Origin of the sequence: Paenibacillus sp. BR1-192 (assembly GCF_029542445.1) — a bacterium.
In the GTDB taxonomy this organism is placed as follows: Bacteria; Bacillota; Bacilli; order Paenibacillales; family Paenibacillaceae; genus Paenibacillus_AQ; species Paenibacillus_AQ lautus_A.
On record NZ_CP120718.1, the window covers coordinates 3,920,833 to 3,978,503 of the forward strand.

General features: G+C 50.7%; 41 protein-coding genes and 3 pseudogenes (2 of these 44 only partly in view). 6 read left to right on the top strand and 38 right to left on the bottom strand.

Annotated elements, in window-relative coordinates; all coding sequences use genetic code 11:
* The 7 genes and pseudogenes from P0X86_RS17375 to P0X86_RS17405 all read right to left on the bottom strand — a co-directional run.
* Positions 1-5,820: the 5' portion of an S-layer homology domain-containing protein gene (locus tag P0X86_RS17375; RefSeq protein WP_277746013.1), read on the bottom strand. It extends 87 nt beyond the left edge of the window; 5,820 of the gene's 5,907 nt are visible here — the first part of the coding sequence; it begins with the start codon at positions 5,818-5,820; the stop codon falls past the left edge of the window.
* A 144-nt stretch (positions 5,821-5,964) separates the two neighbouring features.
* Positions 5,965-7,234, bottom strand: a pseudogene (locus P0X86_RS17380) (cytosine deaminase).
* Positions 7,203-8,480 carry a cytosine permease gene (codB, locus tag P0X86_RS17385; RefSeq protein ID WP_096773937.1) on the bottom strand — a complete coding sequence of 426 codons (1,278 nt, stop codon included), beginning with the start codon at positions 8,478-8,480 and terminating at the stop codon, positions 7,203-7,205. The pseudogene P0X86_RS17380 and the gene codB overlap by 32 nt, the downstream one beginning before the upstream one ends.
* A gap of 429 nt (positions 8,481-8,909) precedes the next feature.
* Positions 8,910-9,533 carry a 50S ribosomal protein L4 gene (gene rplD, locus P0X86_RS17390; RefSeq protein ID WP_096773938.1) on the bottom strand — a complete coding sequence of 208 codons (624 nt, stop codon included), beginning with the start codon at positions 9,531-9,533 and terminating at the stop codon, positions 8,910-8,912.
* 411 nt (positions 9,534-9,944) lie between these two features.
* The gene (locus tag P0X86_RS17395; RefSeq protein ID WP_277746014.1) at positions 9,945-10,208 is read right to left on the bottom strand and encodes a CD3324 family protein; all 264 of its coding nucleotides are present in this window, start codon (positions 10,206-10,208) and stop codon (positions 9,945-9,947) included.
* Between the two features lie 164 nt (positions 10,209-10,372).
* Positions 10,373-11,413 carry a Cfr family 23S rRNA (adenine(2503)-C(8))-methyltransferase gene (locus P0X86_RS17400; RefSeq protein ID WP_096773940.1) on the bottom strand — a complete coding sequence of 347 codons (1,041 nt, stop codon included), beginning with the start codon at positions 11,411-11,413 and terminating at the stop codon, positions 10,373-10,375.
* Between the two features lie 379 nt (positions 11,414-11,792).
* A complete protein-coding gene (locus P0X86_RS17405) occupies positions 11,793-12,647 on the bottom strand; it encodes a helix-turn-helix domain-containing protein (protein ID WP_192571709.1) in 855 nt (284 codons plus the stop codon).
* 106 nt (positions 12,648-12,753) lie between these two features.
* On the opposite strand from P0X86_RS17405, the gene P0X86_RS17410 reads away from it, so the two are divergent.
* Positions 12,754-13,914, top strand: coding sequence for an epoxide hydrolase family protein (locus P0X86_RS17410; protein ID WP_277746015.1), 1,161 nt, complete (start codon positions 12,754-12,756; stop codon positions 13,912-13,914).
* A gap of 292 nt (positions 13,915-14,206) precedes the next feature.
* Here the strand turns inward: P0X86_RS17410 and P0X86_RS17415 are convergent, their stop codons facing one another.
* The 12 genes and pseudogenes from P0X86_RS17415 to P0X86_RS17470 all read right to left on the bottom strand — a co-directional run bounded on the left by P0X86_RS17415 (position 14,207) and on the right by P0X86_RS17470 (position 30,401).
* Entirely contained in the window at positions 14,207-14,446 is a 240-nt protein-coding gene (locus tag P0X86_RS17415) for a hypothetical protein (protein WP_277746016.1), read from the bottom strand.
* Between the two features lie 119 nt (positions 14,447-14,565).
* Complete coding sequence (locus P0X86_RS17420; protein ID WP_277746017.1) at positions 14,566-15,249, bottom strand: hypothetical protein; 684 nt, start codon at positions 15,247-15,249, stop codon at positions 14,566-14,568.
* A gap of 355 nt (positions 15,250-15,604) precedes the next feature.
* Complete coding sequence (locus P0X86_RS17425) at positions 15,605-16,612, bottom strand: SGNH/GDSL hydrolase family protein (protein ID WP_277746018.1); 1,008 nt, start codon at positions 16,610-16,612, stop codon at positions 15,605-15,607.
* Positions 16,609-17,984: pseudogene (locus tag P0X86_RS17430) on the bottom strand (FAD-dependent oxidoreductase). The gene P0X86_RS17425 and the pseudogene P0X86_RS17430 overlap by 4 nt, the downstream one beginning before the upstream one ends.
* A 35-nt stretch (positions 17,985-18,019) precedes the next feature.
* Positions 18,020-19,033, bottom strand: coding sequence for a glycoside hydrolase family 130 protein (locus P0X86_RS17435; protein ID WP_277746019.1), 1,014 nt, complete (start codon positions 19,031-19,033; stop codon positions 18,020-18,022).
* 33 nt (positions 19,034-19,066) lie between these two features.
* Positions 19,067-19,969: a carbohydrate ABC transporter permease gene (locus tag P0X86_RS17440; protein ID WP_213578805.1), complete on the bottom strand. Its 903-nt coding sequence runs from the start codon at positions 19,967-19,969 to the stop codon at positions 19,067-19,069.
* Positions 19,970-20,119: 150 nt separating this feature from the next.
* Positions 20,120-21,019 (bottom strand): carbohydrate ABC transporter permease, encoded by a 900-nt coding sequence (locus tag P0X86_RS17445; protein ID WP_277746020.1) that lies wholly within the window; start codon positions 21,017-21,019, stop codon positions 20,120-20,122.
* A gap of 72 nt (positions 21,020-21,091) precedes the next feature.
* Positions 21,092-22,498 (bottom strand): ABC transporter substrate-binding protein, encoded by a 1,407-nt coding sequence (locus tag P0X86_RS17450; protein WP_277746021.1) that lies wholly within the window; start codon positions 22,496-22,498, stop codon positions 21,092-21,094.
* Between the two features lie 130 nt (positions 22,499-22,628).
* Positions 22,629-24,254 carry a response regulator gene (locus P0X86_RS17455; RefSeq protein ID WP_277746022.1) on the bottom strand — a complete coding sequence of 542 codons (1,626 nt, stop codon included), beginning with the start codon at positions 24,252-24,254 and terminating at the stop codon, positions 22,629-22,631.
* On the bottom strand, positions 24,241-25,995 hold the full coding sequence (locus P0X86_RS17460; protein ID WP_277746023.1) for a cache domain-containing sensor histidine kinase: 1,755 nt from the start codon (positions 25,993-25,995) through the stop codon (positions 24,241-24,243). The genes P0X86_RS17455 and P0X86_RS17460 overlap by 14 nt, the downstream gene beginning before the upstream one ends.
* A gap of 190 nt (positions 25,996-26,185) precedes the next feature.
* The gene (locus tag P0X86_RS17465; RefSeq protein ID WP_277746024.1) at positions 26,186-29,260 is read right to left on the bottom strand and encodes a 3-keto-alpha-glucoside-1,2-lyase-like domain-containing protein; all 3,075 of its coding nucleotides are present in this window, start codon (positions 29,258-29,260) and stop codon (positions 26,186-26,188) included.
* 304 nt (positions 29,261-29,564) lie between these two features.
* Positions 29,565-30,401, bottom strand: a complete 837-nt coding sequence (locus tag P0X86_RS17470; protein WP_277746025.1) for an isocitrate lyase/PEP mutase family protein — start codon at positions 30,399-30,401, stop codon at positions 29,565-29,567.
* Between the two features lie 193 nt (positions 30,402-30,594).
* Here P0X86_RS17470 and P0X86_RS17475 point away from each other — a divergent pair, with 193 nt between their 5' ends.
* Positions 30,595-30,762 (top strand): hypothetical protein, encoded by a 168-nt coding sequence (locus P0X86_RS17475; RefSeq protein WP_277746026.1) that lies wholly within the window; start codon positions 30,595-30,597, stop codon positions 30,760-30,762.
* A gap of 75 nt (positions 30,763-30,837) precedes the next feature.
* Here P0X86_RS17475 and P0X86_RS17480 read toward each other — a convergent pair whose 3' ends face one another.
* Together P0X86_RS17480 and P0X86_RS17485 are read right to left on the bottom strand one after the other, a co-directional pair.
* On the bottom strand, positions 30,838-31,407 hold the full coding sequence (locus P0X86_RS17480; RefSeq protein ID WP_277746027.1) for a YdeI/OmpD-associated family protein: 570 nt from the start codon (positions 31,405-31,407) through the stop codon (positions 30,838-30,840).
* Positions 31,408-31,486: 79 nt separating this feature from the next.
* Complete coding sequence (locus P0X86_RS17485) at positions 31,487-31,951, bottom strand: VOC family protein (RefSeq protein WP_096773956.1); 465 nt, start codon at positions 31,949-31,951, stop codon at positions 31,487-31,489.
* Positions 31,952-32,049: 98 nt separating this feature from the next.
* On the opposite strand from P0X86_RS17485, the gene P0X86_RS17490 reads away from it, so the two are divergent.
* Complete coding sequence (locus P0X86_RS17490; RefSeq protein WP_277746028.1) at positions 32,050-32,958, top strand: helix-turn-helix transcriptional regulator; 909 nt, start codon at positions 32,050-32,052, stop codon at positions 32,956-32,958.
* 141 nt (positions 32,959-33,099) lie between these two features.
* On the opposite strand, the gene P0X86_RS17495 is transcribed toward P0X86_RS17490, so the two are convergent.
* The 12 genes and pseudogenes from P0X86_RS17495 to P0X86_RS17550 form a co-directional block, all read right to left on the bottom strand.
* Positions 33,100-34,551, bottom strand: a complete 1,452-nt coding sequence (locus P0X86_RS17495; protein WP_277746029.1) for an extracellular solute-binding protein — start codon at positions 34,549-34,551, stop codon at positions 33,100-33,102.
* 92 nt (positions 34,552-34,643) lie between these two features.
* Complete coding sequence (locus P0X86_RS17500; RefSeq protein WP_277746030.1) at positions 34,644-35,576, bottom strand: alpha/beta hydrolase family protein; 933 nt, start codon at positions 35,574-35,576, stop codon at positions 34,644-34,646.
* Positions 35,542-35,673, bottom strand: coding sequence for a hypothetical protein (locus tag P0X86_RS17505; protein ID WP_277746031.1), 132 nt, complete (start codon positions 35,671-35,673; stop codon positions 35,542-35,544). The genes P0X86_RS17500 and P0X86_RS17505 overlap by 35 nt, the downstream gene beginning before the upstream one ends.
* On the bottom strand, positions 35,660-37,567 hold the full coding sequence (locus P0X86_RS17510; RefSeq protein ID WP_277746032.1) for an NHL repeat-containing protein: 1,908 nt from the start codon (positions 37,565-37,567) through the stop codon (positions 35,660-35,662). Before P0X86_RS17510 ends, P0X86_RS17505 begins: the two co-directional genes overlap by 14 nt.
* On the bottom strand, positions 37,548-38,786 hold the full coding sequence (locus tag P0X86_RS17515) for a DegT/DnrJ/EryC1/StrS family aminotransferase (RefSeq protein WP_277746033.1): 1,239 nt from the start codon (positions 38,784-38,786) through the stop codon (positions 37,548-37,550). Before P0X86_RS17515 ends, P0X86_RS17510 begins: the two co-directional genes overlap by 20 nt.
* 23 nt (positions 38,787-38,809) lie before the next feature.
* Positions 38,810-40,513: a polysaccharide deacetylase family protein gene (locus P0X86_RS17520; protein WP_277746034.1), complete on the bottom strand. Its 1,704-nt coding sequence runs from the start codon at positions 40,511-40,513 to the stop codon at positions 38,810-38,812.
* Between the two features lie 124 nt (positions 40,514-40,637).
* A complete protein-coding gene (locus tag P0X86_RS17525; RefSeq protein WP_277746035.1) occupies positions 40,638-42,170 on the bottom strand; it encodes an extracellular solute-binding protein in 1,533 nt (510 codons plus the stop codon).
* A 150-nt stretch (positions 42,171-42,320) separates the two neighbouring features.
* Positions 42,321-43,196: a carbohydrate ABC transporter permease gene (locus P0X86_RS17530; protein ID WP_015735651.1), complete on the bottom strand. Its 876-nt coding sequence runs from the start codon at positions 43,194-43,196 to the stop codon at positions 42,321-42,323.
* 32 nt (positions 43,197-43,228) lie between these two features.
* Complete coding sequence (locus tag P0X86_RS17535) at positions 43,229-44,191, bottom strand: ABC transporter permease (RefSeq protein ID WP_277746036.1); 963 nt, start codon at positions 44,189-44,191, stop codon at positions 43,229-43,231.
* Positions 44,179-46,686 carry a heparinase II/III domain-containing protein gene (locus P0X86_RS17540; protein WP_277746037.1) on the bottom strand — a complete coding sequence of 836 codons (2,508 nt, stop codon included), beginning with the start codon at positions 46,684-46,686 and terminating at the stop codon, positions 44,179-44,181. The genes P0X86_RS17535 and P0X86_RS17540 overlap by 13 nt, the downstream gene beginning before the upstream one ends.
* Positions 46,687-47,204: 518 nt before the next feature.
* Positions 47,205-48,108: pseudogene (locus P0X86_RS17545) on the bottom strand (RCC1 domain-containing protein).
* Positions 48,109-48,174: 66 nt separating this feature from the next.
* Entirely contained in the window at positions 48,175-48,861 is a 687-nt protein-coding gene (locus tag P0X86_RS17550) for a DUF6273 domain-containing protein (RefSeq protein ID WP_277746038.1), read from the bottom strand.
* A 156-nt stretch (positions 48,862-49,017) separates the two neighbouring features.
* On the opposite strand from P0X86_RS17550, the gene P0X86_RS17555 reads away from it, so the two are divergent.
* Positions 49,018-49,719 carry a MerR family DNA-binding transcriptional regulator gene (locus P0X86_RS17555; RefSeq protein WP_277746039.1) on the top strand — a complete coding sequence of 234 codons (702 nt, stop codon included), beginning with the start codon at positions 49,018-49,020 and terminating at the stop codon, positions 49,717-49,719.
* 87 nt (positions 49,720-49,806) lie between these two features.
* Positions 49,807-51,161, top strand: a protein-coding gene (locus P0X86_RS17560) for an IS3 family transposase (RefSeq protein ID WP_277746004.1) whose coding sequence is annotated in 2 segments (ribosomal slippage) — positions 49,807-50,260 and positions 50,260-51,161 — 1,356 coding nt in all. Because the reading frame shifts where the segments join, the coding sequence is not laid out codon by codon here.
* A gap of 123 nt (positions 51,162-51,284) precedes the next feature.
* On the opposite strand, the gene P0X86_RS17565 is transcribed toward P0X86_RS17560, so the two are convergent.
* The 5 genes from P0X86_RS17565 to P0X86_RS17590 all read right to left on the bottom strand — a co-directional run bounded on the left by P0X86_RS17565 (position 51,285) and on the right by P0X86_RS17590 (position 55,738).
* Positions 51,285-52,034 (bottom strand): ABC transporter permease, encoded by a 750-nt coding sequence (locus P0X86_RS17565; protein WP_009592402.1) that lies wholly within the window; start codon positions 52,032-52,034, stop codon positions 51,285-51,287.
* Positions 52,035-52,796 carry an ABC transporter ATP-binding protein gene (locus P0X86_RS17570; protein ID WP_277746040.1) on the bottom strand — a complete coding sequence of 254 codons (762 nt, stop codon included), beginning with the start codon at positions 52,794-52,796 and terminating at the stop codon, positions 52,035-52,037.
* Between the two features lie 191 nt (positions 52,797-52,987).
* Positions 52,988-53,329, bottom strand: coding sequence for a DUF1048 domain-containing protein (locus tag P0X86_RS17575; protein WP_192571685.1), 342 nt, complete (start codon positions 53,327-53,329; stop codon positions 52,988-52,990).
* Between the two features lie 69 nt (positions 53,330-53,398).
* Entirely contained in the window at positions 53,399-53,719 is a 321-nt protein-coding gene (locus P0X86_RS17580; RefSeq protein ID WP_015735658.1) for a PadR family transcriptional regulator, read from the bottom strand.
* A gap of 585 nt (positions 53,720-54,304) precedes the next feature.
* Positions 54,305-55,738, bottom strand: a complete 1,434-nt coding sequence (locus P0X86_RS17590) for a family 43 glycosylhydrolase (protein ID WP_277746041.1) — start codon at positions 55,736-55,738, stop codon at positions 54,305-54,307.
* 268 nt (positions 55,739-56,006) lie between these two features.
* On the opposite strand from P0X86_RS17590, the gene P0X86_RS17595 reads away from it, so the two are divergent.
* Positions 56,007-57,671, top strand: the 5' portion of a protein-coding gene (locus tag P0X86_RS17595) for an ATP-binding response regulator (protein WP_277746042.1). Its footprint extends 1,470 nt past the window's final position; only the first 1,665 of its 3,135 coding nucleotides appear in the window; it begins with the start codon at positions 56,007-56,009; its stop codon lies beyond the right edge, outside the window.

The following is a 57,671-nucleotide window of genomic DNA, read 5'->3' on the forward strand; positions in this document are numbered from 1 at the left end:
GCCTCCGCCGGTGCCTTGAATCAATTTGGCTTCAAGCATGAAATCCATCGCTTCCCGCGCATAACCGGATACGTCCTTCGCATCGGAATAACGATCCATGCCGTCTCCTCCGCCCGGCAACTCGCTTCCGGCCGCTTCCATCATCGCATGAAGCATGACGACCATATCCTGACGCGTGATCGAGTCCTCCGGTCTAAACCGGTTATCTCCCGTTCCATGAACCAGTCCCAGCTGCTTCGCAGTGGACAAATACGGCGTATAGTACCTGCTCCCCGCATCTGCAAAATTCATGGCGTCATCCGTTTTCCCTGGTTTGAAGCCGAAGGCATTCATGGCCATGACCAGGAAATCGGCCCGGCTGATCTTCTCCTGCGGAAGATATCGCCCTCCGCCTGCACCTTTTACAACGTCCCTGGCAGTGAGGTAATGAACGGCGTCCGCATACCAGCTGCGCGGGTCTATATCCCGGTAAGATACTTGCTTATATGCGATCGCATACGTGCCAAGCTTGCCCGTTTCAAAGGTCAGGGTACGATGCTCGACATTGTAATAACCGTTTAGGACAGCGGATACGGATCCCATTGCATTGAGTTCCCACGCGACCAGCTGATCCAATCGCTCGTCAGCCTTGGCCTCATAATGGAGCGATACCTTTACAGGTGTGCTGCTTCCCGGCCACTCCACCGTCTTGCCATCGATCTGCAGCAGCAGCTCGACGATCGGTCTGTTCCCAATCCAGGCAAGTCGGTCCCCGGAAAGCTCGCCTTGATTGCCCGGACGAATCACGAGGCCCGTGAACTGCCCTGCTTCCTTCAGATTGTTCAGCATATTGGAAGGCACCTTCACGGTTGCCAGTGGCGTAACGATTTCGATCCGTTCCCGTGCGTGGTTCCGGTTCAGGTACGCTGACGGTACCTGGATGACGATTTCGCCGTTAAACGTTCGTGCGCTTTCGTCCAGTTGAATCGTGACGGTCTTAATTCCCCGCCCATCTGCTGTCACGCTTTCGAAGGCTTCGCTGAGCTCCAATTCGCCGATGGCTGCCTGAGCCTTCCGACCGTTTATCGCGACTTCCGCCATAATCGTTCCCGGTCTGGAAGCTCCAGTGGTCGGCGGTGTGGCACCTGGCTTGCTTGGGCCCGGTTGATTGATGCCGCCTCCATTATTGCCGTTGTTTCCATTGTTTCCGTTATTGCCGTTATTGCCGCCACCGCCATTGTTTCCGCCGCCGTCATTGCCGCCACCCGGAGGCGAGGATTTCTTTGTGGTCGTAAAACGATAGATTGGACTAAGCTGCCTGGCCCCGAATTCATCGGTAATATCCATATACCAATAATATGTCTCATCGGCTTCTCGTCCATTCCATACGGCAGAAGCAATTTCTCCGGACTTCACGTCTTTTTGCTCGCCAATCAGCGTATCTTTGTACACATTGACCGCGAAATAATCGGTTGCCACCCGTTTTTGAATATCCCTGAACGCAAACGGCTCCGTAAAATCCTCAATGGCGTCGTCAAAGAAATTATAATCGTCCAAGTAAGGCGAATACGTATCCACGTCCAGCGTGCCGGAGGTTGGATCGAATTTCAGCAGACGCAGATAACCGCTTCCTCCGTTCGGCCCTCCCTGATAATCCGCCAGCATTTCAATGACCTGTCTTGACGATCCGTCCGGATGCGTCACCGTTTTCACGACCCGGTTGGCAGCATGATAATGGCCGCTTAGCACCAGCTGCACGTTTTTGTTCGGCGCAATGACCTGGTCAAAAACGCGCTGCGCCATACTGGACAAGGTTCCGTTGCTCTCCAGATAAGCGTGCATGCCCACGATCGCGATGCGGTCCGCATGCTTCTTCAGCACCTCGTTGGCCCAAGCGATCGTCTCCGGTGTATCCTCCAGCCCGAAGCCGATATAGAGGAAAATAAAGTCGTGGCCTCCGAACGACACGAGGTCGTAATGGTTGCGGTTGTTATCCATTTCGCCGCCATACCATGGATTGTTCTTGTACCGGTCGGCCCCGACATATTTCCCGTAGTAGGAGTAGTCCACGCCGTCAATGATGACGTCGTGATTGCCCGCCAGCACGCCATACGGTACGCCCGCTTCGTCCAGCTTCTTCAAATTCCGGTCGGCTACGGCCCACTGCTTCTCGTCGTCGGCCACGTTCACGATGTCGCCGGTATGGATCACATAACTGAACAAGCCCTTCTCATATTCTTCCGTGATCCAATCGCCCAGCTTATCGAAAATGTCCGGGTACGATTCCGCGTAATACTGGGTATCCGTAAACCATAAAATGTTGAACGGCGCATTCGCGCTCTTCACTTCATCTTGGACCATGGCCTGGATTTTGCCGTTTCGCACGTAACGGCTAGGATCCACTTCCGCTGTCAAGACGATGTCGGATTCGGCTTCGTCACCGGTGGCCGACTTCAGTGCCGTCCACTTTCCGCTCTCATAATCCCAAGCATACAGCGTCACGATACGGCCCGGAAGCGTGCGCCCTTGCCAGTGCAGCTCTACGGTATCCTGTTCCGACCATGCTTCGTCCAGCTCGATTTCGAATCGATGATAAGGGAACCCGGAATCCGTATCCGTGATAAGATACTCACCGTCCGGATAAGCCATTTTCTCGGCTTCCTCCTTGCCGATCCCTTTCTCTCCGTCCGGCGCCAGCACGAGCGGAGGCTCCCGGTCTACAACGTTGAAATGGCCTTCGATCCCGTCTTCGCGGGCAAAGTCATATTTATCCCCTTCCAAGAAGCGAACGTCCATCGAATCTCCGCTCGGATCGCTGAGTCGTGCTCTTAGGCTCGGATTCAAACCCACCTTCTCCGCGAAATCGGCTGGGGAAACCTCGCCCGGAAGAAGAGGTTTCTCCTCTTCGATCATAAAGGTGCGGGAAATCTCCGCCGAATTGCCGGCCCCGTCGAGTACGGTCACATTCAGAATATGCTCGCCCGGCGAAAGCAGCGTGGAAGATGTTTCATAAGGTAGCGTGATTGGCTCGCCATCTAGCTCCGCCGTAATGCCCGTTACGCCTGTTAAGTTATCTGAAGCGACCACATCCAGCATGAACGGCCCTTTGAGCTGTATGGCGTCGGTCAATAATTGCCCTTCCCCATACGATATCCCTTCAATCTCGGGTGCGGTGTTGTCGACAGTCACGTCGACGGACTGGAAGACTTGACCGTTCACCGACATGCTCAGCGGATATACCCCGTCCTTTACCGAAGCGGTGTCGAGCTCGGCATATCTTGCCGTGAACTTGTCTTGCGGAATCGGAAAATGGAAGTCGCTGATCATCGGCTTGTTCGGGTTGCTGCCGTAATCCGCATCGCCGAATCCGTAGTACGTATCCTCCCGGTAATCCACGGTCGACTGCCCAAGGTTGCCCAGGTAGTTCAGTACCTTATCCGGTTTGACCACCGAACCGTCCGGCAGCACAAGATGTAGATTCATCACTTCAAAATCATCATGGTTGTTCTTGCCGAATACCTTGTCATGGTCTTTGACTTGATATGGCGCATTCTCATTTCCGGTATGCACGGAAACCGTTGTCCCGGTGACGAACAGGTCAGGAGCCATATCGAACATCGACCAGGCGCCGTCGATGTATTTGGGCAGGATGCGGCTGAAAAATACCGTCTCCCCGCTTGCATCCAGCGCGCTTGCCGACGCTTGGTAAATCTGATCGATCCCCCGGGTCTGCATGCCCAGCTGTACCTTACCCGGCAGTGCCTTGCGAAGCGGCAGCGGATAGGCCTCAAAGCGAACTTCGATGTCGTCTTCAGCCCGGGAGCCGTAAGCATAGAAGGATGACTTTCCGCTGATCATGCTGCCGTTTGATAAGGACAACCCCGGCTCCGGCAGCTCCGTTCCCGTATTCTCTTCGTTAACCGTTAGCAAGCCGCCTCGGGAGTTATATGGAACCCGCGTGCGGTTGCCGCTGCCGTCGGCAGCTTCAATGATATACCGATAGACGCCGATCTCATTTAGCGTGATCGTGCCTTGATAGACGTAAAGTCCATCATCTTGGGACGCAAGCGTCAGCGCATGCTTGTCCGTAAACGCTGTCGGCTCCTCGGAAGCCGCTCCAATCAGCACTTCAATGGAAGCAAGGGGCTCATCGCTGATCACGGAAACCGGATAAGCCTGTCCCTGGCCCAAGTTATAGGCGGTCTGCTCATGCTGCAGCGTCGGGGCAATCATGTCGACACCTGCAACAGGCGGCACCTGAACCGGATCAATGCTGCCAGGATTGGCGTACATCCGGTTATCCAGGCGTTTCATGGTCGTTCCTGCATCCGGATAGGCATATCGAACGACCGCATTGCGGACGTCGTTGACCAGCCTGTCCGGGCTGTCCGGAGCGCTGGGATCGTACCAGGCCTGTACGATGTACGAATTGGCCTGTCCCGGCGCGGACAAGGCGATCCCTCGATGCAGCGAATTCGGAAGATTGAAATCCGAAGCTTTCGAATTATCGTAGAAAATAATATCGTTGTCGTTCAGCATGCTGTTAAAATGCAGATTGAAGTCCGCCGTCGTCGTATAACCCTTGCCGTTAGCCACCGCTTCCTTCGCGAACCAGATAACCGCTGCGCTGTACGGCTCGATCGAGGTATGATCCGGTACCTTCCAGCTCTTAGGCGCCGTTGTGCCCGGATATAGATACCAGAGGGTGTAATCCTTGAGGTCCAAAACCTGATCCGAGTTATTGTAGATTTCAACGTATTCGTATTGGTTGCCGCTTCCCCACCGGTAATCCCCGGCCGGGTTCGGAAGAATTTCGGTGATTAGAATACGCGGTACGTCCCCGCCTGCAGAAGCTCCGGTTAAAGCCGTTTCATAATCGACGGATCTCGACTGCTGAAGTCCATCCGCTGCCTCGATATAATACTGCAGCTTATCCCCGGTCAACTGATCGGCCGGAATGACCGCATCGAATTGATCACCGCCCCGATCGATCATGTCGATCTGGCTGTAGGGACTATGGACCGCCGTTTTGTAATACATCTTAACTACCAGCGCATCTCCGTCCGCGTCATAGACGCTTGCGCTGACGGTCAGCGGCTGTGTCCGCTCGGTAAAGGCAATGGGCGTGTGATTGATTTCCGGCGCACGATTGTCAAGCGGCGATAGCTGGCCCAAGTCAACGATTCCGGCGCTAGGCGCAGCTTCCCTGGCGTAAGGAATCATCGCCGAACCGCCGGGAGGCAGCTGAAGATGTACACTCTTGCCGTCGCCGACATCATTGGCAGTATAATAGAAGCCGCTGATCACGGCGGCGTCGTCGCCTTTTCGGGTTATGTATAAGCCGCGGTCCGTATTGTTGAGGCCATCCTGTCCCCGAAGCTTGAATACCGGTACCTGGTCGGGAATCGAATGATACCGGCGGAAATCGGATTCCGTCAGGGCAGCGGCTGCTCCGGTAATGGATGAGCTTGTCCGTTCCACCCAGAGCACGGCCGGGCTGTCCGCCGGGATGACCACCCCATCCGGATTGCCGTATACGGTGTCCGTTACCGTCAACGTCTTCACGCCCGTATTGTAGTCGTAACGCATGTTGAATTCGTCATTAAACGAGATCGGCGCTCCCGAATGATTGTAAACCTCCACATATTCGAACAGGTCGGCCCCGCCCGCGCCTTCGATCGTCTGCTGATTCGACCGGTCATCGGGATAAATTTCCGAGATCAACACCGGCATTGCTCCCGAAGGGGCCGCATAGGCCGAGTTGCTTGCAAGCGCAAGCTCAAACAAGCTGCTGCCAATCAGTATGCCGGATAATAATCCGGCGATCCATTTTCGCTTCATGTGCTCCTCCTATTTGCTTTATTTCTCTAAAATCCTAAAGCATAAGGGTCAAGCGAATATTAAATGTAATTGCGTGTTTCGTAAACGAATTCTGAATAAAAAAAAGCCATCGCTAAGAACGCGATAGCTTTAAACTTCATTTCATTATTTATTGAAAGTGACCTTCTCCGAACCGCCCTCAAGAATGATCGACGTGTCCCGCGGCTTCGTTTCGGCGATTTTGCGGCCGCCTCTGAACGAGTAGAGCACTCCGGCCTGTTTGCGTATAGCCTCATATTCGTTCTCGGCTTCAAGAACGATGAAGTTCGCAGGCTTGCCTTCTTCAATACCGTACACGTCCTCGATATGCAGCGTTCTTGCACTGTTTTTCGTAATGAGATCGATCGAATTCACGATTTGATCGTAACCGAGCAACTGCGAAGCATGGATGCCCATGTGCAGCACCTGAAGCATGTTGCCCGTGCCTAGCGGATACCATGGATCAAAGATATCATCGTGACCGAAGCATACATTAAGACCGGCTTCCTGAAGCTCTTTGACGCGAGTCAGCCCTCTTCTTTTCGGATATGTGTCAAAGCGTCCCTTGCAGGTGGATGTTGACCAGAGGATTGGAGACGAAATTGAGGTCCGCCATCTTCAGCAATCTGAACAATTTGTAGGTATATGCATCATTGTACGACCCCATCGCCGTCGTGTGGCTTGCCGTGGTGCGGGAGCCCAGCCCGCGTTCGTAGGCTTCTTTGGCGACGACTTCCACGAAACGGGATTGCTCGTCATCAATCTCGTCGCAATGGATGTCGATGAGACGGTCGTATTTTTCGGCGAGGTCAAACGCAACCTTCATCGATTCAACGCCATATTCCCTCGTGAATTCGAAGTGCGGAATGCCCCCAACCACGTCAACGCCCATTTTCAGCGACTCCTCCAGCAATTCCGCGCCGTTCGGGTAGGAGTGAATGCCTTCCTGCGGAAAAGCGACAAGCTGAATATCGATGTATGGTGCCATTTCTTCTTTCACTTCAAGCATCGCTTTTACCGCGTTCAAGCTTGGATCGGTGACGTCCACATGCGTTCGTACATGCTGGATGCCCTGTGCCATCTGCCACTTCAGTGCCGTTTTGGAGCGCGTCTTGACGTCTTCATGCGTCAGGAATGCCTTGCGTTCAGACCAACGCTGAATGCCTTCGAACAGCGTTCCGCTTAAATTCCATTCCGGCTCGCCTGCCGTTAACGTTGTATCCAGATGAATGTGAGGCTCAATGAACGGCGGCAGCACAAGCGAGCCGCCCACGTCAATGACTTCCTCATTCGCCGTTGCTTCCAGCGACTGCGTGATTAGCTCAAACCTTCCGTCTTTCACGACGATATTCCACAAACCTTCTTTACCCCGCAATTTTGCGTTCTGTATAATCATTGTTTTTCCCCTTTTCTTTGGATTCTTTTGCAGGAGCGATCAGCATCAACACAATGTAGGCCACCGCCGTACCGATTAGTGCGTTCAATGGCGTTATGCCTGGAGCAAGCTGGGCGAACGCCACGCCGATAGCCCAAGCCAGCATCGCTATCCAGTTTACCTTCTTGAAAGTCATGTCGGCAAATGGCTTATAGTTTCTGCGCTTCACAAAAAAGTAGTCCGCGATGATGATGGCCCCGATGGACGGTACCGCCGCGCCCAGCACATTGAGGAACCCGACGAAATTGTTGTACATCCACATGGCAAATAGGGTACCCACGATGCCGTTTACGATGACGAAGAATTTTTTCGATATTTTTGTGATGTTGGCAAATCCCAGTCCGGAAGCGTAAAGAGCGTTATCATTGGTCGTCCAAATATTCAACCCCAGTACGATGATCGCGGGAATGATCAGCCCTTGCAGGAACATGACCTCCGAGATATCTGCCAGGTTATAAGCCATGGCGCCAACCGCACCGAACAGGAACATGAGCGAATTCCCCAGGAAGAACGCTATGACCGTGGCGGTAACCGCCTGCCTCGACGTCCGGGAGAACCGTGCAAAATCGGGCGTCAAGGTTCCACCGCTAATGAATGAGCCGATACAAATGGTCAGGGCCGCTGCCGCGGTCAGTGTCTGTTCAGGCGTGTAATCGAGCAAGCCTTGCAGACCGCCCAGCATATCTGCGCCTTTGAACATGGAGTAACTGCCGAGAATGGTAATGGCCGGAACCGCGATATAACCCAGAATGACCAGCGACTTCATGCCGAAGATGGCCGATGCCGTCATCGCGAGACCAAACAGGAAGATCAAAAGGTACACGTTCCAATCCATCGCTTTGGCAACCGGAATCGCGAACATGGCCACGCCGACGCCGAACCATCCGACCTGCGTGAAGCCAAGCAGGAATGATGGCAGGTACGAGCCTTTCTCACCGAACGCGTATTTTGCCAGCAAATGCGTGGAAAGGCCCGTTTTTGCAGCGATATGTGCCAGCGCTCCTGTGTAGATACCGAGTGCCAAATTACCCGCAAGCACGATTCCAATAAACTCCATGAACGTCAAGCCGACTCCGAGCGTCCCTCCCGCTAGCATGCTTGCCGAAAAGAATGTGAACCCTAACATAACGGATAACGTCTTCCAAAAATGGTTTCTCTGCGTTTTCGGTACCGCTTGCCACGAAAACTCTTGATCTTGTTTGCTCATCAGAATACCTCCAGGTTAAAGTGTTCTGATACCAAAGAAGCAGAAAAAAGAGGCTACTCGTCAAGTCTTCACTGACAAGTAGCCTCTTTCATTACATCATAACCCGCGCGAAGACGCAGAGCATCCCTGACGGAATACGCTCTGAATCACGCGTGATTATAAAAATCCGCTGCCCTTGCCAGCCTCTCTGGACTGAATTAAAGGTACCAGTATTCAATTACATTCTATTATTTTGGAAAAGCCTGCAGTTGTCAATGTTATAATTATCCAATGGTTAAAATCCTCTTAAGTATCTTTAATGCGGAAGGATATCGTAAAACTCAAGAGCACGAAGATAAATTGGAGAGACAAAGCCAATAAGATCGTTGTTCTGCGACTCTAGTAGTTCATATGGTTTTGTACTTTTCTTCATCACTCCACGTGTACTTATTAGGTATAGATTTCTGTAACTATTCTAATTGCATCCTTAGCTATGATGAACGAATCACAATTAAGAACATCATATACATTCAGCGATTTGGCATCAGTTGTCTGCACATCCGGAATGTTATTTGCACTTTTATACACGATTTGATCCGCCTCAGGTGTTACAATAAGCACTTTCTTATTGGCATAAAGAGCTGTAAGCATGGCAATGATCGATTTTGTCCTGTAAGTTTCAAGTTTAATACGGTCAACTACGATGAGTTCGTTATCTTGCACCTTGGCGGATAAAGCTGATTTAATCGCAAGACGTTTAACCTTTTTATTAAGGCTATAACCATAGTCACGAGGTTTGGGACCAAACGCAATCCCTCCGTGACGCCAGTGCGGCATCCGAATGGAACCCGCCCTCGATCTGTCAATTTTATTTTGCTTATAGGGTTTTCTACCTCCACCTCTAACTTCGCCGCGGGTTAAAGTCGAATGTGTCCCACGTCGCTTGTTCGCTAGATGGTTAACAACAGCTTCATGCAGTACCGATTTGTTGGGAATCACCCCGAAGATGGATTCTTCAAGCTCCATCTCGCCCGTAATTTTACCTTCCATATTATAAATAGAAACGTTTAACAATCTTAGCTACCTCCTGATTATCATCATAAATATGTGGATTTTTTATGGGAACGTATAGCTCAATAGTGAGCAGAAATAATGATAATCAGTTGTTTTGTTAGATTTAGAATATCAACTTTTTCTTCCTGCTCACTTATACTGCAATCGAAGTATTTACGATAACATCCATCACTTCGACCCCCTCCTGATACATTTTTTAAATGGGTTATCCCCATGTTTCTCTTACATCTTCACGATAACAGATCGAAAATGTATGCTCTATATACAAAACGATGCTGTAGTATTTTTTATTCGTTAACGTAAGCTGCATCACATATAAGTGGCTGCTCTGATGTCCCGTTTTTTTGCATTAAAAAATCCCTTCAAGTAACAGTGCTGGATTTTAGCACGCTTGAAGGGATTCGTAGGTAATTATTTCTGATAAATTATTTTTCTGATAGCGTAGGTTGATAAAAAGAATGATTCTGAGAGTTCCTCGACTGAAGCGCCAGATAAATACGCACCCACGATAGCATCATTTCTTTGGTTAATTTCTTTTCGTGCGCCAGACAGCTCTCCCCAGACTTTAAATTCATTTTTTCTAGCTGGTATATAGAGGTATTCGCCTTGGACATATTCCTGTGATTGTTCTACTAGTTCCTCCGGCAAGACGACAGAAGCATTAATATATCTCACGAACGACTCACTCCTTGAAATTATTGTTCAAGCAGCAAAGCCAGTTTCTATTTTGTTGGCTGCTCCATGCAAATACTCAAAACCGGCTCTGCATGGAGAATCACATGTGTTATAGATGTATTTTTTAAGAACATTGTATTCCTCCTGGTTAGTTGATCGACTTATTAAATGTTACCGTTTGATCCATATAGTTGACCGCATGCTGCGTTGATGTCTGATCCGAATTGGGTCCTCACGGTGACATGGATTCCCTTTGACTTCAAGATTCTAAGGAACATATTGATGCTGTTCTGATCCGACTCTACAAAACTTTGTGATGTGGCATCAGTGGAATTGTATGGAATTAGATTGACGTGATATAAATGTTCCCACGACCCTCTTCCACGCAACAAATCAGCAACGGCTTCAGCATGTTTAGTTGAATCGTTGATACCCCTTAGCAGGATATAAGCAATGTAAACCTTTCGCTTTGTTTGCTGAATATGCTCGTCCAACACGGTCATAACTTCTTCTAATGGAAAATGATTGTTAATGGGCATTAACTCGCTTCGCTGATCATGAAATGGTGAATGAAGCGAGAACGTTAAATTAATCTGTGGAAATTCCTTCGTCAACTTTTTTACTCCAGGTAATAAACCTATGGTAGAAACCGTAATCCTTCGATGTCCTAAACCGAAAAGTTTAGGATCCGTCAGCACATGCAAAGCATCAAATACATAGGGATTTGCAAGTGCCTCTCCCATTCCCATAAAAGACACACTGTCCAAGGGATGGTTATTCAAAGTAAAATAAAGCAGTTGATCCGTTATTTCATCCGTTGTAAGATTCCTCTTCAAACCGAGTGTTCCCGTAGCGCAAAATGTACAACCAAATCCGCAGCCGCACTGCGAAGAGATACAATAGGATTCCCAGCCCGTTTGATAACTTAACCTTACGGATTCAATGTATTCATCGCCTGGGATAGCAAACAAAATTTTGCTAACTTGGTTGGATTTCTGCTCCATTTTTGGTGTGATGCTTAACACATTGTTTCCAAGCTCTTTGATTAATTCATTTCTTACAGGCTTAGGCAAATTGTTCATTGCTTCGAAATTTCCGATCTTGTTCTTGAAGATTGCCTCTGCTATTTGCGAATATCTATAATTCGGTTGATTTAGAGCCGATAAGATCTTACGTATTTTTTCATACTTAGATAAATGCTTCATTTCTATCTCCCTTTAAACGGAGAAAACGCAAAAAAGCACCAGCTTACCGGTGCTTTTTTGCGTACATTAACCTAACTATACCTATACAAAAATAAGAGACTAACTATAAATAAGTCGCTAACTGTATATATGCATAGAAGGATAAAGTTCCGGTATCTGATTTGTAATTATGTGAACCTTGTCAAACATCGCTTTACATGACAGGTTCACGTTTACATCTACAATCTCAGAAGCAGTCATCACTTTATCCCTCCCATTGTTCATCATCGTTATTACATGAAAAAAATTTAACACAAGATATATGTTTCGGTCAAGGCGAGTTAGATAGCAGGCATATTTCCTCCCCGCTTCGGACTTTTTATTGATCCTTCCTCATCTTCTATTGTTCAGTCGCGAACTTACGAGTCATGTTCCTATACTTTGTAGGTGAAATGCCTTTTTTAGCTTGAAATTGCTTAATAAAGTAAGTGTCATACTCGAATCCGGTATCGCGTGCAATTTCATCAAGCTTCATACCTGTATGTGTCAGAAGATCGCACGCAACATTTAAACGATAGGAAAGCAAGTAACCGATAGCTGTATTTCCGCATCTCTCTTGAAACAGCTTATTTAGCGTCACACGGTTCAAATGAGCGCAATTCGTCAAATCTTCCAACGAAATCTTTTTGGGATAGTTGGTGTGTATATATTCCAATACCAAATCAACCGGGGATTGTTCACTATTATGATTTAGATCCTCCAGTAAACCTAAAATTTGAATGAGGTATTTTTTTATTCTGCATACCCAGCGTTCATCACTTTGCGCTTGCACTTCCGTACCGAGTATGAAGAACCACTCGAATATACGCGGGTATGCTTTTTCCGTTACACGAGGTACACCAGAGTTTCGATCATCTCTTTGAAAAAGCGAAAGACCCCTTTGTATACTCGGACCCGTAGGAATGTAACTCTGCGTTTCGGAAAGTGTTACGGTGTTAAGGAATGCAGGGTGAAAACGAAAGGATTGCGCAGCCACGTTCTGTCTCTCAACGACTTTCATCTCATCTTCTTCAGCAAGACAAAGGACGCCCGGTGCGGAAATTTTAATTGGTCGTTCGTTTAATATCCCGCTTAAACTTCCTGACGTAATGAGAACCAGGGTAAGACGTTCAGGATAAGGAAGCACACTAAAATCCTCTGTTGCGGCAAATTCAATGTACACGGTGCGGTTTTTGTGACGGTCTACTTGCGGCATAGCAATCACCTATCAAATCGTATAGTCAGATGCTTCATTAAAGCCAGTGTACCACACATAGGTGCGGGATATAATAGCGATGTAACAACTAAAGGAGGAGATCCATATGTCGATGGAACGTTATCATATTCACGTCTCCGATGAGATCCTTGCCGATCTCAAATACAGACTTCATCACATCCGTTGGCCTGATCAACTAGAACACTCGGGTTGGGAACGAGGCACGGAACTAAGCTATTTAAAGTCGCTGGTTTCGTATTGGCGGGACCACTACGATTGGCGGGCACAAGAAGCTGAGTTGAACAATTATTCCCAGTATAGCTGCAATATCGATGACATGGATGTGCACTTCGTGCACGAGCGTGGAAAAGGACCTAACCCCATGCCTATTATTCTTACTCACGGATGGCCCGACAGCTACCTTCGTTACCAAAAAATCATCCCCCTACTTACGGATCCGGCCAGCCATGGTGGTCATCCCGAGGACTCTTTTGATGTGGTTGTCCCTTCATTACCTGGATTCGGGTTCTCAAGCAGCCCCAAACAACCTGGATTCAACAATAATCGCGTCTCCGAAATGTGGGCTAAACTGATGACAAAAGAATTAGGCTATAAAAAATTTGCTGCCGCAGGCGGAGATATTGGCTCCGGTGTTACAAGATATCTGGCAGCAAACCATCCCGAGTTATTATTTGGAATTCACCTGACCGATATCGGCATTATCAGAAATCTCATGAATGCATCTGGTCAGGCTAATCTCTCGCAAGAAGAACTGCGATACAAGACAAGCGCTTCGGAATGGATTGCTCTGGAAGGTGGCTATATGTCGATTCAATCGACACGCCCCCAAACCCTTGCATATGGACTTTCCGACTCGCCGGCAGGTTTGGCAGGCTGGATGATCGAAAAATTCCGATCATGGAGTGATTGTAAGGGTAACCTCCAGCAAAGATTCAGCAAGGATGAGCTCCTCACCCACATTATGATTTATTGGGTTACGAATACGATGGGATCGTCAACACGCATGTATTATGAGAATTCACATTCATTACGGCCATTGGGCTATATCGAGGTACCGACAGGCATCGCATTGTTTCCGGAAGACATCTTGCTGCCGCCTAAGGAATGGGCCTCACGTAACTTAAACGTTACTCGCTGGACTTCGATGCCATCCGGCGGACATTTTACCGCCATGGAAGAACCTGAGCTTCTAGCTCGTGACATTCGTGCTTTCTATAAGCCATACAGATTGGGAAATAGAAATTAATCTAAATCAAAACTATTTCATCATGCAAGCTATAGATGAGCGCTCATTAGGATTCAACGGCCTTTACTGTTTCGTCTTTAGTGCTGTTGAAGCCTGCACCTCTGATTGTTCTGGTGGGTAGAGGGTAAATCGTTATGAGTTTCTCATATATTTCCTTTACCTCTGATCGATTATCTTTTTTTATATGGACTACCAAAGATTCGAACTCCGGAATGTCCTTCTTTCGATACAAGTCATATCCAAGCTCTATCGTTTCGGCAAGTTGATTGCGAAATGCTTGAGAAACTTCCGGTCATTCGAGATACATCTTAATGGAGTACATAATATTGGACCCATACCGTTCTCCGGCTTGGCTTAATTCGTCGGTTCCTGAATCAGCATGGGGATTCATATTCATGGACTCAACAGCTTCTTTCGTTGCTATCTCTTCTCGGATGCGTGGATTGCTTTGTTCACTAGTGCTGCAACCGACACTAAATGCAATGAACAACATCATAGTGATGCGGCCAGAATTTTTCACAAAACTCTTCAAGCCTGGTTCCTCCTCAAACTTTATATTGGTAGTTTACCAGGCCGAGGTTTATTTTTCTATAAAACCCATTATCTTCATTAGATTATGGTTTAGCATGCTGCCCATTCCATTCATTCGTCTTATTTTTGGCCTGTAAAGTCTTCTTGGATCTTTTTCAATCGTTCAAGATGTGGTTTCAACTGCCGCAGCATTTCCGCTTTATATGACTCTATTTGATCCTCGAAAAACATGTGATGTGCGGCATCCTTGAACGACATAATCGTTTGGTTTAACTCACGGAGTTCAGTCGCAAGCGAGCGCAAGGTTTCTCTGGTCTTGGCGTCAATTGTTTTTGGATTAGACTTCCAATACGAATAGCTTATTTGGTATAACGGTCGCCATGTCCTTGCCTGAAAAGCGAGAATAAACATGTCCTCCTGGTTATCCGTTGTCATTGCCGTATCATTAACTGAAAGCTTGGGAACCGCGTTGTTGGGGAAGGTATCGCTAAATTCAATGATCGTTAATAGCTGCTCATCGATTTCCTCCGCTTGGATCTTCGCCTTATCGATCCATTGCCGTATCTTGGCAGGATCTTCATTTTCCTTCGACTCGCTGATCGCCATCAGCGTATCAGCAAGCGGAATCGTTTCAGAAGCGTGCTTCACTAAATAGGCAAATGCCGAGTCGTTCTTCAGCTGATACAGGGAATGGAGCCCGTTGTATCTAACAGATGCCTGATTTTCCAAATGCCTGTACACCGCAACGTTTATAATGATGATAATAATAAGTATTGGTGCGTAGATCTTTATGTGCTTAGGCAAAGCTGTACTTCCTTTCTGATACATTCATCTTGTAAGTAGGATGATTTAATTGCTGCTATATGAAGCTGCTAGTTTATTTTCGCGAATGTTAGTTCATATTGCAGTCGAAAAAATAGTTTAACATACCAATTCATCAACCCTAAATGGATAATATATTCCATAAAAGTGCCTATTAGCTTAATAAGCAGTAAATGCACCTGACTTAAGTAACAACAAGAATTTATATACTTCAAACCAAAAAAGCCGCATAGGATGCGGCTTTAAGGTCTTCAAGTTCTTTTCGTCCAATCAAAAGAAAGTCCAAAAATGATCCGCCATGATTCCAATTGGTTATCCCGAATTTAATAGAAACTCCTCACTCCGCGTTTCGATGTACAGCCCGTAACGCAAAGTCATGAAGATTGCGGAAACGCCGGCCCAGCAGCTCATATCCCTCGGCTCCAGGGTGTAGGCCATCCGTCAGAAAGGCTTCATCCTCCGGACCGAACCACTTCAAGCCGTCCTGATAGTATAACTGGCGATCGCCCCGAGCCTTTAGCAGCTCCACGGCCTCGCGGATGAATTCCCGCATGATGGGCAGGGTGAAGCCCAGCGAATTGAGCTGCGTTTCACGGACGGTGCCGTAAATCGGAGAAATGACAAGCAGCGGGGTATCCCTGTGTTTGTCGCGTATCGTCTCCAGCAGGCCAATCAGCAGCGGCTTGAACATGCGAGGGCTTAAGGTGCCCCCGCCATAGATGTTCACGCCTGCACATATCGAGATGAAATCGGCCGGCAAGTCGCGAATCAGACGCCCGATCATCGGTTCCATGTGGCAGTTGCCGGAGAAGCCGAGATTGGTCAAGCTGAAGCCGCAGGCTTCGGCGGCAATGGCTGGCCAAGCGCGGGAGGGGCTGGAAGCCCCGACGCACTGGGTAATGGAGCTCCCATACGTAATCCAGCGGGGCCGGGTGTCCGGCAGCGGGACTCCGACGGCATGGGCATCAGTCCGTAGGCCGGTGACGGTTATTCCTATATTTTGAGGGAGCCAAATCTCCACATCCTTGATTCCGTCCTTAAGTCCGCTGAACAAGGCTTCTGTTGCTCCGCCGGACAGGCTGAGCGTCTGGCATAGTCTACCTTCTACAACGCAATCCATGGCGGCGGCGTCCGCAAGCGGTGCAAAAGATACTGCCACCTCGGTAGAGTCCGTCCGCAGCCGCAGGCGAACACCGGCACATATCTCGGCTTTGCCATCGATTCCCCCAGGCGGATACAGCTCGTAATCCATGTAAGGAATACGCCACGGCTTGATACCATCCTCCCCGTGTTCGAGCGACACGGCACCGTGAAACCACTCATCCGTTAATGGAAGCTGCTTCACGGCGCATTCCCGCCCTTCTGCTTATCAGCCGGAATGAAATCTTCTCCCAGCCATACATCCTGCTCCAGCAGCCGCTGCTGAAGCTCGGCTACGGAAATGCCGCGCGAGCCGGTGCCGTCCCGCAGCGCCAATGCAGCCGCCGTTCCCGAGGCCTGGCCCATGGAGAAGCAGTTCGGCATCACCCGAAGGGAGCCTTGCACTGCTCGGTCCGAGGATACGCAGCGTCCGGCAACCCAAAGGTTGTCGATGCCAATCGGCAGCATGATCCGGTACGGTACGCCGTGTGAAACCCCGGGCGGCAGGTGGTTAAAAGTCATCTCGCTTTTGCTGTTGGCGAGATGAATATCGATGTAGTATGCGTTGCGGGCAATGTCGTCCGGGAAAGAACGCGCAGCAAGGAAGTCATCGACCGTCAGGATATAGTCCCCTTCAATCCGCCGCGTCTCCCGGATACCGAGCTGCTCACCGCTCGCTACCATATGGGCGCGCTCAAAGCCCGGCACGTAGCGGCGGAAGAACTGCAGCTGGCGTTCCGCCGTGCGGCGCCCTTCGATCGCCCCCCGTGTCAAATCCTCGGCAAGGGTGCCGTCCACGCCGAATACATGGCCGAAGTTGACGCCTACCAAATAGTCGCTGACCCAAGCAAGGCCGGAGATCGACTTGCGGCCCTCCGGCAGCGCACCGTCCTCGATCGCCACCTCCACCGTCTTGTGCAGTTGGCCCGTATCCCAGCTCTCCTCCAAGTACCGTCTGAACCTTGGACGGTCCACATTCGCAAGCAGATAGCACATGCTGCCGGGCTGAAGCTCGCCCGCTTCCCCGCCCTTCTGAAAAGGAGCTCCCGCCAATGCGGCAACATCCCCATCTCCCGAGCAATCGATAATATACCTGCAGGGGATGAAAGAACGTCCTGTTTTGTTAACGACAACGACACCTTCAACCTTTCGGCGGTCCTCAGACAGGACAACATCGTAAACAAAGGTGTGATACAGCGGCGTCACACCGCTTTCCAGAATGGCATCATCATAAACCCGTTTCAGCACTTCGGGATCGATCGGCACCCAATCCAGCATCTCTTGATATTCCTCAAGGTACTGAGGATCGCATGCCTGCTTCATCCGTTCCATCAATTGAAGGCCGAGACCGCGGATAATCGGCTTCCGTTTATCCGTAAAGGGACAGAAAGCCGGAACGAGCGCAACCGTTCCCATGCCGCCAAGGAATCCTCGCTGCTCCACCAGCATTGTTTTCGCCCCCCTTTCGCAGCGGCAATGGCCGCGGCGATGCCTGAGGCACCTCCGCCGATGACAAGCACATCCACCTCGCGGCTGACCGGAATGCTGGCGGATGGCAACGTAATATGTCCTTTCATAGAAACCCTCCCCATTCTGTATCAACATGTCATCATTACTTATGGACTGTGCCTTTCAGACAAAGATGCAGCAAATCATCTACATGCGCAGTCGCCAGGCATTCTACGGTATCGGCCGCGCCGTAGTAGATTTTGACTTCTCCGGTATCCTCCAGAATCATGCCCCCCGGAAAAATAACATGATTGCGGAAGCCCCCATCGGTCTCATAATCGGCTTCCGGGGCAAGCAGCGGCGTCTCCGCCATGCCGATGATCCGGCTGGGATCGGCATGATCCAGCAGTAATATGCCGGACGTATATCGCTTCTTCCAGCTGTCCTCCCAGCCGTTCTTCCCCCGGCTGCGATCGATGTCCACGGCATGGAACAGGGTCAGCCAACCTTTATCCGTTTTGACGGGCGGAGCGCCGGGGCCTACCTTGTCATTGGCATAAGCTACATCTTCAACCGCCAGCAGCAGCTTGGAGTTGCCCCAGTATTTCAGGTCAGGCGAGTCGCTCATCCACATGTCGAAGCGGTCCATCCCGCCCCGGCTGTATACAGGCATCGGGCGCTCCAGCCGGACGTACTTGCCCCCGATCCGCTCCGGGAACAATACCATGTTGCGGTTATCCGGCAGCGATAGGCTCAGCACCTCGAAGGATCTGAAATCTTCGGTGACGGCGATGCCGCCGCGCAGCCCGTGCTTGGTATCGACCGCAAAGCACATATAACATTGTTCGCCGATTACCGTAAGACGCGGATCATACACGCGGATGACCTCTTCATCATGCCAAGACCAGCACGGTTCCGGCTGCACATCCCACTTAATGCCGTCATCGCTGAAGGCCAGCCCCAGATTCGTTGTATGATGAGGGGCGACAATCCCTTTAAGTTCATCACCGTAGTCATTGCGAAAAACCATCACATATTTGCCTTTAAATTTGGTAACTCCGGCATTAAAGACCAACGCCGGACCGTAGGGCACATCACCCGGAGTCAGAATCGGATTCGCGGAATGCCGGGTCATGATCGGGCTGGAAAACAAAGGTCCCACTATAATATCGCTCATATGCATCAAACTCCTTGTTTATGAATTATGAAATTAACCTTTCACTGAACCCGCCGTCACTTGAATAAAGGATTTGTTCGCCACAATATAAGCGAGAAGCATCGGCAGAATCGACAGGCATGCTCCCGCCATCATCAAATGGATCTGCATGGCCGCGGAAGAACCGTAACGAAGATTCGCCAGCCCGACGGTGAGCGTCTGCAGCTGAGGATTCGTCATCGTGAAGACCAGCGGCAGAATGTATTCGTTCCAGGCATGGCGGAAAGCAAACAGCCCGGCAACGCCAAGCCCCGGCGTCAGGAGCGGGAGAATAATCCGGAAGAAGGTTCGGACAAAGCCGGAGCCGTCCACCATGGCCGCTTCGTCAAGCTCGCGGGGAATCGCTTTGAAGAAACCCAGCAGCATAAAAAATGTGCTGGAATGGGCACTGATCAGAATCAGGATCACGCCCCACAGCGTGGTATTCAGGTTCAGCGCGACCATCAAATCGAATTGCGGGCGCAGCACGATCGCACCGACGGATATAAACATCATCGACGCCTGCGTCGTCACATACAGGGATTTGCCGGGAAAATGGCGACGGTCCACCACATAAGCCGCCATGGCAGCTACCAGCAGGGTGCCTGCGGTAACCATAATGCTGACAAAAGCGCTGTTCCAGGTATAGCGGGCAAAATTAGCCTGCTTCCAGGCTTCGGCATAGTTGACGAACTGCAGCTTGGCCGGCAGCAGGCTCCCGCCGGTCATCATTTCGGCGCCGGTCTTGAGCGATCCGGACAAAGTCATCAACAGGGGAAATAATGTCAGTATCGCCGTTATCAATAAGAACAACCACATCACCGTACGGCCCGCAATTCTGCCTATGCGACCGGAAGGCGGGCGGGCGGCGATTTGGCCGCGCGCATCCGGCTGTTGGGGTAATTCCTGTTCGTTCATCTGCTGATCCTCCTGCACGCCTGCAGCCGTTCATGATCAATCGGTCTGCGGCGTTGTTGTCAAATCGTAAGGGCCTTCGCTAAGTTGGCGTCTATTGTTGCATATAGTGCTTGTTCAAAAATCATGTTAAGTGGGTTTTAAAAAGAAACTCTAATAAAGCTTGTTCATTTTACGGCTTAATAAGAAATACAAACCCGTGATCGCGCCCACAATAACAGCGGTTGCGAAGCCAACGGCGCTGCCGTATCCAAGCTGCTGCTCCACAGGCGAACCCGTGGAAACCGGAAACAACAGTTTATACAGATAGAGATACATGACCTCGGTTTTGCCGATCGGTCCGCCTTCCGTGATCAGCATAATGCTCTCATAGCCTTTCAGGGATGCGATAATCGCAAGCATAATGACCAACTGGGCAACCGGAGCCAGCATCGGAAGCGTAATGCTCCAGAACCGTCTTCCTGCATTCGCGCCGTCCATGGCCGCACTTTCGTACAAATCCTGCGGAATGCTCTGCAAGCCAGCCAGAAACAGCAGCATATAGTTACCGACCGCGCCCCATACCGCCACAAGAATGACCGTAAGCATCGCATGTTTTGGGCCGAGCCAGTCGATGGGCTGCGAGACAAGATGCAGCTTCATCAATACGGTGTTTACCATCCCGTTATAGGAATTGAAGATCGTATAGAACACCACGGAGATAACCGCGGTGCTGATGATCGTCGGCATAAAATAGATCCCGCGCAGCAGATTTCCGCCCCGCAGCTTGCCGTTCAGGATGACCGCGAGCAGCAGGGACAACGGCAGCGTCAGCAGCAGCTTGCCCCCGGCATAGACAAAGGTATTGCCAACCGATTCCCAGAACAGCGCATCGCGCATCAGCCGGCGGAAATTGTCCAGCCCAACGAACAGCGCATCGCCATACCCGGCATAGTCATAAAACATATAACGCAGCATCCATAACAAGGGATAGATGCCCAGAGCCACCGTCAAAATGATGCTGGGGGACAGAAACAGAGCATTCTCCCCCAGCCGTCTCCATTTAATACTCACGATTCGTTCCTCCTTCGGGGAAAGAAAAGGGGCATCCGCCAAAAAAGTGTGCGGCAGCCCCATCCTTGCCTGTTATTCTCCCTGCGGTTTCGTTGGATCAAAGGCTGGGTTCGGCGTTACAGTGACCTCGCCTTTCTCCACCGCCTTGGACAATGCGGCGTTGTATCTTGTGTTTAAATCCTCCGTAATCGCTTTCAGGTCTTCATCGGTAAGGATATATTTGAAGAAAGCGTCAGCATAGGTGGAACCCTCCGGAGTAACGTTTGGCGAAGCAGGCCAGAGCGAGTCGTGTTCCCCGACCAGGAAGCCTTCCATGCCATTGATCTCCGGATCTTTAGCCTGTTCTACAATGCTTGGCACAATGGCAATACCGAAGCCTTTTTCATGATAGGTCTTCAGAACCTCATCGCCGTACATATACTGCATGAATTTCCAAGCCGCTTCCTTATTGGCCGATTGGGCGCTGATGCCGAGCCACGTTCCGGCGGACACGATTTCGGAAGTTCCCTTGATCTCACCGTCCAGCGTTGGAGCCAACGCGCCCCCCCAGTTGATTTCGGTCGGGAATTGATCCATGTACACCCCCGGCTCCGTCGAGAAGGAAAGATACATCCCGATTTTGCCTGCGGCGAATTGGGCGCGCAGCGGGTCGATATCCAGCGCTTCCGCTCCAGGCAGAATACTTCCGTCTTTATGCATTTGCTTGAAATATTCAATGACCTGCGAGTAAGGCTCGAAATTGAATTGGCCTGTTTTCAGATCAAAGCCAAGTCCCTGATAACCGCTCAAGGAAAGAATCTCCCGGACGGAACGGTCAAATGCTTGCTTCGGATTTTTGAAGTTCAGCGCAAAACCATAGATGCCCTCGGCTTTGCCGACTTCGGTAATTTTCTTGGCATCCTCCACCATTTCCTGCAGCGACTTCGGAGGATTCTCGATGCCCGCTTTGGCAAAAAGATCCTTGTTGTAGACTAGGCGCATGGTGAGGCCGGTATTGGCGAGCGAGTACACCTTGCCGTCAAAACGGTTGACATCGTCGATCAGCAGGCTGCCGAACTTCGCTTTCAAGTCATCGGTTAAATACTCGTCAATCGGCGCGAGATACCCTTTTTTGACGAATCCGGATGTATTGGCGCTCTTGAGACGCAGCACATCCGGCGCTTGGTTGCTGGAAAATGCAATGTCGACGCTTTGCGCGTAATTCTCGGACATGACCGTCAATTCCACCTGGATGTTATCGCCGTTAGTTTCGTTGAACTTGTTGATTAATTCCTTGATATACTCCTGGTCATGACGGTCGTCAGTCCAGTATTTAAGCTGTACGGGTTGGCCCGTCTCGGTTGATGGTGCTGCCGTTCCGCCGTCAGGCTTGCCATTCGTCGTACCGCCATTGCCATTGTTGTTGTCGCTCCCGCCGCAGCCTGCGATCCCGGCGGCCAGAATGAGGCTCATGCCGAGGCTTAACCATTTTTTTCGCATACATTCTACCCCTTTGATTAACGTTTGTATTGTGAGCTCGTTTTTTATTATAGAATCCCGTTCTCGGAAAAGGAGTGAGGCAAATTCACTCTCAAGGGATAGAATTCTATGGTCTCCTGCAGCACTCGCCTCACGCCTCCGGCCGGTCCATGTGATAGCCCGCCCTGAATTCGGACGGTGTCTGGCCGGTGATCTTCTTGAACATCTCGCTGAAATATCTGCGCTCCTCATACCCTACCGCCGCAGCCACCTCCTGCACCTGCGCTCCCTCTACCAGCAGCTGTCTCGCTTTGTGAATGCGTTCCGAGGTGATAAACTGCGTGACCGTCATCCCGGTCACTTGCTTGAATAAGCTGGAAAAATAGCTGGCGCTTAGATGCACATGCGCTGCACATTCGCCAACGGTAATATCCTCGGACAAGCGGCCCTTGATATAGCCTATGGCATGATAAATAACCTTCTGCCCTTCGGATACGCTGTTTCGGCGAACCAGCTCGGCTCCCTCCGTGCACAAGGCATGCAGTTGACGCTGCAAAGAGGCCAGCGGCAGCCCCGCCGTCCCTTGTACCGTTCTGAATTTCTGAATCATCGGCTGTATCTCCGAATATGAAACCATTTCGTAAAGCGTGCGGATACCTGAAGCGGCCAGCTCATCGTACAGGCTGAGGAGATAATCCGGACTTTGCCGGGAGATCCGTTTCTGCAGCGCTTCCGAAATCGCGGACAGAATCGCGTCCGTCCGGACAGCATTCCCGGAACGAAGGGCCAGCAGGAGCTCGTCCTTGTACTCCAGTGCCAGCGGCTCCTGGCTTCCGCTCTGATGGATATCGTCATACATAATGGCGGCATTGCCTTCAGTGAATAAGTGATGGGAGAGCGCCCGATGAGCCTGGCGATAAGAATCCGGGAGCCCGCTGATCTCCTCCGCTCTGCCGCCGACCCCGACCGAGATCGTAAACTTGGTGTATCGTTCAATATTCCGGCAGCACTGCTCGGCAATTTCGATCGGACTGGACGGTCCTGAATCGTTCAGTACGGCCAGGTACTGATCATGACGGGCACGGAAAAGAACGCTGTGCGCATAATGGGCAAGCGTCTCCTGCATAATATTCAACAGCGAGAACCGGATCAGCTCCATCTCCTTCACGGACTGCTCGGCAACTTGCTCCCGGAAACGATCAATTTCAATCAGCATCACGACGAAGCCGTGCGGCTCCAATTCAATATTCAGAAAATCCCACCGTTCCGATGCCTCTTCCCATGATGTGCGGTGACTTACGAGCAGCCCAAAGTATTCCTGCCGCAGCGCCGGCATGCTCTCGCGAAGCTTATTCTCCATTTCCCACAAACTTATCCGTTTGGACCTCTCTTCCATAACCTCTGCTTTGGCTCGCAGCACAGCCGACATCATCTCTTCTTCTGTGAAGGGCTTCACCACAAAATCAAATGCCCCGAGCTGCACCGCCTGCTGCGCATATTCAAAGTCGGCATAGCCGCTGATCAGAATGACCTTGCAGCCGGGATTCTCTTCCAGAACCAAACGCAGCATGCTCAACCCGTCCATGATCGGCATCCGGATATCGGTTATAACCAGATCCGGACACAACTCTCTGATCAGCTTCAGCCCCTCTTCTCCATTGCTCGATACACCTGCGACCCGAATCCCTTGCTCTTCCCAGTTCATGGCGGTCAACCCGTCCACCACGCTCTTAATATCGTCGATAATGCAAAGACTGATCGCTTCAGGATTGCTCATCCAAATGCTCCCCTTTCTTGGGTAAAGAAATCCGTATTTCGGTTCCGCGTTCCGGCGCACTGTCTACGTGAAATTCAGCACCGTCCCCATAATAGAGCCGGAGCCGCCGGATCAAATTAGACACCGCATATCCCTTTTTCGATTCCAGCCAAAAGAGTGCGCGCACTTGGGCCTCATCCATGCCCCTGCCGTTATCGCGTACGGCAATCGTCCAGCGTTTCTCATCCCCGCTAATTTCGATTTCGATTAGGCCGCCGTTCTTCAGGTCGCGAAAACCGTGCAAAATGCTGTTTTCGACCAGCGGCTGCAAAATGATGCGTGGAATCGAAATCGATGACACCTCCGGTTCGAGTACATGGATCTCATAAGAGAATAAGTCTTCATAGCAGCTTAACTGCAGTTCCAAATACTGGCGCACATGCTCCAGCTCTTTCGACATTGTCGTAATTTCCTGACCATTGTTCAGCCCGAGTTGGAACAGGCGGGAGAGCGACATGACCATTTGCTGCGACGGTTCGATCTGCTTCAATTTCAATTTCCAGTAGATGGTATTGAGCGTGTTGTACAGAAAATGCGGGTCCATCTGCGCCGACAGCGCCTTGATCTCTGCAGTTCGCTTATGCGTCTGCGCTTCCGTAACCTCATCAATCAACACCACAATCTGTTCCAGCATCCGGTTAAACCGAAATCCCACTTGAGCCAGTTCATCTCCGCTGCCGCTCTCAAAACGGGCGGTCAGATCGTTGTTCTCGACCCGCTTCATCACCTTCAGAAGCCCTTGCAGCGGCTTTAGCAAATAGCGTGAAAATGCGCCCGAAATCAACGTGGTGACGGTAAAAGCTGCCAGCGTAACCCCGGCGATCAGCCATTTGACGTATACCATGTCATGGAGCACGTCGGCCCGGGAACGAATGGTGGTCATCGTCCAATCCGCTATGCCGAGACGGGCATAATTAAGCAGATAGGTTTGGCCGTCCAGATCAAAAGGCTGACTTCCCTCCGAGCGGTTCATCATGCCGCTCAAATCTCCCGTCTCCACCGCTTGCCTGACCAGCGGTTCCTTCACGGGGTAAACCGTATCTCCATCAGCGTTCAGCAAGAAGCTGGACGCTCCTTCCGCGGTGTTTCCCTGCACCAGCTTGCGGAAGCCGTCCTCACGGATATTCACGACAATATAGACACCGCTGACCGGCGTGTCAAATATCGGCTCCAGAATAAGCGAAATGACGCGTTCCTTGCCGGAGAATAGCATGTCCTCATGCCCCTCCACCCACAGATTCTTTTTCTCCTGTTCGATGCGCGAATACAGCACGGTGTCCTCGAATGCGGTGAGCCGATTGCGGTTCATGGACGAAGGATAAAATTCGCCGATCGGCGTAAATACGTAGATCGATTGGATAAGCGGCTCGGCAATCCGCGCCTGCGAGAAAACGTTATCAAGATCGTTCAGATGCGTGTAATATCTGCTGGCATCCCCGGAGGCGGCATCCTTCAGCATGTCGTAGAAAGGCTGGCTGATCATAAACGTCATCATAATCAGCATCAGTTTATTCAGCTTCTCATCCACGATCTGTGCTGACCTGACCACCGTGTCCTGCGTGAGCTTCAGCGCATTCTTTTCCAGCGTGGCAGCCGAGATATAATAAGACAATCCTCCGGTCATCAGGACAGAAAGCACGATGACAGCCAGAAAAGCGACCTTGAGTTTGTTGCGGAACGATTGCCTGCGGAGATACTCCAAGCTTTTCACGCCTTCCGTTAAATTCTATTCTTTGATTATGTCACTGCATCCCCTGTACGACAATGCAAAAAAACGAAGCTGTCCCGAGCAGCCATTCACGGCTTTAGGGGCAGCTCCTTCGTATGATCCCATTAACGATGTTCGACCTGTGGATCGGCTCTTATTGACATGGTACGGGATGCCGTACTAGTTAGATCGGACCAGATGCGAGTACCACGGCATCATCAAAAGCGACGCCTGCCGAAGTGGTCCTAAATCCTATTTTTCCTGCAGTCAATTCCGTCTCGGGATTGGTCCATTCCACTTTTAATTCTCCATCCACATAACCTTTTATTGTGTTCCCATCAATGGAAGCCTTCATCGTATACCACTGGTTCGCCTGAGCTGTAAACGGGGTACTGGATACAAGAGTCATGACGTTGTCCACGGATTTGTACAACTCCAGCTTTTGGGCTGCGGAATGGATTCGGAACATATAGAAATTACCCGCATCCTGTACCCTAAAGAGAATGCCTGCGTTGGCATTGGTGATGGGCATTTTCGCTTTGGCTTCATACGTATAATCCGTCCACGAATCGCCGGCAGCAATGACTGCAGCAGCAGCTTGATTCTGAATCAAGGCTTTAGTGCCGTCAGTTGTTACATCCCAGGAACCTGAAACAGACGTCCATCCTCCGGCATTTCCATCTTCGAAATCGTCGCTGAATCGGATGACCGTAGGATCCGGATTCACGGGAGGTTCATTCACGTCCATGACATGGATCGTAAAGGTCTTCTCAACATACAGTCCGCTTGAGTCTGTACTCCTGACCCGGATGCTGTAGCTATCCTTGGCTTCGTAATCAGGCGTTACGGCTAGAAACAACTTATTGTCCGAAATGGTGAAGCTGTCGTTGTCCACATCCCCTGCCCCTGCTATCAGCATATAAGCAAATGTTTCTTCCGTATCAGGGTCGCTGGTGGAAAAGCTTCCTACCATGCCTCCCGCCGTCGTGTTTTCAATAACACTGTTGTGTGAAAGAGCAATCTCCTCAGGCGCTTTATTGAGGAGACTAACCACGACGTCGTCAAAATGGACGCCCGCCGATGTGGTCCGGAATCCGATCCCCCCAGCCGTCAATTCGGTTACAGGATTGGTCCATTCCATCTTTAATTCTCCATCCACGTAACAGGAAATCGTGTTCCCTTGCATAACCGCCTTAACCTTATACCACTGTTTCTCAATGGCCGTGAACGGCGTACTGTTTACTAGCGTCAGCTGTCCATTTACGGATTTGAACAACTCCAGCTGTTGATTCGATGAATGAATGCGATACATATAATAATTGTTTGCATCCTGCACCCTGAAGACCATGCCCGCGTTGGCATTGGTGATGGGCATTCTTAATCTGGCTTCATAAACGTAATCCGTCCATGAACCCCCGCTATTAGCGGTAATCAGGGAGGTGGTTGTCTGATTCCCGCTGGACAGCACGTGATTCGTGCCGACTGTCGGGACGGTCCAGCCGCCGGACATCGACGTCCACCCCGCCGTATTTCCGTCTTCGAAATTGTCGCTGAATAGCGGCGGCTTGGAATTGGCAAAAACGATACCATATACATTGTTATTAACGGTAACATTCAAGTCGTCCAGGTTTGTTGCAAGCTTGCCTCCAACATAAACATCCGTGAACGTGACGCCGTTAACCCTTCCGCCTTTCGTGGCATTCCCGGAAATTCTGGATTTCTGGGTGCCGGTCTCGCGAACATGGATGTTCTTGACTACAACATTGCTTACATCGCCGGAAGTGCTGGTGGACACTCCAAGCCAATAGTTCCCGAATTGATTGATGCCGACGCGTTCGATGTCGATATTTTCAAACGTAATATTTTGGGCGTAACCTTCCTCCGGGAGGGTATTCAGTTGGTATCCATGATCAATAAGCAATGCTCGGGCGCTTTGATACACATACGAATTTCGGATGGTTACGCCGATTTGCGGCTGGGCTACACCCATGCCAATCTTGAAAGCCGCGCATCTTGTCCATGCAAAAGCGTCATCAAAGACCACATTCTCCAAATGTTCAAGCTCGCCCGGCCAGTCTTTGGACATCCCCGTCTGCAGCCAGGTTTTAGTGGAATACGTGTCATCATCCGAGATGGCAATCGAATGTTGAACAAGCACGTTCTGACTCTCATTGATATCGATAACGTCATTCTCGATTTTGTATAAATCCTGGAATCCCTTAAGATTGTTTATGGTCACATTGTCGGAACGTACCACCATAAACGACCAAAAACCGCCATCCCGCAATATTAGACCGTCAAAAGTAAAATTGGATGTTGCGATCGGAACGAGCAGGTTATTGAGGAACCCTTCATTCTTATTCGGCGCCGGCATCTTTCGCTCTCGCATCGCAATGCCTTTTCCATCAATGGTTCCTCGTCCCCGTATCGTAATATTGGTGGAATCTACGGCAGTACGAATAAAATACGTTCCATCCGCGTTTCGTGAATCCTTGCGAAAATCAATCACGTAGTCTTCCCCCTTGCCCGTGCCGACAATGACGGCGCCGCCGGCCAGGTAAAAGGTTACGTTGCTTTTTAATGTCAGGTTCCCGCTCTTATAAACACCGGCCGGAATGAATACAACGCCGCCGCCGGCTTGATGGGCATCATCGATCGCCTGCTGAATCGGACCCGATGCCAGCGTTGAACCCGTGTTATCCGCGTGGTATGGCGACTGCGTCACATTATAAATCCCGGCACCTGTGGACGGGGGAATATCCGTCTCCAAGGGATCTGCTGCGATAACAATCTTCTTCCTCTGGTCATTGATTTTCACGATGACATAGGTAGAGGATGAAAGATAGAACGTTAGCTTGTTCCCGTTGACCGTGCCTTCGATATTTTTAGCCTGAGGACTGATGGAGTATGATGTAATCGGCACATTGTTGGTAACTTCGATACGGACCGTGCCGGAAAAGGAAAATTGAGCATAATCATAATCAGCCAGATAACTGATTACAGGAATCGCTTCGTTATTCGCTTTCAACGAAAACACGCTGGATGCGGTATAGATGGATGGCATCGGGTAATTTTGTATCGTGGCCGGAGCAGCGGCGGTCTGTGCCAAAGATGCCGGATCAGCGGCATCCGTCATATCCATTGAAGAAATTGAATAGCTATCGATTTCTACAGCGTCCGCAGTTCGGGGTGAGAATCCTGTGATCATTACGGCAAGCACGACCAACAAACTAACTGCTTTTCTTGTAATGGTAAGCATAAATACCTCCTCAAGATTATTCATCTGCCACACGATAATAAGGCACCGCAGCTTCTGTTCTCCCGGTTGTATTCTTGCTTGGTTTTTTGTGAAGGCGCTAACATTTTATCGGAAGCAAGCAGCCCGCTTTCTGACGTTCACTCCCCCTCCGTCCAAACTTTTCACTGTCACGATGGATTATAATCCCTGCCCATAAAAAAAGGAGTGGGGCAAGCCCACTCTCCAGGGATACATTTTAACTGTTCTCCATCGCCACCAATTCACCGGCAGCATAGCGTTGCGGGAATGAGGATCTGCGCAGACGCTATCTCCGTTGATTGCTATTTTCCGATAAATCGTCGTAAGAAAGGACTCCTAAAGTCATGTGCTCAAAAGTTCCCTCCTCCAAAATTTCATGGCCCATGCGATGCAGAAGGGATATTGCGGCGCGAAAAGGTCCTGAGCCGGTGCTGATACGCTGAATCCCTAGCGCTTCAAGTTCATTTGCAGAAGGCATTCCCGGCCCGGCCAATACATTTATCGGACAGCTTATTTCATGGCGCAGTGTTTGGATGTCGGAGATTTCCTGGATTCCGGGGACAAAAATACAATCTGCCCCGGCTTCCTGGTAGGTATAGGCCCGTTTGATCGTCTCTTCAAGCCTCCCTGCAGGCGGCATAGACTTGATCCAGTAAGCATCGATACGTGCATTGATAAAGAGAGGATACCCCATGGCATTCCCCAGCCCTCGGATCACGGCTAATTTGTTCTGCTGGAGCAAAATATCATGCAGCGGCGCTTGTCGATCCATGCTGCTGTCTTCAATGTTAATCCCCGTCGCGCCTGCCTTGATCACCTGCTTTACCGATTCTGCGGCTTCATCAGGCGTCTGTCCATACCCGTCTTCCATATCCACGGTAACCGGAATATCCACGGTTTGCACGATCCTGCGGACCGTATCCAGCATCCTGTCGAAGGGCATATTCCGATCCGCGTACCCTTGGGAAACCGCTATGCCGGCACTTGTCGTGCCAATGGCCTTGAAGCCGCACTTCTCGAAAGTTTTCGCGCTTGCAGCATCCCATGCATTGGGCAAAATAAAGAAATTAGAGTGAAGCTTTTTAAAGGCGGTAAGCTTTTCAAGCTGTTTTGTCATGTCCATACCATACCTCTCCCCATCTATTATCGACTGGCGTACTTTTGTATATAGTATAAACCGAGTTCTATTCGATACTCATCGAAATATGGAATGCACTTTGAGTTTCAGAAGGATATGGAAAAGTCTGACTAGAATAATAATCAGAGCCTATAAGAAATTGGAGTGAATACGTTGGGAGAAGGTGGACCATGAATGAGTGATGTCAGTTGATGGCGGGTATTCCTTCTATGCGATTGATTTAACAAATGACATTGGTGCTATCGTACGCGGATATGAACCTGAATTTGAAGAAGTTGATAAAGCGGCCCATAATCTTGAAGAGTTTTTGGAATTGATTATGTCGAACTCCATAGCGTTCCAGTGATAAATAGGCAATGCATACAACCTTAGTTCTGTACTCAACCAGACTAAGGTTGTTGGCCTTCGACCCAGGAAAATATTAATAATCTAGCAGACGGCCATGATCGTTCCATTGACCGTACATTTTGTTTTCTCTTGTGTTGGATATGAATTTGTCTAATCTGCTCTTGAATAATTCCGGCTGATTCTTATAGCTTTGTATTGTATCAATCCGAACTCTTTTATAAAGATCCGGAAATGCCACGAAATTCTCAAATACTAGTTTTTCCTCCTTTAGCCTTTGTTCTATGACCCCCTCTATTCTGAAAGAACCGGGATCCATGTCAGGAAGAACTCTTCTGCCTTCGTCACTCATGAAGCCCAACTTTTCGAGGCGGCGGACACGTTCTTTATTCAATTCGGTCCAGGAGCTTTTTTTGCTTCTAGGAGACAGTCTCTGGGCCAGCTCGGTTTCGGACATTTTCTTTTTAATGCCGTCAATCCATCCAAAGCATAAAGCTTCCTCAACGACGTCCAAATATAACAACATATCAGGGGTTGGCGTCATACTAACCAATACCCAGCAAGACTTCTCGGTCTTGCCATGGTTCTGCAGCCAAATCCTTAAATCCTCTCTCGATTCTGCTGGAATGACATGCTCAATTTTCATAGCTAATACCCATCCTCCTCCTTTCTAATGAGAGTATCAAAACATGGCCTTTCATTGGAAGGCCATGTTTTAAAATGCGTTACTGTTTGTTTGAAATGACTTTATCCAGGAAGCGATCTGCGTCACGATTAAATTTCCAGGCAACTCCGAATTTATCAACCAGCAATCCAAAGCACGAAGACCAAGGAGTATTGGATAACGGCATCACAACATGGCCGCCAACAGACAATTGGTTAAAGTATTCTTCCAATGCTTGTTGATCCTCCATGACTAGACTAATAAGTATGCTGTTTCCTTTCACCAACTCACCCGTTACCTGCTTCATGGAAGGCAAAATATCCGACATCATGATTTTTCCGCCTGCAAATTCAACCGAGGACTCCATGATCATATTGAGTTCATTGTCTGGCAATGGATAGTTTGGATCCTGCGGAAAATCCTTAAATTTCACTTTTTTTACCTCGTTCGCCTGTAAAGCCTCCGAATAAAATTCAATCGCTTCTTCGGCGATTCCATCAAAGTTCAAATATGCAATAGCTGACATAAAGTTGTACCTCCTTCTTTTGATAAATGAAGTATAATTTATTGGTGGTGACAGACCTATGTCACCATTTAAAATTTTATACCAAACGAGGGACGGCTATGGAGAAGGTTGAGAGATTAATATCTATTATCATGATTTTGCTGAAAAAAGATATTGTTTCAACAAAAGAATTCGCACAATTATTTAACGTTTCCAAAAGAACGATTCTTCGCGATATGGAAACACTGAGTTTATCCAACATTCCCATCTATTCTGTTCATGGAATTCATGGCGGATACGGTATTATGGACGAATACAAGGTGGATAAGCGACTTTTAAACAGCTCCGACTTAGAAAATATATTGACTGCGCTCGGCGGATTGGAACAAATTCTAATTAGCGAGGAAGTTGAAATCACGATTAAAAAAATGGAGGCCATGGTTCACCCCATGTCACTGAAAGGTTCAGTCCGTCTATCATTTTATGATTGGGAGGGTCGGTCCGAAATTCTTCAAACCTTGAAGACATGCCAAGAATCGATCATAGGGAAAAAGTTGATTTCATTTGATTATATAGATAAAAATGGCATGATAACGAATCGAATCGTCGAGCCGTATCAGCTTCATTTTAGCGAAACGAGTTGGTATTTGAAGGGATTCTGTTTACATCGCCAGAGCTATAGAACATTTAAATTATCCAGGATCGATAATCTCAATATGAATGAAGAAGCCTTTAACCCGAGAGATTATGCATTAGAACAAGACGCTGCCAGTTATCAGCCGCAGCTAGTCGCCATTAAAGCGTTGATTGCGCCCGGTATAAAAGATCAGTTTATTGAAAGGTACGGTCGAAAGAGTATTGAAAGCCACAGTTCTGAATATTACCTGGCTACCATCCAAATTCCTCAGAACCCTATTGGATTTCAATTTTTAGCAAGTTTTGGTACAAATCTAGAAATCGTAGAACCAAATTCTTACGTGGAGGAGTTTCGCAATTATTTGCTTAAAATGGTCGATAAATATTCTTGAAAAGGTCCTTTCAAATGAACATGTCGGCAATTTCTAACGGATAGATGCATCTTGCTGCCAACATAAAAACACCTTCAAGACCGTCTCCATCTCTTACGACATGGCTTCGTTCTCCTGAAGGTGCTCTTTTTTACCGATTCGTCACTTCTCCATCCCGGTACCGGCGCCCTTCAAGCCCAGCCGGGAGTTGAAGAGTTGCTCGATCCGGGTACAGGTATCCGCTGGGGTTTCCATGCCGGCCCACAGCAGATTCAGTTCATCCAGCAGCGTCAATATCTCAGATTGGTTCATGTTGAGGATATGCAGCGGGTAAGCATGCGGCAGCACCTCGAGATAACGGTTATAGTGCTGCGGATGAATGTCCGGATTCAGCAGGCTGTCATCCTCGGCTACAGACCGCAACACCGGGATGGTGCATCCGTACTGTTTCAGCAGTTTCTGTGCTTCCTCGCCCGTCATAAAATCCACGAGTTTTTCGGCGATGTTCCGATGACTGCTCGCAGCGTTGATTGACAGACCCCCGCCTAACAGAATAGTGGCGGGCTTGGTCCCTTTCGGCAAGGTCATCACATCCCAGTCGATGGAATGGTCGCGGAATTCATTCATGAAATAATAAGTGGACATGATCATCGCAACCCGTTCCTTCATAAACAAGCTTTCGGCTAAATGGCTGCTGCCATGGGAAAAGATCGGCGACACATGTTCCTTGTACATCAGCGATACGCAAAACTCCAGCGCTTCGATGTTCCGTTCGTCCGCCATCGTGCTCCGGCTGCGGTCTGCAGCCATGATGCTGCCGTCATTTTGAAGCAGGAAGACCGGCCAGCGGTTGGGGGACGAAGAGAAGCAGAACCCGTAATGATCGGTCATTCCGTCTTCGTTCGGGGCCGATGTGCTGGCTTTGGCCGCCTCCAGCAACTGCTGCCAGTCGCCAAGACTGACGGGGTGAGACAGGCCGTGCTGACGGAAGATCGATCGGTTATAACAGATGACTACCGGCGAGAACACAAACGGCGCCGCGAGCATGCCGCCTTCATGATTGAACAGCTCGAAGACCCGCGGATAGCTGACCCCTTCCTCCATCAGACGGGGAGGAACATACCCTGTCAGCAGATTCGTGCGCCCGCTTTCGGTCCATTCCCGGAAATGCTGATCCGACATAATAAACAGATCAGGCCCTTGACCGTCCTCAATGGACCGGATGATGGTTTCGGTGTAGAAATCCTCGGAATACACCACCATCTCCACCTGAACGAACGGATGCTTCCGCTCGAACGCCTCGATCATTTTTTCGATAATCGGAATCTCATAGGAAGAAGAGAACCAGGCGAGTCTCAGCACGACAGGCGTTCTGTCCTCATCCGGCACCTTCACCCGGTTGCCCTTGCCCGCGATTTTCTCGATCAATCCTTCGTTCACCAGCTCATCCAGCGCCTTGCGGATTGATACCCGGCTCATTTCATATTTCTGGCTAAGCGTGTTTTCCGGCAAAATAAATTCACCCGGCTGAAGAACACCGGCAACGATTTCATTCCTCAATTCCTGGACAAAGCGTTCATAACGCTCATGAAATTCATTTCTTCTACGCAACAATATATACCGCTCCTATACATGTCTATAAAAATCAGTATATCATGAGGGACATCAGGATTCCATGCACTCCGGATAAAGAACGCGTATATATTTTACTCGGCAAGCTGTTTTTCAAGAAAAGCATAGGCACGCTGCCGGATATCCGGCGGAAAATCGTGCCCTTCATGACCGGTCCAGCACTCGAAAGCAGATGAAGCGCCCAGAAAATCATACAAACCATCCAGCTCCCCCAGTCCCGTGACAATCTCTTTCCAGTTCGGAAAAATCGGGTCTCGCGTTCCGGACCACATCAACATCGGCACCGGAGCTGCAAGCGCCGCGATTTCATGCCACTCAAACGGAAGGGAGCCGCTCCTCAGGGTGTCCGTAATGGATGGGATATGGGAAAACCATTCCCGAAGGCCCCAGCGGTTCGGCTCCGGATCGCCGAGGAACATCGTAAATCCGCAGCTCGAGACGACGGCCTTGATGCGTTTATCCATTCCCGCCAAAAACCAGCCGTTATAGCCGCCCAGCGAGTGGCCGATGACGCCGACCCGGCGTGGATTTACCTGTGGCAGCGAGGACAGCACGTCGACCCCCGCCATATGATCGGAGAGCATTTTACCGACTGCGGTCCAGGCCTGGTGCCGTTGATAGAATGGAGCCGTTTGAAACGGCGCTTCCCCTTCATAGATTCGGTCACCGAACGTGATGGAATCCGGAGCCAGCACGGCAAAGCCGCGCTGTACCAGCTCTAGACCATACTGCCGGTTCGCCCGTCCGGAAGCCAGACATACATCGTCTTTTCCATTCTCGGTTGTCGGGTGAAGGGCAAGTACAGCGGGGAATCCTCCTGCAGCAGGCGTTCCTGAAGGGAGCAACAGATAAGCCGGGATCGAATCCCCGTCCGGTGATTCGTACATGATCGCCTGTCTAGTGTGATCTTCTTCCTCATGCACGGAAAGCACCCGAAAGCCCCCGCTGTCTGCGACGGCTCTCGGCTTATAATCAACCGGCTCCGGGGGCTCCCCCAGCAGCTGCAAGCCAGCGTGCTTTCAGCCTGGACTCCTTCTCCATCCAGGCCTCAAGAGTATGGATTCCCTCTAACAGCGGCACAATTTCCCCATTATAGCGAGTCATATAAGTAATCACCCTCCTCTTCCATCCGATACCGCCACAGCTCAGCACCGGAACCGAAATACACGTCTCCGTTCAGGCAGGCGATTCCGCTGGTCGCTTCGACCGGAAGCACTTCCAGCAGCTCCGGCTGCATACTCACTGTATTTACGGTGAACAAAGCCCCGCTCAGCAGACCCAGAAGGAATGGATGCCCCTTGCGCTCGATCATGAGCAGTCCCTGCCGGACAATACCGCCCCAGGAGGATAGATCGCAGCAATGAATGATCTTTTGCAGTCCTGCATCGTAAACAAAGAACACCGATTCCGAGGTCATGCCATAGAGAAGACCGTTAGCGCCGGAAATCAGCTGAGCGATTTCCCTGGCTCCCGGAACCGGTACCCAGCGCCGAATCACTTGACGGGCAGGCCAATTCAACTCATACATCACCGCTTCCTCGGCTATGCTGATCCCGCCGCCGGGCGTCTCGATGCTGGTGCCTCCGAATACCCTGCCATCCGGCAGCACGGCAAGCGAAATCGTACTCTGCCCGCTGACGATTTCCCGGTTCTCCAGCATCTCCACCTGACCAGCCAGCACATCCACGATGCCGAGCCCTCCGCCGGCCGCACCATAACCGGGAAAGCCGCCGTACAACACATGGCGGCCGTCCGGATGCGCGACTGCGCATCTCGGCCTGTGGATGGCGGCATTTTCATAGATCAGCCGGGGATTCCGATGAGGTCCTTGTTCCGTGCACCATTCTTTCGTCGTATCCAGCAAATGGACCAGGCCGCCGGCATAAGCCGCACCCACGATGATGCTGCCTTGAGCCGCATAAGCGGCAATATTGCCGCCGCCTCCCCGCTCCACGATATCGCCGCCCCAATCGGTCAGACGCCCGGCTGCGGTATCGTACGTGAACAGATGAAGCGGGTGATTGGAAGTGCCGTATAGAATGCCGTCCGGACCTCCGAACAGCGGGGAGAGTGACGTTCCGCCTCCCTTGTAGGCAAGCGGAAGCCGGCTCAGGCTTCCGTCCGCTTCCATGATTTCGATCTGCCTGTCGGACAGCTGCCATTTCAGCAGCACTTGACCGGCGTCAAGGTCCCGGTGCAGCTTGTTGTATCCTGCCCCCTTATACAGGGACGGGTTAACCTCCTCTGCCGCCACCTGCTCTGCCCCCTGCTCGCCCAGCAGGTACCATATGCCGGCTCCGTTCTCCCCGGATGGCAGCCAGCCGTAAACGGCGCCGTCCCAGCCTTGGTGAACGGCACCGCTGCCCGTCGTATCCGGCGGCCCCTCCAGTACGATCTCCAACACTCCGGTTTCCTTATGAAAGCAGGCGATGGCCGGCGACGTCGTGCCCAGTCCGGAATAGACCTTCCCCCCGCTTCCGCAGGCGAGCGTCATGGCATACTTCCTCTCGGCATCCAGCCTGCATAAGGTACGCGAGGAGTTTGACGAAGCATCGAGCTCAATCAGATAGCTTCCCGGATAAGTTGTTGCGTAGACCCGACCATTTTCATTCAAGGCAAATGCAAAACCGGCTCCCTCTTCCCCTTCAGGTACCCGGTGCTGCCCCACAAAAGCAGGGGTGAACGGATCGATAACGTAAAAATAGCGGCCTGCTCCCGTATAGAACCATCCCCGGGAATCACTGATCGACGCAAACGGATACTGGCCCTCGCCCCCTGGAAAATAAAGCTGGGTGCTGTTTCCTGTTCCCGGATCCGCGATCAGCACATATCCCCGGGCTGCGATTACGATGCGCTCGGTCCCGTCGGCTCTCCGGCACACCGCCGCGGATCTGCTCTCGTCGACATCAACGGGTACGCCGATCCGCTCAAAAGCCCCCATCGTCCCCGTTGCCTTGCTGACGTTCACTTCTTCCGTATTATTCATGGCTATTCGCATAATAGGCGCCCACCTTGGCAACCGCCTGAATGATATGCTCAATATCCTCGGGCGAGTAGAATTCGTTCATCGGAATCTGCACCGCCGTGTCTAATATCGCCTCCGCGACAGGACAACGGCCTTGCTCATAAGAGACGCTGCTGCCGTCAAACGGAAAATGGCTCCCCGGATAAGCCTGCCGGTTCTGGAACAGCGGCTGCAAATAGCATACCTGCGGGATATAGCCGGCACGGTTGGGGATCCCCTCAGCCTCCAGCGCCCTGCAAAACTCTTCGCGGCTGCACGTCAGCCTGCCCAGATCAAGGCGCAGCATGTAGAACCAGTATGTACAGTCATGCTCCGGGTCGACCTGCGGCGGAATGACGCCCTGGATTCCCTGCAATCCTTCATTGAGCCGGTCGCCGTATTGCTGACGCCGCCCGCAAATCCAGGGCAGCTTCTTGAGCTGGGCGATACCGACGGCTCCCTGCAGCTCGGTCATCCGGTAATTCGGCGCAATATAGCTGGTTCCCCGGTCAACCGTGGTGCCGAATCGGCGGTAGTTTTTGTCCGCGAAGGCGTGAGCGGTTTCGTAATCCTCGCGCACTCCCGAATTGATCAGCACCATGCCCCCGTCCCCGGTGGAGATATGCTTGAAATCGTTCGTGCTGAAACAGCCATAATCGCCAATGGTGCCGGCCAGCCTCCCCTTATACCGGGTCAGAAAAGCCTGTGCGCAATCCTCAATGACCTTGATGCCATGCTTTTCCGCGATCTCCATGATCGGGTCCATATCGCACGGATATCCCGCCAGATGGACGACAAGGATCGCTTTCGTTCTTGGCGTAATGCAGGCTTCGATCGAGGCCGGATCCAGATTGTAAGTGTAAGGCTCCAAATCGGCAAACACGGGAATCGCATTCTGGTACAGAATGCCAATCAGCGTTCCCTGGTCCGTAATCGGGCTTGTAATGACCTCGTCCCCTACGGAAACCCCAGCCGCACCCAGCGCCACATGAATCGCCGCGGTGCCGGAGGATGTCGCTACACTGTATTCCCGGCCGTACATCGCATTGAAATCGGTCAAAAACTGTTTAACCTTGGTGCCGAAATAATAAAACAACGTGTTCTGCTCCAGCGCTTCGAGCAGATGCGCGGCCTCCTCTTCCCCGAATCTTTTGCCTGTGCCAAAAGGACCGGTCTTGACCGGCGCTCCCCCATGAATCGCTAACGCTTCCACTGTCTGATTCCTCCTCATTGACGTTATTCGGCTGCTGCTTTCATCATGCTCGCAACTTCAGCACACGGCCGCCCAAAGCGAATGTCCGTCTGCGAAGCTGACGGGTCCGCCTCCGCAGCCAACGGCTGGCGCACGACCGCTCTCTGCGGAAGATTCTCGGTGATGAGGGTGCCGTCTGCGCCTACCCGGAGCACCGCAGCTCGTCTGGCCTGCTCCCAGCGGGTGATCTCCTCGCTCGTCCAGAACGCATAACCGAGCCGCTTCGCGGTTTCGACCGCTAGCGAAAACGCATGCCGAACGTTCCCTAGATGATGGATGTGCTGCTGGTGAAACAGAAAATGGGCGACGCCGCGGACTTCCGCCACCTTTTCGAGAAACGGGGCAATCACCGACGCATCCGAAAGCGTGGGATGCTCCAGGTCCTGGGTCAGAAAGCCGATCTGCAGCACCCGGTATAGCCGGTTGCGGTCATCCGAACGAGCGATCGGGTAATACGGATGGCTGGTACCGAACGGAAAGCCGACATTTCCTTTTTTGCTCGGCCCTCTAGTTTGATCCGCTTCGATGCCGTTCTGCTCGCACCATTCATAGAGCTCTCCCCAGCCCTCAAAGCGGGTATAGTGGTTCTTGTTCGAAATGATCGGCGCGCCGCTGGTGCTCCGGATTACGTTCAGTTGACGGGCAAATTCCTCGGCGCTCCATATCCCCTTCTCCTGCTCCAAAGCATTGTAGTGAAATGCCAGCTCATGCCCGGCAGCCTGAATTTCTTTGTAGAGCGACGGGGAATAACCCGGTTCGATCATGCACCAGGTCGAGCGGACGCCGTTATCCTGAAGCACGCTCAGGGTCGTTTGGGCCGCCTCCTCTATGTTGAAGTCGCTGTCGTGCGAGATCATGGCCACCTGATTGACGCCTTCCGGCCAATAGTCCAGAAACGGAAGCGTCATTCCCAGCGCATCTGCTTCCTCCATCAGCTGACGGACAATCACCTCGCGCCACCAGTCTGCATGCGGCGTATCAAAGTATGGCATCCCGGTCTCCGTCACCGAGCGGTCCTCATCCCAGTCCATCTCACACCGGTCATCGGCCTTCAAAATGCCTTCGTCCACCCCTCCCGTACCGTCCGGTGCGGGGATGCCGTCCTGGACGACAGGCCCGCCGCCCTGCTGAAGCATAACGATATTCGCGGGGATGTCCACATTCCAGCGGATCAGCCGGCCTGCACCTAGCGGAAACTCCAGAACGGCTGCGGCTGCCTCGGCACCAGCTTTACGGAGCCGGCGCAGAACGCCATCCGCTTGAACCGGGATGTCGGATTTCTCTGACACCATCCACGGATCGCTGCTTACCGCCCTTAAAACCGGTATGCCTTGCGCATAGCTTAGCCCTGACAGGTCCCCATACACCGCATCCCGGATGGCAAACCGGGTACAGCCCAGCCGGCCGGCCATGCGGTTCAATCCGCCGTAACTGATGAGCGTCGCTCCTCGGCGGGCCCACTGCTCCAGACAATTCAGGTCCTCTTCCTTCTCTCCCGGATGCAGTACGACGATGATATCGGGTTCATATGACTCAAGGGTTTCGGCGTCATCAAACCTTGCATAAGGAATGCCAGCATGACCAAGCACCTCCTCCACATATAGCTGAAACAGGTCCTGACCGTGCCCCCAGAAGTATTCCGCCGACTGCCTGTTAAACCACAGACCGATTTTTGCTGTCTTTTTCATGATACAGGTCTCCCTCCTCCACAGCTCGCATTCCCATAGGCGCTAGTTACTCCAAAGCAGAACAGGGGCAAAAGATTTGCCCCGCTGTCCTACGGATCATGTTTAAAGCGTCATTTCCAAAGTCTCACTTAAACAGTGCCTTCGGATCCTTCTCTTTGATATTCGCGTTGTATTCCTGGATGATCTGGGCACCGCCTTTGTCCAGATACTCCTGTACCAGTTTATCCCAATCCGAAACCGGACGGGTGCCCGCAATCATTTTTACCTGCTCATCCATGACATACTTTCTCAGCTCGGCGCCCTTCGAGTTGTCGGTCGGCGACTCCAGTCCATTGATCGGGTTTGCATAAAGCTTGATTTCCTTATACATGGATTCGATCTCCTCAACCAGATCGGCCAGCTGCTTGGTCTGATACGTAATGGAGTAATCATTATCGAAATCCTGCGGCGCCCACGAAGTGTTATCAACAAAATAAGTGGAAGGCGCAAGTCCGTCGGATGCGAAATTCTCCTTGTTGACCTGCACGCCGTCCTGCATGTCATAACCCACACCGACTTTGCCCGACCACCAATCAAAATCGGCGTTTGTATCATTCCGCTGATCCTGAGGATAGAACTGGCGGCCGAAATCAATCATTTCGAAAATCTTCTTCAGCTTTTCCGGCTCATCGGCAAGTTTGGCGCTCAGCACGGTAATTCCGTTGTAGCCCGCCCCGGACGTAAGCCCTTTGTTGCCGTAATTGTCCTCGAAAGGACCAAGACTGATAAACTGGGCATCCGGATGTATACTGAGCAGGCCGTTCATGTAATCCTGCGACATGCCGCGCGGCGTTCCAATAAAGATGCCTGCTTTGCCGGAATAGAACTCCTTGTTGGTGTCTCCCCAGTTCAGGATGGCGTAGTCCTTCGTCATCGCTCCCTGCTTGTAGAGCTCAGACAGCATCGTAATGAACTCCCGGCGGCCTTCACCGATAATGCCCGGGATGTAGTTGCCCTGAGCATCTTGGTGGTACCAGGCATCCGGGTCCCAATACGGTCCCTGGTTGAAGTTCGGGTTAATGTCCTGACCAATGGCGATTCCGTAGGTGTCCTTCTTGCTGTTGCCGTCCGGATCTCCGTTCGTGAATGCCAGCGCTACCTCTTTCAGCTCCTCGTAATTTGTCGGCGGTTTCAGGCCAAGCTTATCGAGCCAGTCCTTGCGGAGCACCGTGACGACCTGATATTTCGGAGAATACTGCGGGATGGCATAAATCTTGCCGTTCACCCGCATGGCATCCCAGATGAAATCAGGCACCACTTTAAGCGAGAGATACTCCTGGATATAAGGCTCGATGTCCAGGAAAGCCCCTTGCTTCGCAAATTTATTGTAACGGTTCTTGATGTCAGCCGACATAAGTCCGATCATATCGGGTATTTTACCTGAGGCGAACACGGCGTTGATCTTCTCATCAAAGGCGGTATTCGGCACAAAAACCGGCTTGTAGTCGACTTTAAATTTCTCGTTGATCATATCAAGTCCCGGACTTGAAGTCGGTGGCGGATCACCATAGCGAAAATCAATCGTAGAGATTTCATACGTCTGCTCTGTCGGTGCCGGTTTTTCCTCCCCCGAGTGGTCGTTCCAGGTTTCTCCTCCGCCTTCGGCTGGCCGCCGCATGCTGCCACGCTGATGGAGAGCAAGGCCGCCATCACTGCGGTAAGTCTGCGTTTCTTTAACATGAGCTTTCCCCCATTCTTATCAATGTTGGAGTGTGACCTCCGTTTATGATTCATTCGAACAGCTCCGTTATTCGGCCGTTCGAAGTCATCAACCTTTGACGGCGCCCAGCATGACGCCTTTCGCGAAGTGCTTTTGCAAGAACGGATACACGATCAGAATCGGCAGCGTCGCCATGAGAATCGCGGCCATCTGGATCGTTTCCGGGGGCGGCGGATTATCCATGAACATGTTATCTCCTCCGAGCGTGCCCGTCGTTTCCCCCACCACCACAATCTGTCTCAGCACGACCTGTATCGTCCATTTGGCCGGATCATTGATGTACAGAATCGGCGCAAAATAGTTGTTCCAGTGCGTGACCGCATAAAACAGGCTGAATGCCGCCAGCGCAGGCTTCGAGAGCGGCAGGATGATGCGCCCGAAAATCTGCAGGTCATTCGCGCCGTCCACGATGCCCGCCTCGATCATATCGCTTGGGATGTTCATGAAGAATTGGCGGATGACAATCAGGTTGAAAGGCGCGATGGCCACCGGCAAAATAAGCGACCAGATGGAATCAAGCAGCCCCGTTTCCTGGACGACCAGATAGGTCGGAATCATGCCGGCCGAGAACAATAGCGCAAATACGACCATAAACATGACGGTACGCTGGCCGACGATCGGTCTTGACAAGGCGTATGCCATCGTCGCCGTAAAAAACAGATTGACGATGGTACCGAGCACGGTAACCAGCGACGTGTTCAGCAGCGCCTGCCGGAACGTCCTGGAGGCCCAGATATATTCATAGGCGTCGGTCGTCCATTTGGACGGCCAGAGCAGCAGTTTGCTGCCCAGAAAATCCTCGAACGAGGAAAATGAAACCGAGAACAAATATAAAAACGGAAACAGCATGACTGCGGATATGACAAGCAGCAGACTGATATTCACGCCGCTGAACAAGCGTTCCGCGATGGATTTTTGCTTCATATGTCGTTCTCCTCCCAGAAAGAATCGAAGCCCTAATATACGCCCTGTTCGCCGAATCGCTTGGACAGCTTGTTGGCGGCCATAACCAGCACGAGACCTACCAGACCCTTGAATACGCCGACCGCGGTCGAGAAGCTGTAGTCCGACTGCTGGATCCCCTTGTAATACACGAAGGTATCGAGCGTATTGCCGATGTGCATGTTAAAGGCGTTCAGTTGAAGGAACACCTGCTCGAAGCCGACCTCCAGCACGTCGCCCAGACGTATGATCAGCATGATTATGATCGTGCTGCGGATAGCGGGCAGCGTAATATGCCAGATTTGACGGAAGCGCCCTGCGCCGTCCATGACGGCCGCCTCGTAAAGAGCCGGGTTGACGCCTGCCAGCGCCGCCAGGAAAATAATCGTTCCCCAGCCGGCTTCCTTCCAGATGACCTCCAACACCAGAAAAGCTCGGAAATAATCGGGCTCGGTGAGAAAAGGGATCGTCTGCTGCAAGCCGAACCATTCGCGCAGCACGTCGTTGATCAAGCCCTCGTTGCGGAAAAAGATCGTCACGATGCCGACCACCACGACCCAAGACAGAAAATGCGGCATGTAAACGATGGACTGCAGCCCTCTTTTCAAGAGCGGATTTGCCACCTCGTTCAGCATGATGGCCAGAATGATCGGCGCCGGAAATGCGAACGCGATCTGCAGAAATGAAATGATAAGCGTATTCCAGATAACCTGGATAACCTCCGGGCTTTCGAAAATCCGGGCAAAGTTCGCAAAACCGACCCAAGGACTCTCCGCGAACCCCCGGAACGGGCTGTATTCTTTAAAGGCTAGGGATATGCCCAGCATGGGCAGATACCGGTACACGATAAAGTAAAGCAGGCCCGGCAGCAGCAGCAGGTATAGATAACGATCCCTCCACATTCGGGTCCGGATTCGCTTCCAAGCGCTCTTCTTGACGGGAGCGGATGGATTGACCTCCGAAATCACGGTTTCCACACAGCTTCTCTCCCTTCCGCCTGACCACCTCTGCCGGTATTCATAAGATTCCATTCATAATAGCCGGGTGGTGCGGTTTGTTTGACTTCCACGCCAGAAGTTTTCTGCCTCAGCTTGAAGGAGACCTCCACAGGGTGGGGGTTATGCACAATGCAGGTTAAGCGGCGGTCATCGCTGTATAAACTCAGAGGCAGCTCCGCCTCAAAAGCGATGTCTCCGCCGGACAACCGTTCAGCCTTCCACAAATTAAGCATGCCGTTACCCGATAAACGGGCGGCTTCTCCCAGGAAAGTTATGCCCCGGTAGCGGGCTTCCACAGCGTCAGCGCAAAACAGCCAGATATCCTCCGCCCCGCCGGGCCTTTCCACCGTTAAACCGGAAGCCAGGCTTCCGGTATCCTGCTCCTCCTGATGGATGGCCAATCTCTCGCCGTAATGGACCCGCGGATTGATCAGCGTGATGAACCGCCGTCTTTTGCCTTTCGTGCCACCGACAGCTACATAAGGACCGTAGGTTTCAGCCCCGGGGTACTCGCGGAGGGTGAGCCCCTTCTCCTTGGGAAAAGGAAACATGAGCTGCAGTGCGGCGCTTTCTCCTTGGAATACAACGGATTCACTTCCCAGAATCTCGCCCGGAGCCTTGGGCTCTTCTCCATCCAGAACCGCCGAGGTCGTATGAAACAGCAGCTCGGCCTCATCCGATTCCTGATGAAGCTCCACGTCATCCACGATGAAGTAATATGCCGAATCGATATGTAGGACAGATCGCCGGTAGCGTTTCAGCAGCCCGCCATAGCTTTCGGCAGCGTCCCCGACAACCGCCTCAAATGCCGGGAGTAGCAACTCCTCCCGGAGACCCCCGCCACCCAGGCGGATCTGCCCCTGACCATTGACGAGCAGCGAATTATGGCCCACCGTGCCGGTAGTGTAATCCGCCTTCGGACCGGGTACATAATCCTGGTAGCCGGGATTGGTCAACAGCCACTCTCCGCCGACATTGATCACCAAATTGTTCTGGTCCTTGTGATTATGGTCCTTCGCCGAGCTGCTTGAGGTGAAGCACAGCAGATGATCCTCATCGCCCCATCCCGACCGCAGGGCGGCCCAGCCTACGCTCCGGAATACTGCGGAAGCACGCTTCCCGTACAGCTCCGTTGGACTTGCAGGTGAGGTCTCTTTCCGTAAATAAAGAAGCGATGCGTGATGCGTTGCAGAATGCTTGTGCAGGTACCAAACCGCTGCCGGATGGTCGTAATGGGTAGCTGTCATGGCCATGAGGTAAGCGATATCGAGCTTGTAAAACGAATCCGACAGATTCGGAAACGAGCTTTCCTTTCCCGGTGCCAGGAGCCGAAAAAAACGTTCAGGAAGCTCTTCCCGCAAATACGGATGCTGAACCAGGCCGTCATCGCCGCTGATTCTCCGATAAAGATCCGCAGCCATCCAGGCATGGCGCGCAGCCACATTGTCGTACAGCAGCCCCTCTGTTTCTCCAGACACCCCTTTTCGGTCCAGATAGCTTTGAAGATAAGTAAGTCCGGCTTGCAAATATTTGGCGGCAAACGGGATCTCATCCATAATGGCCGACGCGCCGTACACCATCGCCACCTGCTTGGCTGCCACGATGTTGTGCATATCACGGCTTCCGATATCGATGGCCAGCGGATGCAGCCCTTTTTCCAGAATGGCTTGGCGAATGGATCGCCGCTCTTCTTCCGTCAGCAAGCTGTGAATGGCGTCATAGGCGCAGGAAGCGCCTAGCAGCAGATGGGCGTTGCTCAGATTTCCTTCCGCGCCCCGCTCGTCGAACTCATACCATTTCCCGAAGGCGGCCAGGGACAACAGATGCTGCTTCACTCGGACCGCATACTTTCTCTCATCCGTCACCAGGAAAGCCGTGGACATGACGACCAGCCGATCCTCTATCGCTCTGGCGTACATCGTCCAGAACGGGAAGAAGGTATGGCCTTGCGGTTCTGGTACCCGCTTCGGCTCCGTTAGGGGCAGCGCAACCTTCCACTGATCCGATATGGACGGATACAGCACTTCGAAGCTATCTTCTTCCACATAGGCGTCCGCTTTCGCCAAGTATCCGGCCCATAGCACGGATGCATCGATTGCCCTCGCAGAACTGCCGTCATCCCGCTTAATCCGACCCCGAAAATCCGCGAGCTCATCGATCGAAAACAAAATCCTCGGGCGGTCCTTCAGCTTCAATTTCGCGGGTTGACCAGCCGGCCTTACAAGAACCTTCCATTTAAACACTGAAAATCTATCGTCCAGAAAGTCTACGGCAATTTCGGTCTCGCCCGGCTTCAGCCCGGTGATCACGCTGCCGTTCACCTCAACGATCTCCGGGTCGCTGCAAGTCATGCTGAAGGTCGTATCCGATTGCGGCTCCATTCTTCCGCAGGGGTGCACAAGCATGAAGTTAAGCCGATGTTCCTCCCCGGTCTCCAGGAGCGAGGGCTTAATAAATTCCATCCGCAGCAACAATCGCAAGCTCCTCCTTTAATAAGTGAGTTTCTTTCTTTTCAACCGGTCAAGAAAACGCTGTCATAAGTTTCTGCAACAAAGCGCCAATCGAAGCCATCCGCGGTTACGTGACTTCTGGTCGCCATGCTTAAATTGAATCATCTTTTTAATATACATGTATATTACTTGTATTTTTAATGATCTGTCAATTCAAATTTTTGTTGCATTCGTCCAACTGCAACATGATCAATCGGGAGGAAATCCCCCGTATACGGCCTGCTATAAGGAAACTTGCCCGTTCCAAAGCGTTTGGCTGCAACCATATTTATTTCCGATTTTTAATCCTTGTTGTTAATCTCAATCCTTCACTTGCGGCGTCCGTTCAGGAGAAATCCAAATGTAAAGCGGCACCAAACATTCCATTTGGTGCCGCCTGTTTTTGCCTTGCTATTTAACCGTGACTACACATTCCGACTTCTTGCTGCATCGAATTTTTGCCAAAAGTCTATGATCCATTCCTAAAAGTTAAGCAATTAACATTAAAACTGCCTGCCGGGAAGCTTGATGCCGCGCCATTCGCTTACGTCGCATTGGCCATATTCATTATCACCCACGGCTACGACCGTGCCGTCCGATTGAAGGCCGAGCGTATGAGCGCATCCCGCCGCTACCGCTACAATATCACGCCAGCCGCTTACATTGCATTGGCCATGCTGATTCCAGCCCGCGGCAATGACCGTACCGTCGGATTTAAGACCGATGGTATGATAACTCCCCGCCGCTACCGCCACTATGCCGCTCTCAACCGATTACATCGCACTGGCCGTGCTTATTTAAACCCACGGCGGCCACCGTGCCGTCCGATTGAAGCCCGACGGTATGAAGGTAGCCCGCCGATGCTTCCACGATGTTGCGCCAGCTGCTTACATTGCATTGGCCGTACCGATTATTCCCCACGATCGTTACCGTCCCGTCCGCTTTTAGACCGACCGTATGCCAGTCACCTGCGGCGACCGCCACGATGTCGAGCCAGCCGCCTACACTGCATTGACCTTCATTATTTCGTCCCGCAGCCACCACTGCGCCGTCGGATTGAAGACCGACGGTGCGACGCCAGCCTGCCGCTACCGCAACCATATCGCGCCACCCGCTGACATCGCATTGATTATGCTTATTCCAACCCACGGCCGCCACCGTACCGTCCGATCTAAGACCGATGGTATGAGCATTCCCCGTATTCGTTGCCATATGGACATTCCCGGCCGCGACCGCTACGATATCGCGCCAGCCGCTGACATCGCATTGGCCATAATGATTATCTCCTGCGGCCGTGACCGTGCCGTCCGATGTAAGAGCCACGGAATGACGTCGACCCGCCGCTATAGTATGTTTGGGCCACCGTTTTACTTTGAACGCCGCTTCTAGCTGGGAAGTGCAATCCATGTCTTACCTCCTCGAAAAGTGTGTGTTTCGATATTTCTTCCGGAAAGTTCTCCTATTCCATTTCGATTATGATAGATCCAAATTTAAAGCAGGGCGTACGCCATAACCGTCAATACTGTTATTTCCGTAGCTGCGAGCACTGCAGCCTGTCCCTATAAAATAGGCACGCGAAGGCTTGTTTCCTTGCGTCCGCAGCCACCACCAGGAACAGCCAGCTTCTTTGCCGTCTATGATCATATAGTTGTCTTTGTTCGTTTTATCATATACATATAAGCTGCATCCATCGGGCTTAATCGTTTTGGCATAATCGGTTCCGACAGCGCGTCTCCAATCCTTGCCGTGAGTCTCAGATACATCGTTTAGTTCGGCAACGCTGAGCAGAAAAACCTTATCCTCCGTATCCGGGCAGCCCTTTCCGTTGTCCGTGCAATGCGTCGTCTTGATGAGTTCTTTCTCCGAAGCATTGAATGCGACGTTATAGAATTCATGATTCAGCCACTCGCGCAAGTCGCAGTCATGCCAAGATATATCCATGCAATCACGCCACGTCAGATCCGCACGCTTGCCCTGATACCTTTTGCAGTCCAAAATATATTCGCTCAATACCAACAGCTCGCTCCCTGAGTTTTGAAGAACACGCCAAGTAATCGCCCGTTCTTTGCCGTCCATAGACTGCGGATACGTGCCGAACGTAATGAATTCGCCGGCCTTTAGGTTGCGATATGACACTAAAGCATAATTCCCTTTTTCCATGACCTTTACCTCCTCCATGTTGCGTTCCTGCTTCGATCATATAACATTCATGCAAGATTTCGCTTGATATACCGGGAATCCTTGTGGGGAGGGTCATTGTCTCTTATAATATTGTTGCCGTACTTTAGAGTTTGACTTTAAGGAAGGTGCACGCAAATGGACAGAACCTTTACACCGAAACAGATGGCCAAGAAACTTCAGGTCAGCACCACTACCTTGCGAAGATATGAAACTCTCGGCTTGGTGCCTGACGTACCTCGGACTTCAAGCAACAGAAGATATTACACGCCGCTCCATGATCAAGCTTTCCTTGCCTTACGATCCTTGGTCCAAGGATTCGATCTGCCTATCGCCTACGAGGTCATGAGTTTATTAAAGAAAGGTCATGTTGAACAAGCACTTTGGATGATCAATGTGCAACAGTACAACATCCAGGTAGAGAAGCAGCGAGTCGAGGAGGTTATGAGGCTCATCCATCAAACGGATTTCTCCAAGTATAAAAATATTCAGGTCACGGATGAAATGAAAATCGGGGAGGTCGCCGTGATCGCCGGCGTTAACCCCTCCGCTATTCGACATTGGGAAAAGGAGGGGCTTATTCGCGCTAAGCGAAACGCGGAAAACGGATATCGAGTCTTTACGTCCCAGGAATTAAAAAAGATTATAGTGCTAAGCAGTTTAAGGAAAACCGTCTTTTTCATTGAAAGCATGAAACAGCTGCTTGAAGCTTTAGAGACACATGATCTAACTACGATTGAACGCTCCTTCAAAGTGGCTCTTCAGAAGCTGAATGAGCAACTGGAAAAGCAAATGAACGGCATATCCCAAATGATGAGATATATACAATTTTTCAAGTGAAGGCATTTACTTCAAACAAAAAAAGCCGCATTTCTGAACTGCACCCCAATTGTTAGACACATCTAACAGTTGGAGGTGCAGTTTTTTATGACTAAATTTACTAAGGATAGCAAATTGACATTAATTCAAGGGTATGACTCTGATCTTCTATCTCAGACAGAATACGCAAATCAAATGGGTGTTACCAAGTCTCAATTCCAATATTGGTTGAAGCTCTATGAGATGCATGGTGAGACTGCCTTTACTAACGGCTATACAAATTATCCTGCAAGCTTTAAACTGGACGTACTCAATCATATGGCTCAATCAGACGCTTCTCTCATGGATACCGCTGCTTTGTTTATGCTTCCGGACTTCTCCATGTTGTATTCCTGGCAGAGAAAGATGGAGACAGGCGGTTTAGAAGCCCTTGAGCCAAAAAAGAAAGGGCGTCCATCCATGAAGAAAAATTCCAATTCACCTACCAAACGATCCGTAGTTGAAGGGTCTGTCGAAGCACTCGAAGAACGTATCAAACAGCTTGAAATGGAAAATGAGTATCTAAAAAAGTTGAATGCCTTAGTTCGAAACAAGGAAAAATCACCAAACAAGACAAAGCACAAGCCGTCTGGCAACTAAGGCATAAATATCCGGTGAAGGCACTCGTACAGCTGGCTGGTATCCCGCGCAGCACCTATTACACCCTTATAAAGCGTATGAACCAACCAGATCCGAATGCCGAGTTGGGGGCTGAAATCCAGTCCATTTACGTGGAACATGATGGACGTTACGGATATCGCCGTATTCGTGATGAACTGGCAGTCCGAGGGTGGAAAGTTAACCACAAAAAGGTTCAGAGGCTCATGAAGAAGATGGGCCTTCAATGCCTGGTTCGCATGAAAAAGTATAAGTCATATAAAGGGACCGTCGGCAAGATTGCACCGAATCATCTGGACCGCCAGTTCACGGCTGGGGCGCCAAATGAGAAATGGGTGACGGACATTACGGAGTTTAAGTTATTTGGAGAAAAGCTGTATCTATCGCCCATTTTGGACTTATTCAACGGGGAAATTATCACCTATACCATGGGTTCACGACCAATCTATTCTCTGGTATCCGAGATGCTGGATGCAGGACTGAAGCGTCTGCCGGAAGAACACCAACTTCTCCTTCATTCAGATCAAGGATGGCATTACCAAATGAAGCCGTATCGCCATGCGCTTAAGTCGAGAGGCGTTCTCCAAAGCATGTCACGAAAAGGGAATTGTTACGACAATGCCGTCATAGAGAATTTCTTCGGCATTCTCAAGTCGGAGTTTCTGTACTACAAAGAGTTTGAAAGTGTGGAACATTTTAAGGAAGAACTGAAAAAATATATTGAATACTACAATACCAAACGGTTAAAGGCAAAATTAAAAATGAGTCCGGTACAGTACCGAACTCATTTTGAGAAAGCTGCCTAATGAAATAACCGTGTCTAACTTTTGGGGGTCACTTCATTCACGCGGCTTTTACAGTATCCATGGCCATTCTGTTCGATGAAAGATGTTACCTGTTCTCCGATCATCTAAGGAGGCTAGGTGTATTTAACCTAACTGGCGTTTAAAGGCTTTATTAGCGAAAAAGTAAGCGATGACCATGATGCCGACGCACCAGGCAAGCGCGATCCAGATATCGTTGCCGACAGATCCTTCATGCAAGAGGGCACGAATCGCATTCACGATGGAAGTCACGGGCTGGTTCTCAGCGAACGCACGCACAATTTTAGGCATGGTTTCGGTGGGGACAAAGGCCGAACTGATAAACGGCAAGAATATCAGCGGGTACGAGAAGGCCGTCGCCCCTTCCATCGTCTTTGCTGTCAAGCCGGGAATGACCGCCAGCCATGTCAGCGCCAGCGTAAACAACCCGAGTATCCCTGTTACCGCGAGCCAATCCAGGATATTAGCGCCGGAACGGAAGCCCATCAATAGCGCGACGAGGAAAACCACCACGACCGTAAGCGCATTGGAAACAAGCGATGTCAACACATGAGCCCACAATACCGACGAGCGTTTGATCGGCATGGTAATGAAACGCGCCATCAGCCCGCTCTTTACATCTCCGAACAGCCGGAAGGCAGTATAAGAGACGCCGGATGCGATAGCCATCAGCAAGATTCCCGGCAATAAATAATTGACGTAGTTGGCCGTGCCTGTCTCTATGGCGCCGCCAAATACGTAGACAAACAACAGCATCATCATTATCGGCGTAATCGCCACCGTGATAATCGTATCCGGGCTGCGCATGATGTTGCGCATTAAACGCCCCAATAATACCCCTGTTTTGCTTTTCATTTACATTTCCTCCTTTTTGCCGATGATGGCAAGGAAAATTTCCTCCAATGTCGGCTGCTTCTCGATATAGTCTACTTTTGCCGGCGGGAACATCTCTTTGAGTTCGGCTAGGGTACCGGTCGTGATGATTTTTCCGCCATGCAGGATGGCGATACGGTCCGCCAGTTGCTCGGCTTCCTCCAGGTACTGGGTCGTCAGCAAGATGGTCGTGCCGCTGCCGGCAAGCTCCTTGACGGTATTCCAGACTTCAATTCGTGCTTCAGGGTCAAGTCCTGTGGTCGGTTCGTCGAGAAAAATGACGGCTGGACTCCCGATCAGGCTCATGGCGATGTCAAGCCGGCGCTTCATCCCGCCTGAATATTGGTCCGCCCGGCGGCCCGCCGCATCGGTCAGGCTGAATTTGGCAAGCAGATTGTCAGCGACTTGCGCAGGATTGGGAACTCCCCTCAGCTTGGCGATCATAATGAGGTTTTCCCTTCCTGTGTTCATGCCGTCTATAGCTGCAAACTGACCTGTCAGGCTGATGCTCTGGCGAACATGATCCGGTTGACGTTGGACGTCAGAGCCGCAAATGCTCGCTTCGCCGCCATCGGGCTTCATCAGCGTCGAGAGGATGTTGACCGTCGTCGTCTTGCCCGCTCCATTGGAGCCCAGCAGCGCGAAAATTTCGCCGCGCCGCACTTCAAAATCCACCCCTTTTAAGACTTGCTTGTCTTTAAAGGATTTTTTTAACCCTTTTACTGAAATCGCCGCATTGCTCATATTTTTTCCTCCTTATAATAAGCTCGATTAGGCCGCACTTGAGAATTCCGAAACTTACGGTTAATTAACGCAACTAGTTAGTCTGACTGATAATCTGTACTACTTACTACTGGACTAAAAATATAACTGAATAGCGAAGGTGGCAATTCACACGCGTAACCAGCTAATCAGTCGGTATTATTGTAATGAATTTATTTCTTACCCAATCGTTTCATGATGCTCTGATTCAAATCTTCACGATACTTCGTGACATAGGTTTTAGCGTTAGCAACCAGCTCGTCGGCAAAGGATGCCACGTCGTCCCCCGTGATTTCCAGCACTTGTCTGCCTTCCGCCGCACCGGCTTCGAACAACTCAATTAATTCATACTGCATATGCAGCATATCCATCCCGTTGCCTGAGGAGAAATTCCACATGTAATTTTGAATCTTCTTAAATACATACTGGTAGTCTTCTGGCAGGGCTTCAACGCGCGCCATCATCATCTTGTATTCTTTTTTATCGCCGATCATTTTTTTGAATATTTCCATCATGTTATGGTTCCTCCTTTTTTATAAAACCGAACCCGACACTCCATTTATCGGACGGAATATCTTATGATGCTACGTCGACTTCAAGACGTTGATTTTTGATGATACAAAATCCCACTTTTCCCAAAACAACTCAAGTTCCTGGCGGCCCGCTTCATTAAGCGTGTAAAACTTGCGGGGCGGTCCCATGTCTGACGGTTTTTTTTCGATGTTCACCAGTTTCTTCTTCTCTAATCGCACGAGAATGGTGTAGACCGTCCCTTCCACGACTTCGGTAAACCCAAGCTCGTTCAATCGGCGGGTAATCTCGTAGCCATAGGTTTCATGGCGGCTGATAATTTCAAGCACGCAGCCTTCCAGCGAACCTTTCAGCATTTCAGTTAAATTTTCCATGTTCAAAGCCTCCTCTTTTTCGTCCCTCCTCTATTTAGTCTGACCAATATTCAGTACAACATAGTACTAAGGGAATGTTTTACCTAACAGCTTTTATAAATCGAACTATTTAGTATTACTTACTACAGGTACATTGTATTACAGAGTAGATGGAGTGTCAACTGTTTTACTAAAATTATTCTCCACATTCCGCGGCTCGGTAATTAGTGTGACATATTACCGGTATATCGTAACACAAGGTAGCTGGTTTTTCAACTTGATTGGCTTTTTCCTTGTAAAGCAGGATCAACCTGACGTTTCCCCAATTATTCACACTTTAGTCCTCCAACCTTGATTTTAGATTCTTTACATGGCATGACAAGGACAATCAGGTCACTGCAAGCCATGCTTTTGGAGGGAGTCCGAATGATGAGCCTGCCGATCTCAAGTCTGGATTACGTATCCTCCGTTGTTGACTTCATGATTGAGGAATACGCGAGCAAGCTGCAGGGCTACCAGACCATCCTGCGTTCGCGATTTATGGAGCTCGTCGCCTCGCCAATGGAAGAAGCGACGCACCCATGTAAAAGGCGCGTCGCTTCATATTTACAGCTTCTGATAGATAAAGTTTTTAAACGTAACCTCGCCGGAACCTTTCACCCGGAGAGCGATTCGCAATGCAAGAAATCCGCCCAATGTGTTATGATGCCAGCCTGAGGTTTCGAATGAATGCTCAAATTTATGCCATACCGATCCATCCGCACTGTAATAGAAGACGACTTCATGCTCGTTATTTTCAAGACGAACGATGACACGCCGATGCGGAAAAGGCTTTGATGGCGTCTCCCAGCCGCGAATAATCCCATAAAGCCCCTCTTGGGATATGCCGAATCCGCTATACGTCGATCCATTATAGAACAATAACAACTGGGCTTCCGATTCTTCCGAGAGCTCAATCTCCACCTGTGCCGCGTACGAATGGTCTTCCGGCATCATAACCAGGGGCGCCGGCTCGGGAGCAGCTTGGATCGTTATCGCTTGCTTCTGCAGCGTATATTGAATATCATTGCTGGATTGATACCAGCTCCACGGATACCCCAGCCCGCCGGACGCTTCTTGAAATTCACCGTAAGTCATGCCATGCGGAACGGCATCTCCCGGCGGTTTTGGAATAGCTTCATCTGTATTGCAATGAAGCGGGACGCGGAACCATCCGTCCTCCGTCCATTCCAGCGGTTCGAGCAGCGTTTGCCTGCCGAGTGTGTAGTACCCTTTTTCGTACGCATGATAAACGATCCACCAGCCGCCGTCCGGGGTGTCAACCAATGAGCCGTGACCTTTGGAGCACCATCGTTCATTCCGGCTTTGCGTTCGAATGATCGGATTGAGGGGAGAATGTTCATATGGCCCCCATGGCTCTTTGGAGCGCGCAGAAGCGACCATATGGCTAGTCGAAGGCCCCGATGTTCCTCCTTGCGCCACGGTAAGATAAAAATATCCGTTATGAAACGTTAGCTTGGGAGACTCCATAAAGTTTCCTTCCACGACCCATTCCTTCGGAAACGGCCAGCCATCGTACACTTTGCGCGGAGTGCCCACAGCCGACAAACCGTCCCCAGCCAGTTCTACCATATAACCATCGCTAAAAAACAAATACCGGTTACCATTGGAATCCGCGACATGTCCCGGGTCAATTCCTTGCACCCCCACCTTTTGCGGATCACTCCAAGGTCCGTGCGGATGCGTCGCCGTCAGCACCATGATCTCTTCATTGATGGGAGCATAGATATAAAACCGGTCTTCATAGTATGTCAAATCAGGCGCCCATACATCTCCGGCATAATCGGTTAACGCTTTGGCGATGGGTTCCCAGTTCACCAAGTCTTTAGAGTGCCAAATCAATAACCCCGGTGCAAACTTAAAACTGGAGTGCGTCATATAATAATCGTCTCCGACTCTGACCACGCTTGGATCCGCATAATCACCGGCCAAAATCGGGTTTCTATACGTGCCGTTTCCCAAATCTCCGCTTGCTTGCATGATCAAACTCCTCACATTCCATGATGTTATGAACTGTCCAATCTACAATTATAAGGAGATCGAAATGACCGGACCTTGATTATTCTGTCATGGATTAGCATGATTGAGACATTGCTGGCCGCGAGTGCTCTTCCGAGTTCATTCATACAAATCATTTTTCGGCAAAGGATATAAGTCCGAGACCTTATCAACCTAACATATAGTGCTGTACGGCTATCTTATTTTTGCGTATATTGGGAAGTAAGACTTTTATAAAGGAACGTGAACGGTGACCACCATACTCGCAAAGAAACACCAACGATTTCGAATCATCAAAATACTCCCGCATATTGCGGCATTTGTCGTTTTTTTGAGCATGCTACTGGGGATCCGTTGGCTCTGGCTTGAAACCTATGCCCCTCCTGCAGATCAACCGAAAGTCTCCAATGGCATACTCGATTTGAGAGGCTGGGATCTGTTGGGCTCAAAATCCATCAATCTGGACGGAGAGTGGCAGTTCTACGCCGACATCCTGGCTAAAGAACAGGAAATGAAGCCGTCTCATGAGTTTTCCTACGTAAATGTACCTGGAGACTGGAATAACAATCGTACGAATAAGGCAAAAACTTCGTTAGGCAGCGGAACATACAGGCTTCGCATATTGCTGGATCGCCCGCTTTCGGCCCCTATCTCGTTCTGGATCCAGGAGATTCAATCCGCGGCTACCGTGGACATTAACGGCGAAACGGTAGCTTCCATGGGAAGGACGGGCGAGCCCGGGCAAGCCTCCTATCTGCCGAACCGCACCTCTTTCGTTGTCGATTATGTTCCCGACCGGGATGCTCGCGAGCTCGATCTGATCATACGCGTGGCGAACTATGAGCATCCTTACCTAGGCGGAATCGCAAAGCCGATCAAGCTGGGATCGCACCAGGCAATCCAGGATGAGCACGGCGTTTCCGTTGATCTTCAGCTGATTATGTTTGTCGTCCTGATGCTGCACGGACTGTACGCCTTCATTCTATACATATTCAATCCGCGGGAAAGGTCGCTGCTCGATTTTTTCCTGCTGCTAGTATCGGCCGCTTTAACCGTTGTAACATCACACGATAGTCTCCTGTTGAAATGGGTGCCTTTAAACTATGAATGGGAGGTCAAAGCAACCTTTCTCTCCTATTCGTGGCTGTCGTATTTCATATGGAAGCTGAGCCGCACCTTTACCGCCCGAAAACGTAACGTGTGGTTTATCACATTCAGCACGCTTCTAGCCCAATATACGGTCGTGGTATTTGCCGCTCCTGTGTCTTGGGTTCACTGGCTCGTAGAATACCGGGTGTTCGGCGCCTTTTACCTGCTGCCGATGCTGATGTCGCTGTTCCTGTTTACCCGAATGGTCTTTAACAGCCAGGATGATTCCATATTCCTGCTGCTGTCGGCCAGCGGCGTGCTGGCAAGCGCCGTATGGGGGGCGCTTAATAAATATTGGGAGCTCCCAGCCGTGTATTATCCGGTGGACGTGCTCGCGGCCATCATCGGGTTTTCGGCCTATTGGTTTAAGCGATACTTCCGCAACCTTCATCAAATCAGCAAACTCAACGATAAGTTGAAGCTCGCGGATCAAATGAAGGACCGGTTCTTGGCCAACACGTCTCACGAGCTGCGCACGCCGCTGCACGGAATCATGAATATCGCCATAAGCCTTGCTGAACGGGAGAAAGAAACCCTCGGCAAACAGAGCAGCGAGGATTTGAACCTGTTAATTACGGTCAGCCGTCGAATGTCGCATTTATTAAATGATCTGCTGGATGCCGTCCGTCTTCAGGAGAAGCAAATTCAGCTGCAGCCGAGCCGGGTTTCCCTGGTTTCCGTTGTGAACGGGGTATTCGATATCGTAAAATTTATGACGGACGGCGCGCCCGTTCAGCTCAAGATGAATATCCCCGAAACCCTTCCT

What these genes read in the sequence shown, in the direction of transcription:
- P0X86_RS17555 (WP_277746039.1), top strand. Translation starts at nt 49,018, where the DNA reads ATGGACAGAACCTTTACACCGAAACAGATGGCCAAGAAACTTCAGGTC.
- P0X86_RS17580 (WP_015735658.1), bottom strand. Translation starts at nt 53,719, where the DNA reads ATGGAAAATTTAACTGAAATGCTGAAAGGTTCGCTGGAAGGCTGCGTG.
- P0X86_RS17490 (WP_277746028.1), top strand. Translation starts at nt 32,050, where the DNA reads ATGGAGAAGGTTGAGAGATTAATATCTATTATCATGATTTTGCTGAAA.
- P0X86_RS17570 (WP_277746040.1), bottom strand. Translation starts at nt 52,796, where the DNA reads ATGAGCAATGCGGCGATTTCAGTAAAAGGGTTAAAAAAATCCTTTAAA.
- P0X86_RS17565 (WP_009592402.1), bottom strand. Translation starts at nt 52,034, where the DNA reads ATGAAAAGCAAAACAGGGGTATTATTGGGGCGTTTAATGCGCAACATC.
- P0X86_RS17470 (WP_277746025.1), bottom strand. Translation starts at nt 30,401, where the DNA reads ATGGACATGACAAAACAGCTTGAAAAGCTTACCGCCTTTAAAAAGCTT.
- P0X86_RS17435 (WP_277746019.1), bottom strand. Translation starts at nt 19,033, where the DNA reads ATGAGCGATATTATAGTGGGACCTTTGTTTTCCAGCCCGATCATGACC.
- P0X86_RS17510 (WP_277746032.1), bottom strand. Translation starts at nt 37,567, where the DNA reads ATGCGAATAGCCATGAATAATACGGAAGAAGTGAACGTCAGCAAGGCA.
- P0X86_RS17505 (WP_277746031.1), bottom strand. Translation starts at nt 35,673, where the DNA reads ATGACTCGCTATAATGGGGAAATTGTGCCGCTGTTAGAGGGAATCCAT.
- P0X86_RS17485 (WP_096773956.1), bottom strand. Translation starts at nt 31,951, where the DNA reads ATGTCAGCTATTGCATATTTGAACTTTGATGGAATCGCCGAAGAAGCG.
- P0X86_RS17575 (WP_192571685.1), bottom strand. Translation starts at nt 53,329, where the DNA reads ATGATGGAAATATTCAAAAAAATGATCGGCGATAAAAAAGAATACAAG.
- P0X86_RS17590 (WP_277746041.1), bottom strand. Translation starts at nt 55,738, where the DNA reads ATGCAAGCAAGCGGAGATTTGGGAAACGGCACGTATAGAAACCCGATT.
- P0X86_RS17480 (WP_277746027.1), bottom strand. Translation starts at nt 31,407, where the DNA reads ATGAAAATTGAGCATGTCATTCCAGCAGAATCGAGAGAGGATTTAAGG.
- P0X86_RS17530 (WP_015735651.1), bottom strand. Translation starts at nt 43,196, where the DNA reads ATGAAGCAAAAATCCATCGCGGAACGCTTGTTCAGCGGCGTGAATATC.
- P0X86_RS17400 (WP_096773940.1), bottom strand. Translation starts at nt 11,413, where the DNA reads ATGAAGCATTTATCTAAGTATGAAAAAATACGTAAGATCTTATCGGCT.
- P0X86_RS17455 (WP_277746022.1), bottom strand. Translation starts at nt 24,254, where the DNA reads ATGAGCAATCCTGAAGCGATCAGTCTTTGCATTATCGACGATATTAAG.
- P0X86_RS17440 (WP_213578805.1), bottom strand. Translation starts at nt 19,969, where the DNA reads ATGAACGAACAGGAATTACCCCAACAGCCGGATGCGCGCGGCCAAATC.
- P0X86_RS17520 (WP_277746034.1), bottom strand. Translation starts at nt 40,513, where the DNA reads ATGAAAAAGACAGCAAAAATCGGTCTGTGGTTTAACAGGCAGTCGGCG.
- P0X86_RS17465 (WP_277746024.1), bottom strand. Translation starts at nt 29,260, where the DNA reads ATGCTTACCATTACAAGAAAAGCAGTTAGTTTGTTGGTCGTGCTTGCC.
- P0X86_RS17450 (WP_277746021.1), bottom strand. Translation starts at nt 22,498, where the DNA reads ATGCGAAAAAAATGGTTAAGCCTCGGCATGAGCCTCATTCTGGCCGCC.
- P0X86_RS17525 (WP_277746035.1), bottom strand. Translation starts at nt 42,170, where the DNA reads ATGCGGCGGCCAGCCGAAGGCGGAGGAGAAACCTGGAACGACCACTCG.
- P0X86_RS17550 (WP_277746038.1), bottom strand. Translation starts at nt 48,861, where the DNA reads ATGGAAAAAGGGAATTATGCTTTAGTGTCATATCGCAACCTAAAGGCC.
- P0X86_RS17405 (WP_192571709.1), bottom strand. Translation starts at nt 12,647, where the DNA reads ATGCCGCAAGTAGACCGTCACAAAAACCGCACCGTGTACATTGAATTT.
- codB (WP_096773937.1), bottom strand. Translation starts at nt 8,480, where the DNA reads ATGAGCAAACAAGATCAAGAGTTTTCGTGGCAAGCGGTACCGAAAACG.
- P0X86_RS17410 (WP_277746015.1), top strand. Translation starts at nt 12,754, where the DNA reads ATGTCGATGGAACGTTATCATATTCACGTCTCCGATGAGATCCTTGCC.